67 protein-coding genes and 1 tRNA gene (2 of these 68 cut by a window edge) are annotated in these 53,387 nt (G+C 60.9%); 34 read left to right on the top strand and 34 right to left on the bottom strand.

Translation table 11 applies throughout. From position 1 onward, the window contains the following. The 4 genes in view from hisF to hisB are tightly spaced (at most 31 nt apart) and all read right to left on the bottom strand, a layout consistent with a single transcriptional unit that may run on beyond the window. Positions 1-267, bottom strand: the beginning of a protein-coding gene (hisF, locus tag A6A04_RS11235; RefSeq protein WP_068492845.1) for an imidazole glycerol phosphate synthase subunit HisF. It extends 492 nt beyond the left edge of the window; only the first 267 of its 759 coding nucleotides appear in the window; it begins with the start codon at positions 265-267; its stop codon lies off the left edge, out of view. 3 nt (positions 268-270) lie between these two features. Continuing rightward, the gene (hisA, locus tag A6A04_RS11230; protein WP_068492843.1) at positions 271-990 is read right to left on the bottom strand and encodes a 1-(5-phosphoribosyl)-5-[(5-phosphoribosylamino)methylideneamino]imidazole-4-carboxamide isomerase; all 720 of its coding nucleotides are present in this window, start codon (positions 988-990) and stop codon (positions 271-273) included. After that, positions 991-1,641, bottom strand: a complete 651-nt coding sequence (hisH, locus tag A6A04_RS11225; RefSeq protein WP_068492841.1) for an imidazole glycerol phosphate synthase subunit HisH — start codon at positions 1,639-1,641, stop codon at positions 991-993. It abuts the gene before it with no gap. Between the two features lie 31 nt (positions 1,642-1,672). Continuing rightward, complete coding sequence (hisB, locus tag A6A04_RS11220; RefSeq protein ID WP_068492839.1) at positions 1,673-2,272, bottom strand: imidazoleglycerol-phosphate dehydratase HisB; 600 nt, start codon at positions 2,270-2,272, stop codon at positions 1,673-1,675. A 194-nt stretch (positions 2,273-2,466) separates the two neighbouring features. On the opposite strand from hisB, the gene A6A04_RS11215 reads away from it, so the two are divergent. The 5 genes from A6A04_RS11215 (at position 2,467) to A6A04_RS11195 (ending at position 6,213) form a co-directional block, all read left to right on the top strand. Next, positions 2,467-3,066, top strand: a complete 600-nt coding sequence (locus A6A04_RS11215) for a CsgG/HfaB family protein (RefSeq protein ID WP_156612564.1) — start codon at positions 2,467-2,469, stop codon at positions 3,064-3,066. Positions 3,067-3,068: 2 nt separating this feature from the next. Next, complete coding sequence (locus A6A04_RS11210) at positions 3,069-3,266, top strand: hypothetical protein (protein WP_068492835.1); 198 nt, start codon at positions 3,069-3,071, stop codon at positions 3,264-3,266. 429 nt (positions 3,267-3,695) lie between these two features. Further along, positions 3,696-4,250, top strand: coding sequence for an ATP-dependent protease subunit HslV (gene hslV, locus A6A04_RS11205; RefSeq protein ID WP_068492915.1), 555 nt, complete (start codon positions 3,696-3,698; stop codon positions 4,248-4,250). Further along, the gene (gene hslU, locus A6A04_RS11200; protein ID WP_068492833.1) at positions 4,250-5,575 is read left to right on the top strand and encodes an ATP-dependent protease ATPase subunit HslU; all 1,326 of its coding nucleotides are present in this window, start codon (positions 4,250-4,252) and stop codon (positions 5,573-5,575) included. Before hslV ends, hslU begins: the two co-directional genes overlap by 1 nt. Before the next feature lie 50 nt (positions 5,576-5,625). Then, positions 5,626-6,213 (top strand): Crp/Fnr family transcriptional regulator, encoded by a 588-nt coding sequence (locus A6A04_RS11195; protein WP_068492831.1) that lies wholly within the window; start codon positions 5,626-5,628, stop codon positions 6,211-6,213. Here the strand turns inward: A6A04_RS11195 and A6A04_RS11190 are convergent. The 5 genes from A6A04_RS11190 to A6A04_RS11170 all read right to left on the bottom strand — a co-directional run bounded on the left by A6A04_RS11190 (position 6,181) and on the right by A6A04_RS11170 (position 9,798). Further along, positions 6,181-6,540, bottom strand: a complete 360-nt coding sequence (locus A6A04_RS11190; protein WP_068492829.1) for a helix-turn-helix domain-containing protein — start codon at positions 6,538-6,540, stop codon at positions 6,181-6,183. The two genes, A6A04_RS11195 and A6A04_RS11190, sit on opposite strands and share 33 nt — an antisense overlap. Continuing rightward, positions 6,537-7,121: a Smr/MutS family protein gene (locus A6A04_RS11185; protein ID WP_068492827.1), complete on the bottom strand. Its 585-nt coding sequence runs from the start codon at positions 7,119-7,121 to the stop codon at positions 6,537-6,539. Before A6A04_RS11185 ends, A6A04_RS11190 begins: the two co-directional genes overlap by 4 nt. Next, positions 7,118-7,831 (bottom strand): hypothetical protein, encoded by a 714-nt coding sequence (locus A6A04_RS11180; RefSeq protein WP_068492826.1) that lies wholly within the window; start codon positions 7,829-7,831, stop codon positions 7,118-7,120. Before A6A04_RS11180 ends, A6A04_RS11185 begins: the two co-directional genes overlap by 4 nt. 117 nt (positions 7,832-7,948) lie before the next feature. Beyond that, positions 7,949-9,136, bottom strand: a complete 1,188-nt coding sequence (gene mltA, locus A6A04_RS11175) for a murein transglycosylase A (protein ID WP_068492824.1) — start codon at positions 9,134-9,136, stop codon at positions 7,949-7,951. A gap of 2 nt (positions 9,137-9,138) precedes the next feature. Beyond that, positions 9,139-9,798, bottom strand: a complete 660-nt coding sequence (locus A6A04_RS11170) for a Tim44/TimA family putative adaptor protein (protein WP_068492823.1) — start codon at positions 9,796-9,798, stop codon at positions 9,139-9,141. 77 nt (positions 9,799-9,875) lie between these two features. On the opposite strand from A6A04_RS11170, the gene A6A04_RS11165 reads away from it, so the two are divergent. Both A6A04_RS11165 and secB read left to right on the top strand, forming a co-directional pair. Further along, positions 9,876-10,340: an FxsA family protein gene (locus A6A04_RS11165; protein WP_068492821.1), complete on the top strand. Its 465-nt coding sequence runs from the start codon at positions 9,876-9,878 to the stop codon at positions 10,338-10,340. 73 nt (positions 10,341-10,413) lie between these two features. Next, complete coding sequence (gene secB, locus A6A04_RS11160; RefSeq protein ID WP_068492819.1) at positions 10,414-10,887, top strand: protein-export chaperone SecB; 474 nt, start codon at positions 10,414-10,416, stop codon at positions 10,885-10,887. A 110-nt stretch (positions 10,888-10,997) separates the two neighbouring features. On the opposite strand, the gene dnaQ is transcribed toward secB, so the two are convergent. The 5 genes from dnaQ to A6A04_RS11135 all read right to left on the bottom strand — a co-directional run bounded on the left by dnaQ (position 10,998) and on the right by A6A04_RS11135 (position 14,632). After that, the gene (dnaQ, locus tag A6A04_RS11155) at positions 10,998-11,678 is read right to left on the bottom strand and encodes a DNA polymerase III subunit epsilon (protein ID WP_068492818.1); all 681 of its coding nucleotides are present in this window, start codon (positions 11,676-11,678) and stop codon (positions 10,998-11,000) included. 98 nt (positions 11,679-11,776) lie between these two features. Further along, on the bottom strand, positions 11,777-12,382 hold the full coding sequence (gene coaE / locus A6A04_RS11150; RefSeq protein WP_068492816.1) for a dephospho-CoA kinase: 606 nt from the start codon (positions 12,380-12,382) through the stop codon (positions 11,777-11,779). Then, entirely contained in the window at positions 12,379-13,212 is an 834-nt protein-coding gene (locus tag A6A04_RS11145; RefSeq protein WP_068492814.1) for a shikimate dehydrogenase, read from the bottom strand. The genes coaE and A6A04_RS11145 overlap by 4 nt, the downstream gene beginning before the upstream one ends. After that, a complete protein-coding gene (locus A6A04_RS11140) occupies positions 13,209-13,799 on the bottom strand; it encodes a Maf family protein (protein ID WP_068492812.1) in 591 nt (196 codons plus the stop codon). Before A6A04_RS11140 ends, A6A04_RS11145 begins: the two co-directional genes overlap by 4 nt. Next, a complete protein-coding gene (locus A6A04_RS11135) occupies positions 13,796-14,632 on the bottom strand; it encodes a pyruvate, water dikinase regulatory protein (RefSeq protein WP_068492810.1) in 837 nt (278 codons plus the stop codon). Before A6A04_RS11135 ends, A6A04_RS11140 begins: the two co-directional genes overlap by 4 nt. 395 nt (positions 14,633-15,027) lie before the next feature. On the opposite strand from A6A04_RS11135, the gene hemE reads away from it, so the two are divergent. From hemE to rho, 4 genes are all read left to right on the top strand, one after another. Beyond that, positions 15,028-16,068, top strand: a complete 1,041-nt coding sequence (hemE, locus tag A6A04_RS11130) for a uroporphyrinogen decarboxylase (protein ID WP_068492808.1) — start codon at positions 15,028-15,030, stop codon at positions 16,066-16,068. Beyond that, positions 16,056-17,063, top strand: a complete 1,008-nt coding sequence (gene hemH, locus A6A04_RS11125; RefSeq protein WP_068492805.1) for a ferrochelatase — start codon at positions 16,056-16,058, stop codon at positions 17,061-17,063. The genes hemE and hemH overlap by 13 nt, the downstream gene beginning before the upstream one ends. Further along, the gene (hemJ, locus tag A6A04_RS11120) at positions 17,057-17,503 is read left to right on the top strand and encodes a protoporphyrinogen oxidase HemJ (RefSeq protein ID WP_068492803.1); all 447 of its coding nucleotides are present in this window, start codon (positions 17,057-17,059) and stop codon (positions 17,501-17,503) included. The genes hemH and hemJ overlap by 7 nt, the downstream gene beginning before the upstream one ends. A gap of 203 nt (positions 17,504-17,706) precedes the next feature. Next, positions 17,707-18,963: a transcription termination factor Rho gene (gene rho, locus A6A04_RS11115; protein ID WP_068492800.1), complete on the top strand. Its 1,257-nt coding sequence runs from the start codon at positions 17,707-17,709 to the stop codon at positions 18,961-18,963. A 125-nt stretch (positions 18,964-19,088) separates the two neighbouring features. On the opposite strand, the gene scpB is transcribed toward rho, so the two are convergent. The 5 genes from scpB to A6A04_RS11090 are packed head-to-tail and all read right to left on the bottom strand — an operon-like array spanning position 19,089 to position 23,741. After that, a complete protein-coding gene (scpB, locus tag A6A04_RS11110) occupies positions 19,089-19,934 on the bottom strand; it encodes a methylmalonyl-CoA decarboxylase (RefSeq protein WP_245651168.1) in 846 nt (281 codons plus the stop codon). After that, the gene (locus A6A04_RS11105) at positions 19,873-20,259 is read right to left on the bottom strand and encodes a hypothetical protein (RefSeq protein ID WP_245651167.1); all 387 of its coding nucleotides are present in this window, start codon (positions 20,257-20,259) and stop codon (positions 19,873-19,875) included. The genes scpB and A6A04_RS11105 overlap by 62 nt, the downstream gene beginning before the upstream one ends. 57 nt (positions 20,260-20,316) lie before the next feature. Next, positions 20,317-21,294: a quinone oxidoreductase family protein gene (locus tag A6A04_RS11100; RefSeq protein ID WP_068492796.1), complete on the bottom strand. Its 978-nt coding sequence runs from the start codon at positions 21,292-21,294 to the stop codon at positions 20,317-20,319. Beyond that, entirely contained in the window at positions 21,291-21,740 is a 450-nt protein-coding gene (locus A6A04_RS11095) for a methylated-DNA--[protein]-cysteine S-methyltransferase (RefSeq protein WP_068492794.1), read from the bottom strand. The genes A6A04_RS11100 and A6A04_RS11095 overlap by 4 nt, the downstream gene beginning before the upstream one ends. A gap of 36 nt (positions 21,741-21,776) precedes the next feature. Next, complete coding sequence (locus A6A04_RS11090) at positions 21,777-23,741, bottom strand: thioredoxin domain-containing protein (RefSeq protein WP_068492792.1); 1,965 nt, start codon at positions 23,739-23,741, stop codon at positions 21,777-21,779. Between the two features lie 82 nt (positions 23,742-23,823). Here A6A04_RS11090 and A6A04_RS11085 point away from each other — a divergent pair, with 82 nt between their 5' ends. From A6A04_RS11085 to A6A04_RS11045, 9 genes are all read left to right on the top strand, one after another. Next, a complete protein-coding gene (locus A6A04_RS11085; RefSeq protein ID WP_068492911.1) occupies positions 23,824-24,072 on the top strand; it encodes a DUF6489 family protein in 249 nt (82 codons plus the stop codon). Continuing rightward, positions 24,069-24,419: a (2Fe-2S) ferredoxin domain-containing protein gene (locus tag A6A04_RS11080; protein WP_456095283.1), complete on the top strand. Its 351-nt coding sequence runs from the start codon at positions 24,069-24,071 to the stop codon at positions 24,417-24,419. Before A6A04_RS11085 ends, A6A04_RS11080 begins: the two co-directional genes overlap by 4 nt. Beyond that, positions 24,416-25,735 (top strand): tRNA uridine-5-carboxymethylaminomethyl(34) synthesis GTPase MnmE, encoded by a 1,320-nt coding sequence (mnmE, locus tag A6A04_RS11075; protein ID WP_068492787.1) that lies wholly within the window; start codon positions 24,416-24,418, stop codon positions 25,733-25,735. The genes A6A04_RS11080 and mnmE overlap by 4 nt, the downstream gene beginning before the upstream one ends. Further along, positions 25,732-27,639, top strand: coding sequence for a tRNA uridine-5-carboxymethylaminomethyl(34) synthesis enzyme MnmG (gene mnmG / locus A6A04_RS11070; protein ID WP_068492785.1), 1,908 nt, complete (start codon positions 25,732-25,734; stop codon positions 27,637-27,639). Before mnmE ends, mnmG begins: the two co-directional genes overlap by 4 nt. After that, a complete protein-coding gene (gene rsmG / locus A6A04_RS11065; protein WP_068492784.1) occupies positions 27,636-28,253 on the top strand; it encodes a 16S rRNA (guanine(527)-N(7))-methyltransferase RsmG in 618 nt (205 codons plus the stop codon). The genes mnmG and rsmG overlap by 4 nt, the downstream gene beginning before the upstream one ends. Then, a complete protein-coding gene (locus A6A04_RS11060; RefSeq protein ID WP_068492782.1) occupies positions 28,234-29,031 on the top strand; it encodes a ParA family protein in 798 nt (265 codons plus the stop codon). The genes rsmG and A6A04_RS11060 overlap by 20 nt, the downstream gene beginning before the upstream one ends. A 2-nt stretch (positions 29,032-29,033) precedes the next feature. Next, entirely contained in the window at positions 29,034-29,978 is a 945-nt protein-coding gene (locus A6A04_RS11055; protein ID WP_068492780.1) for a ParB/RepB/Spo0J family partition protein, read from the top strand. Positions 29,979-30,070: 92 nt separating this feature from the next. Beyond that, on the top strand, positions 30,071-30,427 hold the full coding sequence (locus tag A6A04_RS11050) for a hypothetical protein (protein WP_068492778.1): 357 nt from the start codon (positions 30,071-30,073) through the stop codon (positions 30,425-30,427). A gap of 6 nt (positions 30,428-30,433) precedes the next feature. Next, the gene (locus A6A04_RS11045) at positions 30,434-30,925 is read left to right on the top strand and encodes a YchJ family protein (RefSeq protein ID WP_068492776.1); all 492 of its coding nucleotides are present in this window, start codon (positions 30,434-30,436) and stop codon (positions 30,923-30,925) included. 23 nt (positions 30,926-30,948) lie between these two features. Here the strand turns inward: A6A04_RS11045 and A6A04_RS11040 are convergent, their stop codons facing one another. Next, a complete protein-coding gene (locus tag A6A04_RS11040) occupies positions 30,949-32,181 on the bottom strand; it encodes a sensor histidine kinase (RefSeq protein WP_172822758.1) in 1,233 nt (410 codons plus the stop codon). Positions 32,182-32,446: 265 nt separating this feature from the next. Here A6A04_RS11040 and A6A04_RS11035 point away from each other — a divergent pair, with 265 nt between their 5' ends. Beyond that, positions 32,447-33,103 carry a trimeric intracellular cation channel family protein gene (locus tag A6A04_RS11035; protein ID WP_245651166.1) on the top strand — a complete coding sequence of 219 codons (657 nt, stop codon included), beginning with the start codon at positions 32,447-32,449 and terminating at the stop codon, positions 33,101-33,103. On the opposite strand, the gene A6A04_RS11030 is transcribed toward A6A04_RS11035, so the two are convergent. Continuing rightward, positions 33,092-35,407, bottom strand: coding sequence for a tetratricopeptide repeat protein (locus A6A04_RS11030; RefSeq protein WP_068492770.1), 2,316 nt, complete (start codon positions 35,405-35,407; stop codon positions 33,092-33,094). The genes A6A04_RS11035 and A6A04_RS11030 overlap by 12 nt on opposite strands. Before the next feature lie 339 nt (positions 35,408-35,746). Here A6A04_RS11030 and A6A04_RS21675 point away from each other — a divergent pair, with 339 nt between their 5' ends. From A6A04_RS21675 to A6A04_RS22325, 4 genes are all read left to right on the top strand, one after another. Next, complete coding sequence (locus A6A04_RS21675; RefSeq protein WP_082914864.1) at positions 35,747-37,138, top strand: sensor histidine kinase; 1,392 nt, start codon at positions 35,747-35,749, stop codon at positions 37,136-37,138. A gap of 186 nt (positions 37,139-37,324) precedes the next feature. Continuing rightward, positions 37,325-37,753 (top strand): hypothetical protein, encoded by a 429-nt coding sequence (locus A6A04_RS22335; protein ID WP_156612562.1) that lies wholly within the window; start codon positions 37,325-37,327, stop codon positions 37,751-37,753. A 550-nt stretch (positions 37,754-38,303) separates the two neighbouring features. After that, positions 38,304-38,492 carry a hypothetical protein gene (locus A6A04_RS22330; protein ID WP_156612561.1) on the top strand — a complete coding sequence of 63 codons (189 nt, stop codon included), beginning with the start codon at positions 38,304-38,306 and terminating at the stop codon, positions 38,490-38,492. A gap of 14 nt (positions 38,493-38,506) precedes the next feature. Then, positions 38,507-38,797, top strand: a complete 291-nt coding sequence (locus A6A04_RS22325; RefSeq protein WP_156612560.1) for a hypothetical protein — start codon at positions 38,507-38,509, stop codon at positions 38,795-38,797. 47 nt (positions 38,798-38,844) lie between these two features. Here A6A04_RS22325 and A6A04_RS21670 read toward each other — a convergent pair whose 3' ends face one another. From A6A04_RS21670 to A6A04_RS11010, 5 genes are all read right to left on the bottom strand, one after another. Then, the gene (locus A6A04_RS21670; RefSeq protein WP_082914851.1) at positions 38,845-39,270 is read right to left on the bottom strand and encodes a bacteriohemerythrin; all 426 of its coding nucleotides are present in this window, start codon (positions 39,268-39,270) and stop codon (positions 38,845-38,847) included. Between the two features lie 349 nt (positions 39,271-39,619). Further along, entirely contained in the window at positions 39,620-40,291 is a 672-nt protein-coding gene (locus A6A04_RS11020) for a recombinase family protein (protein ID WP_245651165.1), read from the bottom strand. 365 nt (positions 40,292-40,656) lie between these two features. Beyond that, complete coding sequence (locus A6A04_RS11015) at positions 40,657-40,980, bottom strand: hypothetical protein (RefSeq protein WP_068492765.1); 324 nt, start codon at positions 40,978-40,980, stop codon at positions 40,657-40,659. Positions 40,981-41,106: 126 nt separating this feature from the next. Further along, positions 41,107-41,421: a hypothetical protein gene (locus A6A04_RS22320; protein WP_156612559.1), complete on the bottom strand. Its 315-nt coding sequence runs from the start codon at positions 41,419-41,421 to the stop codon at positions 41,107-41,109. Between the two features lie 143 nt (positions 41,422-41,564). Beyond that, the gene (locus A6A04_RS11010; protein ID WP_172822757.1) at positions 41,565-42,317 is read right to left on the bottom strand and encodes a hypothetical protein; all 753 of its coding nucleotides are present in this window, start codon (positions 42,315-42,317) and stop codon (positions 41,565-41,567) included. A 155-nt stretch (positions 42,318-42,472) separates the two neighbouring features. On the opposite strand from A6A04_RS11010, the gene A6A04_RS22315 reads away from it, so the two are divergent. The 3 genes from A6A04_RS22315 to A6A04_RS11005 all read left to right on the top strand — a co-directional run bounded on the left by A6A04_RS22315 (position 42,473) and on the right by A6A04_RS11005 (position 45,343). Then, positions 42,473-42,892 carry a hypothetical protein gene (locus A6A04_RS22315; RefSeq protein WP_156612557.1) on the top strand — a complete coding sequence of 140 codons (420 nt, stop codon included), beginning with the start codon at positions 42,473-42,475 and terminating at the stop codon, positions 42,890-42,892. Positions 42,893-42,987: 95 nt separating this feature from the next. Further along, on the top strand, positions 42,988-43,785 hold the full coding sequence (locus tag A6A04_RS21660) for a bifunctional DNA primase/polymerase (RefSeq protein ID WP_082914850.1): 798 nt from the start codon (positions 42,988-42,990) through the stop codon (positions 43,783-43,785). A 118-nt stretch (positions 43,786-43,903) separates the two neighbouring features. After that, the gene (locus A6A04_RS11005; protein WP_068492760.1) at positions 43,904-45,343 is read left to right on the top strand and encodes a VapE domain-containing protein; all 1,440 of its coding nucleotides are present in this window, start codon (positions 43,904-43,906) and stop codon (positions 45,341-45,343) included. Positions 45,344-45,437: 94 nt separating this feature from the next. Here A6A04_RS11005 and A6A04_RS22905 read toward each other — a convergent pair whose 3' ends face one another. Next, a complete protein-coding gene (locus tag A6A04_RS22905; protein WP_216636093.1) occupies positions 45,438-45,938 on the bottom strand; it encodes a hypothetical protein in 501 nt (166 codons plus the stop codon). Between the two features lie 176 nt (positions 45,939-46,114). On the opposite strand from A6A04_RS22905, the gene A6A04_RS10995 reads away from it, so the two are divergent. Then, a complete protein-coding gene (locus tag A6A04_RS10995; protein WP_068492758.1) occupies positions 46,115-46,540 on the top strand; it encodes a hypothetical protein in 426 nt (141 codons plus the stop codon). On the opposite strand, the gene A6A04_RS10990 is transcribed toward A6A04_RS10995, so the two are convergent. From A6A04_RS10990 to A6A04_RS10980, 6 genes are all read right to left on the bottom strand, one after another. Then, the gene (locus tag A6A04_RS10990; RefSeq protein ID WP_068492756.1) at positions 46,537-46,779 is read right to left on the bottom strand and encodes a site-specific integrase; all 243 of its coding nucleotides are present in this window, start codon (positions 46,777-46,779) and stop codon (positions 46,537-46,539) included. The genes A6A04_RS10995 and A6A04_RS10990 overlap by 4 nt on opposite strands. A gap of 123 nt (positions 46,780-46,902) precedes the next feature. Continuing rightward, positions 46,903-47,811, bottom strand: a complete 909-nt coding sequence (locus A6A04_RS10985) for a tyrosine-type recombinase/integrase (protein ID WP_068492754.1) — start codon at positions 47,809-47,811, stop codon at positions 46,903-46,905. Positions 47,812-47,894: 83 nt separating this feature from the next. Then, positions 47,895-48,548, bottom strand: coding sequence for a magnetosome protein MamQ (gene mamQ, locus A6A04_RS21655; protein WP_082914849.1), 654 nt, complete (start codon positions 48,546-48,548; stop codon positions 47,895-47,897). A gap of 91 nt (positions 48,549-48,639) precedes the next feature. After that, the gene (locus A6A04_RS23430) at positions 48,640-48,765 is read right to left on the bottom strand and encodes a hypothetical protein (RefSeq protein WP_281196769.1); all 126 of its coding nucleotides are present in this window, start codon (positions 48,763-48,765) and stop codon (positions 48,640-48,642) included. Positions 48,766-48,861: 96 nt separating this feature from the next. Then, complete coding sequence (locus A6A04_RS21650) at positions 48,862-49,290, bottom strand: response regulator transcription factor (protein ID WP_082914848.1); 429 nt, start codon at positions 49,288-49,290, stop codon at positions 48,862-48,864. A 281-nt stretch (positions 49,291-49,571) separates the two neighbouring features. After that, positions 49,572-49,646: transfer RNA gene (locus tag A6A04_RS10980), tRNA-Gly, on the bottom strand. A gap of 198 nt (positions 49,647-49,844) precedes the next feature. On the opposite strand from A6A04_RS10980, the gene trxA reads away from it, so the two are divergent. From trxA to ybaK, 5 genes are read left to right on the top strand one after another with little or no spacing between them, the layout of a single operon-like run. Beyond that, positions 49,845-50,762 (top strand): thioredoxin, encoded by a 918-nt coding sequence (gene trxA, locus A6A04_RS10975; RefSeq protein ID WP_068492752.1) that lies wholly within the window; start codon positions 49,845-49,847, stop codon positions 50,760-50,762. Between the two features lie 10 nt (positions 50,763-50,772). Further along, positions 50,773-51,426, top strand: coding sequence for an LON peptidase substrate-binding domain-containing protein (locus A6A04_RS10970; protein WP_068492750.1), 654 nt, complete (start codon positions 50,773-50,775; stop codon positions 51,424-51,426). Positions 51,427-51,435: 9 nt separating this feature from the next. Beyond that, entirely contained in the window at positions 51,436-51,630 is a 195-nt protein-coding gene (locus tag A6A04_RS10965) for a Trm112 family protein (RefSeq protein WP_068492748.1), read from the top strand. Beyond that, positions 51,627-52,070 (top strand): gamma-butyrobetaine hydroxylase-like domain-containing protein, encoded by a 444-nt coding sequence (locus tag A6A04_RS10960; RefSeq protein WP_068492746.1) that lies wholly within the window; start codon positions 51,627-51,629, stop codon positions 52,068-52,070. Before A6A04_RS10965 ends, A6A04_RS10960 begins: the two co-directional genes overlap by 4 nt. A 3-nt stretch (positions 52,071-52,073) precedes the next feature. Further along, the gene (gene ybaK / locus A6A04_RS10955; RefSeq protein ID WP_068492744.1) at positions 52,074-52,547 is read left to right on the top strand and encodes a Cys-tRNA(Pro) deacylase; all 474 of its coding nucleotides are present in this window, start codon (positions 52,074-52,076) and stop codon (positions 52,545-52,547) included. On the opposite strand, the gene A6A04_RS10950 is transcribed toward ybaK, so the two are convergent. Continuing rightward, positions 52,544-53,387 carry the 3' portion of a UbiH/UbiF/VisC/COQ6 family ubiquinone biosynthesis hydroxylase gene (locus tag A6A04_RS10950; protein ID WP_068492741.1) on the bottom strand. Its footprint extends 374 nt past the window's final position, so the window shows 844 of its 1,218 coding nt (coding positions 375-1,218); its start codon lies off the right edge, out of view; its stop codon occupies positions 52,544-52,546. The two genes, ybaK and A6A04_RS10950, sit on opposite strands and share 4 nt — an antisense overlap.

Here is a 53,387-nt window from a genome sequence, read left to right as displayed (position 1 = left end):
GATATCGTCGACCACCCGGACGCCGCCGCCCACTGTCAGCGGCATGAAGCATTGCTCGGCGGTGCGGCGCACCACGTCATAGATGGTGTCCCGGTTATCAACACTGGCGGTGATGTCGAGGAAGGTCAGCTCGTCGGCGCCCGCCCTGTCATAGATCTTGGCCTGCTCCACCGGATCGCCGGCATCCACCAGATCGACGAAGTTGACCCCCTTGACCACGCGGCCGTCCTTGACGTCCAGGCAGGGGATGATGCGCATCTTCAGCATGGTTCACGCCTTCAGCAGGGCGATGGCATCGGCCACGTCGATGCGCCCGTCATAGATGGCCCGGCCCGAGATGACGCCTTCCAGCTTGGGGTATGACTTCAGCGCCTTGAGATCGTCCAGCGACGACACTCCGCCCGAGGCGATCACCGGAATGGAGATGGCATCGGCCAGGGCGGCAGTGGCCGCCACATTGGGACCGGCCAACACGCCGTCGCGGTCGATATCGGTGTAGATCAGGGCGGCCACGCCGCAATCCTCGAACTTGCGCGCCAATTCCAGCACGGTGAGATCCGAGGTCTCGGCCCAGCCTTCCACCGCCACCTTGCCGCCCTTGGCGTCGATGCCCACCGCCACCCGGCCGGGAAAGCGCCGACAGGCCTCCCGGACCAGATCGGGATTCTTCAGGGCCACGGTCCCTAAGATCACCCGGCGGATACCGCGAGCCAGCCAATCCTCGATGGTGGCCATGTCGCGGATACCGCCGCCCAATTGAACCGGGACCGAAACGGAAGCCAGGATGGCGTCGACGGCGGCGGCGTTGACCGGCTTGCCCGCGAAGGCGCCGTTGAGATCGACCACGTGAATCCACTCGGCACCCGCGTCCTGGAAGCTTTTGGCCTGGGCGCCGGGATCGGTGTTGAACACGGTGGCGTCTTCCATCAGGCCCAGCTTGAGCCGGACACAAGCGCCGTCCTTGAGGTCGATGGCGGGAAAAAGAAACATCTAAGGCTTCCACTTCAGGAAATTGGCGATCACCGCCAGGCCGGTGGCCTGGGACTTTTCCGGGTGGAACTGGGTTCCCGCCAGATTGTCGCGGCCGACCAGGGCGCAGATCGGTCCGCCGTAATCCACATGGGCCAGCCGATGGGCCGGGTCGACGGGGCGGAAATGATAGGAATGGACGAAATAGGCATGGGCGTCGGGGCTCAGCCCCGCCAGCAGCGGATGGTCCGGGACGTCGGCCACCAGCTGGTTCCAGCCCATATGCGGCACCTTGAGGCCCTGGGCCTCGACGCCGAGCGGCACCACCTCGCCCCTGATCCAGCCGAGACCGGCATGCACGCCATGCTCGCGCCCCAGATCGGCCATCAACTGCATGCCGACGCAGATGCCGAGGAAGGGCTTGCCCTTGTCCAGGACCTGGGCGTTCAGGGTCTCGATCATGCCGGGCAGGGCGGCCAGCCCGGCCTTGCAGTCGCCGAAGGCGCCGACCCCGGGCAGCACGATGCGCTCGGCCGCCGCCACCCGGGCAGCGTCGGCGGTGACCTCCACCGTCAGGTCCAGGCCCTGTTCCGACACCACCCGCTCGAAGGCCTTGGCGGCGGAGCGCAGATTGCCCGAACCGTAATCGATGATGGCGACGCTGGCCGTCACAGGCTGCCCCCCCGGCGACGCATGGCGGCGCTCACAGCGTTCCCCCAAGCGTTCCCTTGGTGGAGGGCACCGCGTCGGCCTTGCGCGGGTCGATTTCCACCGCCTCGCGCAGAGCCCGGGCCAGGGCCTTGAAGCAGCTTTCGACGATGTGGTGGTCATTGTCGCCGTAGAGCGATTCCACGTGAAGCGTGGCGCCCGCCGCCTGGGCGAAAGCCTGGAACCATTCCTTGAACAGCTCGGTGTCCATGGTGCCCAGCTTGTCGCGGCCGAATTTCACCTTCCAGATCAGATAGGGCCGGTTGGACAGGTCCAGGGCGACGCGGGTCAGGGCCTCGTCCATGGGGACATAGGCCGAGCCGTAGCGATTGATGCCCTTGCGGTCGCCCAGCGCCTGGTTGACCGCCTGGCCGATGGCGATTCCCACATCCTCGGTGGTGTGGTGGGCGTCGATATGCAGATCGCCAGAGGCCTCCACCTCCAGATCCATCAGCGAGTGGCGCGACAACTGTTCCAGCATGTGGTCGAGGAAACCGACCCCGGTCTTGACCGAATAGCGGCCGGTCCCGTCCAGGTCGAGGGTGACCTTGATGCTGGTTTCGGTGGTGTTGCGCGCGATGCTGCCCTGGCGCATGGAATCCTCCTGAAGCTCTGTCCGTTTACTAGCAGGAATGCGGCCTTCGTGCCAGTGGGTGCGGGGTGACGCAATCAATGCGGATGTGGCCATAGCATCTATCGGATTTTGTTTGTTGCCGGCTGCACGCCTTTTCGCATCGCTATAACCTGCCAGACCAGAGTGTCTGTATTGCGTGCAAGGGGGCGCATGATATGACTGGTTTGTTCCGATTCCTGGCCTGCGGCGATCTGGCAGTGGCGGGTTGCGCCACCCCTGATTATCCCAAGACTCCGGTGGAGGCCAAGGTCGCGGCGGCGGCACAGCAACAGGCCATGCAGGCCCAGGCGGCACCCGTCACCACCAAGCTGCTGAAGCGCAAGGTCGCCATCGGCCGCTTCAGCAATGAAACCCGCTACGGCCGCACCTTCGTCCGCAGTGATTCCGGCGATCCCCTGGGCAAGCATGTTTCCGACATGCTGGGGTCGCGGCTGTTGGAATCCGGCGCCTTCATGGTGTTCGAGCGGCCCGATCTCGACAAGGTGGTCAAGGAGCAGCAACTGGTCGGCCCTGGCGCCCGCCAGGGTCTGAAGGTGGGCGACCTGCTGACGGTGATGCAGCCGGGCGAGCAGATCAAGAGCGGCCAATCGGGCTTCACCGTGTCGCTGCCCGCGACCGAACTGGCCACCATCCGAATCGTCGCCCAGTTCGGCGACAGCGACACCAACGAGGGATCCGTGGCCGAACTGGTCAGCGGCACCCTGGCCGGTCGGCCGATCCAGTCCTTGTTCATCACCGACAAGCGGGGAGGTTGATCATGCGTCGCCTGCTTCTGATTCCGGTACTGGTGGTGGACGGGCTCGATCTGGGACCGGTGGGCGATTCGCTGCTGCTGGAGCCCGGCACCCATCTGGACAAGGTGATTGGTCCCTCTGGGGGCACCTATACCGAGACGGTCTTCCTCAGCGGTCGCGGTAACCGCACCCTGACGGTTCCGGCGGGAGCGGCGCCATGAGATGGGCGGCCCAAGCGATTGGGTGCCGTGACCGCCATGACCACCCTGTCGGCCTGCGCCCGGCCGCCGGGGAATTTCGAATGGAGCACCTATGACGAGAGTCTCTACCAGTATTATCGGGACTCCCAGAACCAGGACAAGCTGATCACCGAGCTGGACCGGCTGTCGGTGGCCTATGTGGTCGAGGACCTGCCCGAGCTGGGCGAGGCCATGACCCGCGCCGCTCCCGATTACATCCGCCTTGCCCGTCAAGCCAACCGCGCCGCCTTCGGCACCCCGGAACAGGGCTTGCCCGAAGGGCCCCATTATCGCGGCAAGCACGGCGAACTAGCGCCGAAGAACGCCCAGGGTCCCGCCCGCAGAATCTTGCGGGCGGGGCACCATGCCTTTGCTATGATGCCGATCCCGTTCCCAACCCGATCGGCATCCATGTCCCATTCCTCCGACGCTTCCCCCTCCTGGCACGGCACCACTATCTTGTGCGTGCGCAAATCCGGCCGGGTGGTCATCGCCGGTGACGGCCAGGTCAGCCTGGGCGCCACCGTGATCAAGGGCAATGCCCGCAAGGTGCGCAAGATCGGCGGCGACACCATCCTGGTGGGCTTCGCCGGGGCCACCGCCGACGCCTTCACCTTGCTGGAGCGCCTGGAGGCCAAGCTGGAAAAGCATCCCGGCCAGGTCACCCGCGCCTGTGTCGAACTGGCCAAGGACTGGCGCACTGACCGTTACCTGCGCCGCCTGGAAGCCATGATGGCGGTGGCGGACAAGGACGTCTCGCTGGTGCTGACCGGCCAGGGCGACGTGCTGGAACCGGAAGACGGGTTGATCGGCATCGGCTCGGGCGGCAATTACGCCCTGGCGGCGGCGCGCGCCCTGATCGAGGTCGACGGATTGGACGCCGAGACCATCGCCCGGCGCTCCATGAAAATCGCCGCCGATATCTGCGTCTATACCAACGGCAATATCATCGTGGAAAGCCTGTGATGACCCCCGCCTTCTCGCCCCGTGAAATCGTTTCGGAACTGGATCGCTACATCGTCGGCCAGCACGACGCCAAGCGCGCCGTTGCGGTGGCGCTGCGCAACCGCTGGCGCCGCCAGCAGCTGCCCGAGGCCCTGCGCGAGGAAGTGCTGCCCAAGAATATCCTGATGATCGGCCCCACCGGCGTCGGCAAAACCGAGATCGCCCGCAGGCTGGCCCGCCTGGCCCAGGCGCCCTTCCTCAAGGTCGAGGCCACCAAGTTCACCGAGGTGGGCTATGTCGGCCGCGACGTGGAACAGATCGTGCGCGATATCGTCGAGGTCGCCATCGCCATGACCCGCGAGCGGCTGCGCAAGCAGGTGGCGGCCAAGGCGGAGATCGCCGCCGAGGAACGGCTGCTGGACGCACTGGTGGGCGAGACCGCCAGTGCCGATACCCGCCAGAAATTCCGCAAGATGCTCCGCGAAGGCAGCCTGGACGAAAAGGAAGTCGAGCTGAACCTGGCCGAGGGCGGCGGCTCCAATACCCTGCCCACCTTCGAGATTCCCGGCATGCCCGGCGCCCAGATGGGCATGCTCAATCTGGGCGACATCCTGGGCAAGCTGGGCGGCGGCCGCACCCGGCCGCGCAAGCTGACCGTCAAGGACGCGCTGGTCCAATTGACCGCCGAGGAATCCGATAAGCTGCTGGACCAGGACAAGGTGGTGAAGGACGCCATCTGGGCGGTGGAGAACAACGGCATCGTCTTCATCGACGAGATCGACAAGATCTGCGCCCGTTCCTCCGAGCATCACATCGGCGGCGATGTCTCGCGCGAAGGGGTCCAGCGCGACCTGCTGCCGCTGATCGAGGGCACCACCGTCGCCACCAAGCACGGCCCGGTCAGGACCGATCATGTGCTGTTCATCGCATCCGGCGCCTTCCACCTCGCCAAGCCCTCGGACCTGCTGCCGGAACTGCAGGGCCGCCTGCCCATCCGGGTCGAGCTGAAGCCCTTGAGCCGCGATGATCTGGTCCGCATCCTGACCGAGCCGGAAGCCAGCCTGATCAAGCAGTACGAAGCCTTGCTGGCCACCGAGGAGGTCTTGCTCACCTTCGAGCCCGATGCCATCGACGCCATCGCCGATCTGGCGGCCGAGATCAATTCCACGGTGGAGAATATCGGCGCCCGGCGGCTGCAGACCGTGATGGAGCGGCTGTTGGAGGAGATCAGCTTCTCCGCCCCCGATCAGACCCCCGGCACCAAGGTCACCATCACCGCTGGCCTGGTGCGCGAGCGGGTGGGTGAACTGACCAAGAAGGCCGACCTCGCCAAGTTCATCCTGTAGTTCCACCATCCGCTTTGCTATGATCCAGATCATAGAATTCGGGGGGTGCCATGGCGGCGGACTGGAAGCCCTTGCTGGCGGGAATCACCTCGCAACACCTTGATCTGGCTGCGGGAAAGCGGCTGTTCAAGGCAGGGGCGGAGGCGCGTTCGCTGTTTCATGTGGAACAGGGCTCCATCACGCTGTCGCGCCATGGCGTCGTGCTTCATCGGGTGGAGGCGGGAGCCCTGGTGGCGGAAACCTCCCTGTTCGCGCCGCGCTACGATTGCGACGCCGTGGCCGAGAGTGATTGCCACCTGGAGGAATTCCCCAAGGCCGCCGTGCTGCTGCATCTGTCGGCCCATCCCCAGATCGCGCTCGCCTTCACCGCCTTTCTCGCCCGTCAGGCCCGGCTCGCCCGGGGACTGCTGGAGGTGATCCGCCTGAAGGGAGCGCGGGAGCGGACCATGGCCTATCTCACCGTCAAAGGAGCAGCGGACGCGGTCATCACCCTGGACCGGCCGCTGATGGAGGTGGCATCGCGCATCGGCCTCACCCACGAGGCCTTCTACCGCACCTTGAAGGTGCTGGAGACCGAGGGCCGCCTGGCGCGGCCGGGCAAGCGCTCATTCCGCCTGATCACGCAGGACGGCCAATAGAAGCTCCACCGTTTCGGTCGGCATCCGTCTTAGCGTCGCCCCCAACCGGTTGGCCAGTTCGGTCTTGGCCGGAGTCAGGCCGGAAGTATCCAGGGTGACCTTGGGATGCGACAGCTCGGCCAGGGCCTTCAACTCTTCCGCCTCGTCCCAGATGCAATCGAGATAGCCGCAGATCTGCATCACCAGACCGGGAGCGGGCTTGCCGCGATGGCCGTGTTCCAGTGCGGAAAGATAGGCGGCCGAGACATGCAGATCAGCGGCCATGGTCTTCAGCGCGATACCCTTGGCTTCGCGCAGGGCGCGGATCCGGGCGCCGAACGGGGTCATCCCCGCTGCCTCCGCACCAGCACATACAGGGCGCCGTCGCCGCCGTGATGGGGCCGGGCATAGGAAAAGCCGAGAATGCGTTCGCGCAAGGGCGACTGGTTGAGCCAGCGCGGCACCTGATGCTTGAGCACGCCGCTGCCCTTCATGCCCTTGCCGGTGACCACCAGCACGCAGCGGCGCCCGGCGGTCCAGGCGCGCTGGATGAAGGCGATCAACTCGCCATGGGCCACGTCCTGGGTATGGCCGTGCAGGTCGATGGCGGCCTCGATCACCATCTCGCCGCGCTTCATGCGCTCGGCCGACCGACGGTCGAGACCTGGCGTGTGGCCGTGGCTGAGATCGGACAGTCCCGCATGGCGGCCGGGAACCGGCGGATGAGCCGAGGGGCGGCGGGGAGCTTCACCCGGGGGAGGGGGGGGCGAGGGCTTGGCTTCGGGCGGCGCGGTGGCGGGCTCGGCGGGAACGGCGCGACCGGGCAGCGGCTTGGCGTCCTGGACCACCGAGCGCCAGATGCGGATTTCGTCGTCGGTCACCGCCCGGCGCCGGGGCTGGCGCGGCTCCACCAGCCGGGCGCGGCTCATTGCGATGACGAGGAGGAGGATGGGGGCGGCGTGACAGCGTCGCGCGGTGGCCCGTCATCGATGGACTCCCAATGGGTCCGGGGCGGTTCCGGGGCGGACGGCGGCATCAGCTCGGCTTCCGGTTCCACCGCGTCGGCCATGGGCTCCGGCTCGGGCTCGACCATGGGTGGCGGCGGTGGTGGTGGCGGCGAGGCCATGTGACGGGTGGGAACCGGAGCATTGGCCATGGGTTCGGGCTTCTGTCCCTCGCCCTCGCCCAGATTGCGGCGAATGAATTTGCGCCAGTCGCCCTTGGGCGCCAGGCATGGCGGCTCGTTGCCGCCCCGCACCACCAGGGCGACGCCGCCCATCTGCCACAGGGTCTGGAACTGGACCGCATCGGCCAGCATATAGGCGGAAGCCCGCGTCTTCAGCCGCCAGGCCACATAGTGGCGGCTGCCGAAGACATGGATCAGGGTGCAGCTCGTCATCACCACGATGCCCACCACCACATTGGTGGCCAGCAAAACGACCAGCGCCAGGGTCATCAACCCGGTGAGCGGCAGCAGGTGGTCCCAGTGCTGGTGCACCGGCGAGCCGGGAAAGTCGAGCACGCGGGGATCGGTGAATACCTGCACCCGCCCGGCGCCGACGGCACCGCGCAGCTGGTCGTGCAGTTGGTCGTCCTCGCGTTGCTTGCGCTGGCGCCATTCGGCCATCAACTGGCTCATGGGGCCAAGATCCCTCGGCTGGTCTGCATAATGATGCGAAGGATGGACAAGGCGGCCGCGCTTGGCAAGAGGCGCTTAGGGTGCGATGACATTGGATCGGCGCATCCGCGCCCTAATTCAAGGATATGCCGCCATGCGCGGGCTGCGGGCCTTGGGCAGCAGCAGGGTCAGCCGACCGGTGCTCTTCATGCGCCCGGCCATATCGAAGGCGGCTTCCCCCGCCCCCCAGAAGATGTCGCCGCGCACCGGTCCCTTGATGGCGGCGCCGGTATCCTGGGCCATCATCAACCGGCGCAGCGGCCGACCCTTCGGGTCGGTGGTCTCGACCCAGACCGGCGAGCCCAGGGGAATGAAGCGCGGGTCCACCGCCAGCGAACGCTCGGGAGTCAACGCCACGCCCTCGGTGCCCAAGGGGCCGTCGCCCTGGTTGAGGCCGTAGAAGATATAACGGGGATTGCGGGCCATCAGGCCGCGGGCCTGCGCTCCATTGGCCTTCAGCCAGGCGCGGATGGCGGGCATGGAGGTGTCGGTCCCCAACTTGCCCTCATCCTTGAGGATCTTGCCGATGCCGAGGAATTTATGGCCATTGCTGCCGGCCACGCCCAGGCGGATGACGCTGCCGTCGTCGAGGCGCACCCGGCCGGATCCCTGGATCTGCATGATGGCGAAATCCACCGGATCGTCGGTCCAGGCCACCACCGGCGCCTTAGTGTCGATGGCGCCCGCCTCGATCTCGGCGCGGGCGGGATAGGGCACCAGCTTTGATCCCTCCAGCCGCCCCACCAGTTGCTCGCCGGGCAGGTCAGGCCGGAACTTGGACAGATCCACCGTGACCAGATCGCTGGGCTTGCCGTGGATGGGCGTGGTGAAACGGCCCTGGCGCACGCGCGATCCCCGGATTTCCGGTTCGAAATAGCCGGTGAACAGGCCGTCCGCCTTGTCCTGATCCGATACCTGCCAGGGACTGAACCAGGCCTCGAACATGGCCCGCGCCGCGCCGTGATCGCCATCGGGCACCCGGGCGGCGGCGGAACAGGGGGAATACCAGTCGGCGGCGGTGCCGCCCACGCCGTCGAAACCGATGGAACGGTCCACCGGCAGCCTGGTGATGCGATCACAGGAGCGCTTGAGGGCGGGAAGCACCTGGGCGGCGGCATCCTCGGACCACCCCGCCAACTGCCCGAACGCCGTGGGAGTCAGGCTGAGACGCCCGGCGCCCGGAGCCAGCGGCTCGGGCGGCTTCTCCACCGGCGCGCAGGCCACGACGGAGCCGAGCAGCAAAGCCGCCAGTCCGAAACGGCGCATGCTCATTCCTCGGGGGTGCGGGTGGCGGCCAGCAGCCAGTTGGGATCGGAGGAGCGGGTGTCGCGGCGGAAGGTCCATTCGTCGATCACATCCACCACCCGGTCGCGGCTGCCTTCGATGATCTGGCCGTCATGGCTGGTCAAGGCATTGACCTGCTCGCTGACGATGCGCAGCGTCACCACCGCGAAACCATCGTCCAGGCGGGCTTCGATTGGCTGGACCGAGCGGATGCCCACCAGTTCGGTGGTCAGACTCTCGCCGTTGCGGGCGCGGGTATCGATGGCGTCGGCGAAGTGGCGATAGACCTCGGGGGCCAGCAGCGGCTTCAAGGTGGCCTTGTCTCCGGCGGCGAAGGCACCGACGATCATTTCGAAGGCCGCCCGGGCACCACCCAGGAATCCATCCAGGTCGAAGCCGCGATCGGCGCCGCGGATGGCGGCCAGACCGCGCCCCATGGGGGACTCCGCCGCTGGCTCGAAGGCCGAGCGACGCATCTGCGCCAGATCGATCACCTCGGCGGTTTCAGGCTCGGCCGCCGTCCATTTTTCCGGCGGCCGTTCATGGCCGGTGCGCTTTCCCAGCACGCTGCGCAGCCGCAACACCAGAAAAGCGGCGATCATGGCGAAAAAAACGATGTCGAGAAGATGGAAACCGTCGTTCATGGATCAGGTCCGGGTTAGGCTGACGAGCGTCGCCCGCGTCATTCAAGACATAAGGCCGGTTTGGAGAAAGAGCAAGCATGGGATGGTTGATCGGCGTGGCAGTCCTCGCCCTGCCCGTGATGGAAATCATGGCCTGGATCCGGGCGGCCGAGGTCATCGGCGCCTGGAGTGTCATCGGCCTGACCGTGGCGGCTGTCCTCCTCGGTACAGCCATTCTGCGCAATCTCGGTCTGGCGGTGCTGCTCAATGCCCGCGCCCGCCTGCAACAGGGAGAGGTTCCGTTGCAGGCGGCGTTCGACGGCCTGTTCCTGGCGGCATCGGGGGTCCTGCTGATCCTGCCCGGCTTCATTTCCGACGCTCTTGGCCTGTTGCTGCTGCTGCCGCCGGTGCGCCGCCTGATTCGCGAGCAGATGGCGCTGCGCCTGGTGGTGATGCCGGGTGCCAGCACCGGACCGGCCTCGGGACCGGTGACCATCGACGGGGATTACACCGTGGTGGAGCCGGAACCGCCGCCCGCCGACACCAAACACTTGGAGCCATAGGCGATCCGTGCTACCCCCCTTGGCTGAGAATACCGCCCGCCAAGGCGACCAAGACACCACCAGGAGGATCAGGATGACCGACACCCCGACGCCGCAGGCCGAACTGCCCCAGCTGCAGATCAATGGCCAGTACATCAAGGACTTGTCCTTTGAGGTCCCGGCCGCGCCGCAGGTGTTCATGGAGCAGAAGAACGAAAACCCGGAAATTCCGATCCATGTGGACGTGAACGCCACCAATCTGGGTCCGAACCTGTTCGAGGTGGTGCTGCACATGCGCATCGAGGCCAAGCTGCCGTCCAAGCCGCTGTTCATCCTGGAACTGGACTATGCCGGCCTGTTCACGGTCAATTTCCCGGAAGAGCAGATGCATCCGGTGCTGATGATCGAATGCCCGCGCCTGCTGTTCCCCTTCGCCCGCAACATCGTCGCCGACATGACCCGCGACGGCGGCTTCCCGCCGCTGATGTTGCAGCCGCTGGACTTCGTCGCGCTCTACCGCTCGCGGCTGGAAGAGATTTCGGCGCAGCAGCCGGTCGGCAACGCCTAATCTCCGGCGAGTATTCGTCATGGCCGGGCTCGACCCGGCCATCCATGGACCCTCGGGTCAAGCCCGAGGGTGACGATTAGGGAAATCGAGTCGACCAAATCCGAATAGGCTTAATCCCTGAGCCAGATCGGGTTTTTCAGCTTGCCGAGGAAGGTGGCGTGGGCTTGCGCCTCGTCCTCGGTGGGCGCGAAGCTCCGGGCCGGGCGGGCCACCCGCTCGATGCGGCGCTCGCCCTCGGCCGGGCCGCTGGCCTTGCTCACCCCCAGTTCCAGACCGGGCTGACGCCCGCCGATCAGCTGAAGATAGACCTCGGCCAGCAATTCGGCATCGAGAAGCGCGCCGTGATGGGTGCGGTGGGTGTTGTCTATGTCGAAGCGGCGGCACAGGGCGTCCAGATTGGCCTGGGCACCGGGAAAGCGCTTGCGCGCCATGGCGACGGTGTCGATGGAGCGGCTCATGGGCAGGGTCTGGAAGCCCAGCCGCGCCAGCTCGGCATTGATGAAGCGCATGTCGAATTCAGCGTTGTGGATCACCAGCACCGAATCGGCGATGAAAGCCATGAAATCCGAGACCACCTCGGCGAAGAGCGGCTTGTCCGAGAGGAATTCCGCCGACAATCCGTGAACCTTGAAGGCCTCTTCCGGCATATCGCGTTCGGGATTGAGATAGCGATGGAACACCTCGCCGGTGGGCAGGTGGTTGAACAGCTCGACACAGCCGATTTCCACCAACCGATGGCCCGACAGCGGATCGAAGCCGGTCGTTTCGGTATCGAGCACGATCTCACGCATGGAGTCTGATCCCATCAGGCCGTTCATTAGGTCCACGAATAAACACGAATGAACACAGATATATTTTCATCTGTGTCCCGCGTCGCGGGGATCTGTGTTTATCCGTGGTCATTATCCTGTCTTTTCATCATGGCGACCGCCGCCCTCAGCCGTCGCAGGGCAAAGGCCTTGCCCAGACCGGTCTGTATCACGAAATCGGCGCGCTTGCGCTTCTCCACATCGGGCATCTGCTTGGCCAGGATGGCTTTCAGCCGTTCCTCGGTCATGCCCGGCCGGGCCAGCACCCGCTGAGCCTGAAGAAAAGCGGGCGCGGTGACCACCGCCACCTTGTCGCAGTTCTTCCAGCCACCGCCCTCGAACAGCAGCGGCACGTCGAGCACCACCAGGGATTGGCGCAAACGGCGGCAGCGGGCGAGGAAGCGCCGCTCGGCCGCCCGTACCAGGGGGTGGACGATGGCTTCCAGCCGTTTCAGCGCCACCGAATCGGAGAAGACCACGGCACCCAGCGCCTTGCGGTCCACCGCGCCGTCCTTGACCACGCCGGGAAAGGCGGCATCCACCGCCGCCACCGCCGCGCCACCCGGCGCGAACAGGGCATGCACGGTGGCGTCGGCGTCGTGCACCGGCACCCGCAGGCGGCGCAGCATGGCCGCGGCCGTGGTCTTGCCCATGCCGATGGACCCGGTCAGGCCGAGTATCCTCATGCCAGGACGAAGTCCCGCAAGGCGTCATTGACCTGGGGCCGGGTGCCGAACCAGGCCTCGAAGCCGGGCACCGCCTGCCACAGCAGCATGCCCAGCCCGTCCACCACCGGATTGCCCCGGGCCTTGGCCCGGGCCAGCAACTCGGTTTCCAACGGGGCATAGACGATATCATTGACCACCGCCGTGACCGGCATGGCCGAAAGGTCGAGATCGAGGGCGGGCTGGCCGGTCATGCCCAGGGTGGTGGTATTGACCAGCAGGGCGGCGCCGTCGAGGGCCAGCCCACGCCGATTCCAGTCCACCACCGTCACTGGCCCGCCCAGATCGGCGGCCAGTTTTTCGGCGCGGTCGCGACCCCGATTGGCGAGATGGATCTCCGGCACCCCGGCATCGCTCAACGCCGCCACCACCGCCCGCGCCGCGCCGCCGGCACCGATCACCACGGCGGGACCGGCGGGGGGCGCCCAGCCGGGCGCCCCCCGCCGCAAATTTTCCAGGAAGCCGAAGGCGTCGGTGTTGCGACCGATCAACCGGCCATCGTCCTCGACCATGATGGTGTTGATCGCGCCGATGCGCCGAGCCAGCGGCTCGACCTCGTGCACCAGCCCCAAAGCCGCTTCCTTATGGGGAACCGTGAGGTTGCAGCCGCGAAAGCCCAGCCGGGGCAGGGCATGCAGCGCCGTGGCCAGATCGTCGGGCGCCACCGCCAGCGGCACATAGGCGCCGTCGATCCCCAGGCTTTGCAGCCAGAAGCCGTGCAGGCGGGGCGAACGGGAATGGGAGACCGGCCAGCCCATCACCCCAGCCAGTTTGGCCTTGCCAGAGATCATTGAGTCAACTCCCCGTTCTCGCGCAGGAAGTCCAGCACCGGCAGCAGGGGCAGGCCCAGCACAGTGAAGAAGTCGCCTTCCACCGACAGGAACAATTGTGCCCCCAGCCCTTCCAGCTGATAGGCCCCCACCGTGCCCAGGGCGGCCTCGCCCACCCGTTCCAGATAATGCTCCAGGAAAGCATCGGAGAAATTGCGCATGGTCAGGCGCGCCTGCTCGGCGTGATACCACACCCGGCGGCCATCCTTGGCCGCCACCACGGCACTGCTGAGCCGATGGGTATGATGGCGCAGCATCTTCAACTGGTGGCGGGCGTCATCCCGAGTCTTGGGCTTGTCGAACCAGATACCGTCGTAATCGAGCATCTGGTCGGCGCCCAGCACCAGCATCCCCGGATGGCGGGCGGAAACCTTGATCGCCTTCAACTCGGCCAGGGTTTCCGCCACCCGCAGCGGATTGCCGGTCTCCAGGCGCAGGGCTTGCTTGACCGCCTCCTCGTCCACCCCGGCCACGTCCACGGCCAGGGAAACTCCGGCGGAATCCAGCATGGCGCGCCGCGCCGGGCTGGCGGAAGCGAGAATGATCATACTGTCCCCTGTTCGGCGGCGCGCTTTTCCAGATGCTTGGCGTGAAGCTGGATGATGGCGGCCGAGGCCTCCTCGATGGAGCGCCGTGTCACATCCACCACCGGCCAGCCCAGGCGGGTGAACAGGCGCCGCGCCGCCTGCACTTCTTCCTTCACCTTCTCGAACTGGGCGTAATCGGCCTCTTCCTCCTGATTGAGCAGGCGCAGCCGGGCGCGACGGATATCGGCCAGGCTCTTGGGGTCCTTGGTCAGGCCTACCACCAGCGGCTTTTTCGCCCGTTCCAACTCGGGCGGCAACGGCACGCCCGGCACCAGCGGATAATTGGCGCATTTGAGGCCGCGATTGGCGAGATACATGGAGGTGGGAGTCTTGGACGAGCGCGACACCCCCACCAGGACGATATCCGCGTCCTCCACCAGCTCGATCAGCTGGCCATCGTCATGGGACAAGGTGAACTGCATGGCGTCGATGCGGCGGAAATACTCGGCATCCATCTGATACTGGCGACCGGGCAAGGCGTTGACCTGTTCCCCCAGGAAGGCCGACAGCCCCGCCATGGCCGGGTCCAGCAGGGAGATGCTGGGTATGCCGCGATGGCGGCAGGCCTCTTCCAGCAGGCCACGCACTCCACCATCCACCAGGGTGAACATCACCAGCCCGGGATTGTCCTCGATTCCGGCGATGACCCGTTCCACCTGGCCCTGAGTGCGAACCAGCCACCAGTTGTGCTGAATGGGCTGGACACCTTCGAACTGGACCAGGCAGGCCCGCGCCACCGAGGTCACGGTTTCGCCGGTGGCGTCGGAAACGAGATGGAGGTGAAAGCTCTTCATGCCTGTGGATAAGCCTTAAGTCCGGGGATAAGCCGGGGGTTTCGGAAAAGGGACAAAAACGCTCCCCGCTGGCCTGTTTTTCGCCCCCGGGGTGGTCCGCCTGTCCAAAACCGATCCTCCCGTCATCGAGAATAGCGTGAATTCATGCCTTTCACACGTCCTTTCCAGGGGTTATCCATGTCACTCAGATGCCGTTTCATCGCGCGGAATCAAGGCGGTGTCGGTGTTTTCCCCAGGTCGGACCACTGAATCGCGTCCGGCTTGGCCATCCTGGGGATGAGATGTGGACTAAGGCTAATCCCCGTCATCCACAGGCATCAACCAACCACAGCCACCTTTCATCTAAACCTTAAAGACTGTAAGAGAGACCAGACCCCCAGACCGAGGCTCCGCCCGTGCCCCACTCCACCAAACCCTTCCTTCGCGCCCTTGCCGGTGAAACCCTGACCCCGCCGCCCTTCTGGCTGATGCGTCAGGCCGGACGCTATCTTCCGGAATACCGCGCCACCCGGGCCGAGGCCGGAAGCTTCCTCGATCTCTGCTACAATCCGGATTTCGCCACCGAGGTCACCTTGCAGCCCTTGCGGCGCTATGGCTTCGACGCGGCCATCCTGTTTTCCGACATTCTGGTGGTTCCCGATGCCTTGGGTCAGCAGGTCGCGTTCAAGGAAGGCGAAGGACCGGTGTTGACGCCGATTCGCTCGGCAGGGGATCTGGATGGTCTCAGCCTCTCGGGCCTCCACGACCATCTCGCCCCCGTCTACAAGACCGTCGCCAACCTGTCTAAGGCCATTCCCGCCACCACCGCCCTAATCGGTTTCGCCGGGGCGCCGTGGACCGTGGCCACCTATATGATCGAGGGCAGTGGCTCGAAGGATTTCGCCAAGGCCAAGGGCATGATGTTCGGTCAGGCCGAGCTGTTCGCCCGCCTGATGGCGCTGCTGATCCAGGCCACCGGCGACTATCTGATCCGTCAGATCGACAATGGCGCCGAGGCTATCCAGATTTTCGACACCTGGGCCGGGGCCCTGCCCGAGGATCAGTTCGAGCGCTGGGTAATCGGCCCGACCCGCAGTCTGGTGGAGCGCATCCGTGCCGAACGGCCGGGGATTCCGGTGATCGGTTTTCCTCGCCAGGCCGGTTACCTCTACAAGCGCTATGTCACCGAGACCAAGGTCAGCGGCGTGTCGCTCGACCCCTCGGTGCCGCTGGACTGGGCGGCGGCCGAATTGCAGACCAAGTGCACGGTACAAGGCAACCTGGACCCGCTGCTGGTTGTGGCGGGAGGCGAGGCCATGGATGCCGGCATTGATCGGGTGCTGAGGGCGCTGGGCAAGGGTCCGTTCATCTTCAACCTTGGCCACGGCATCACGCCGCCGACACCGCCGGATAATGTGGCGCGGCTAGCCGAGCGGGTGAAGGGCTGGAAGGGGTGAATACGTCCAAGACAGCGGTGGTTCTGTTCAACTTGGGCGGTCCCGACCGACCCGAGGCGGTGCAGCCGTTCCTGTTCAACCTGTTCAACGACAAGGCCATCATCGGCGCGCCGGGACCAATCCGCTGGCTGCTGGCCAAATACATCTCGAAAAAGCGGGCACCCATCGCCCGCGACATCTATGCCCATCTTGGCGGCGGCTCGCCACTGCTGCCCCAGACCCAGGCCCAGGTCCGGGCGCTGGAACAGGCGCTGGGCGAGGGCTATCGCTGTTTCATCGCCATGCGCTACTGGCATCCCTTCGCCCATGAGGCGGCCCGGGCGATCAAGGACTGGGGGGCGGAGCGGGTGATCCTGCTGCCGCTCTATCCCCAGTTCTCCACCACCACCACCGGGTCCTCGGTCACGGACTGGCACCGGGCGGCCAAGGACTGTGGTCTCGATCTGCCCACCAGTTTGGTTTGCTGCTATCCGACACAAGCCGGACTGGTGGCGGCCATGGCCGAACTGGCCCGGACGGGATATGACGAGGCCAAGGCCAAGGGCGTGCCCCGGGTGCTGTTCTCCGCCCATGGCCTGCCGAAAAAGATCGTGGAGCGGGGCGATCCCTATCAGGCCCAGGTGGAGCTGACCGCCAGAGCAGTGTCGGCGGCCATGGGAATCGAGGGGCTGGACTGGTCCATCTGCTATCAAAGCCGGGTTGGTCCCATGGAATGGATCGGACCCAGCACCGAGGCCGAGTTGGAGCGGGCCGCCCGCGACAAGGTGCCGGTGGTGATTGTGCCGGTGGCCTTCGTGTCCGAACATTCCGAGACCCTGGTGGAACTGGATATCGAATACCGGCACCGCGCCGACCAGTTGGGTATCCCCGGCTATGTCCGGGTTCCCGCCCTGGGCTGCCATACCGGTTTCATCCAGGGTCTGGCGCAAGTGGCGCTTCACCCCAGCCGGGGCGAAGCCTGCGGCCGGTTGGGACGGAGTTGCGCGTCATGCTGACCGCCGACGGTTACCTGTGGGTCAAGGCGGTGCATGTCATCGCCATCATCTCGTGGATGGCGGGCATGCTGTATCTGCCCCGGCTGTTCGTCTATCACTGCACCGTCGATCCCGGTTCCGAGGCTTCGGCCACCTTCAAGGTGATGGAGCGGCGCCTGGTCAAGGCGATCATGACCCCGGCCATGATACTGGCCTGGGTGCTGGGTCTGGTGATGGCGCTGGATGTGAACCTGTTCGCCCAGCACTGGTTTCACGCCAAGCTGCTGGCGGTGGTGGGCATGACCGTCGCCCATGTCTTCCTGATGCGTTGCAAGACCGCCTTCGCCGAGGATCGCAATACTCGCTCGCAGAAATTCTATCGCGTCATCAACGAGGTTCCGACCCTGTTGATGATCGCCATCGTGATCCTGGTCATTCTTAAGCCGGCATTCGGCCACTAATCCTGTTTGACAGCGGGCGAGGCTTTGGCTAAAGCTGTGCGGATATAGGGCCGGACAGGTTACCGGCCCTTCTCCCTCCTTCTCGCCCGCCCGCGTCGGATCATCCGTATCCGTCCCACCATCGGCAGCCGGTCCGCCTTGTCGGACCTTGTGATTATCTTGCCGATCGTCCCGCGCCGGGTCTTTCAACGGAAATTCGCTCCATGCATCTCCAGGAACTGAAGAAAAAGACCCCGGCCGAACTGCTGGCCTTCGCCGAGGAACTCGAGATCGAGAACGCCAGCACGCTCAGGAAGCAGGACATGATGTTCGCCATCCTGAAGCAGCTGGCGGACAACGACACCCCCATCTATGGCGATGGCGTGCTGGAAATCCTGCAGGACGGTTTCGGTTTCCTGCGCAGCCCCGAGGCCAATTACCTGCCCGGCCCCGACGACATCTATGTTAGCCCCAGCCAGGTACGCCGTTTCAGCCTGCGCACCGGCGACACGGTGGAAGGCCAGATCAGGGCGCCCAAGGATGGCGAGCGCTATTTCGCCCTGCTCAAGGTCAATACCATCAATTTCGAGGACCCCGACAAGGTCCGCCACCGTATCAATTTCGACAACCTGACTCCGCTCTATCCCGACGAGAAGCTGAAGCTGGAGATCGAGGACCCCACCCGCAAGGATCTCACCACCCGCGTGATCGATCTGGTGGCGCCGGTGGGCAAGGGTCAACGCGCCCTGATCGTGGCGCCGCCGCGTACCGGCAAAACGGTGATGCTGCAGAACATGGCCCATGCCATTTCCCAGAATCATCCCGAAGTCTATCTGATCGTACTGCTGATCGACGAGCGGCCGGAAGAAGTCACCGACATGGCCCGCTCGGTCAAGGGCGAGGTCATCAGCTCCACCTTCGACGAACCGGCCTCGCGCCACGTCCAGGTCACCGAGATGGTGCTGGAAAAGGCGAAGCGGCTGGTGGAGCACAAGCGCGACGTGGTGATCCTGCTGGATTCCATCACCCGTCTGGCGCGCGCCTATAACACCGTGGTGCCCAGCTCGGGCAAGGTGCTGACCGGCGGTGTCGACGCCAATGCGTTGCAGCGGCCCAAGCGCTTCTTCGGCGCCGCCCGCAATATCGAGGAAGGCGGTTCGCTGTCCATCATCGCCACCGCCCTGATCGACACCGGATCGCGCATGGACGAGGTGATCTTCGAAGAGTTCAAGGGCACCGGCAATTCGGAAATCATCCTGGACCGCAAGCTCAGCGACAAGCGCACCTTCCCCGCCATCGACATCACCAAGTCGGGCACCCGCAAGGAAGAACTGCTGGTGGACAAGGGTATCCTGTCCAAGATGTGGGTGTTGCGTCGTATCCTGATGCCCATGGGCGTGGTCGACGCCATGGAGTTCCTGGTGGACAAGCTGAAGCATTCGAAGAACAACGCCGACTTCTTCGAGGCGATGAATTCGTGATTTGATTCACGTGAAACAAAACCCCCCGGAGCGATCCGGGGGGTTTTTTTCATCCAGATTCTGTCATCTCGACGACCGGAGGGAGGAGAGATCTCGTCCTGCCATGGCGTTTCAATAGAGAAAGATTATTCGCCCTGGAAGACCGGCGGGCGCTTTTCCTGGAAGGCCTTGACCCCTTCCACGTAGTCGGTGCTGTCATAGACCTTGCGCCGCATGCCCTGCACCCGCTCGAACATGCGCGGCGTGATGGAATGGGCCGAGGCCAGGACCCGCAACTCTTCCTTCATCACCGCGATGGCCAGCGGCGCCATCTTCTCGATGCCGCGCGCCATCTCGATGCAGAATTCGGTGATCTCTCTGGGTTCCACCAGATGATTGATCAGACCCACCAGCAGGGCACGCTTTGCATCCACCGGCCGGGCGGTGAAGGCCATTTCCTTGACCACATGCAGATTGGCCGCATTCATGAAGGTCAGCAGGCCGGTGACGTTGTAGGGGATGCCCAACTTGGCTGGAGTGATGGCGAAGGTGGAATCCGGCGTGGCGACGATGATATCGCAAGCCAGGGCCATCTCGCAGGCGCCGCCCCAGACGCCGCCCTCGATCAGGGCGATGATAGGGGCGGGGAACTCCTCGATGGCGCGGATCACCACCCGCAGCGGATCGCTCCAGCCCAAGGGGTCGCGATGGGACTTGGGCAGTTCGGAGATGTCGTGACCCGCCGACCAGATTTTCACCCCCGGTTCGGAGCGCAGGATGACGCAGCGCGCCTTGGCGGCTTCGGCCTGGCGCAGGGATTCCAGGATCTCGGTGATCATGGCGTCGGACAGGGCGTTGCGCTTGGCCTGGTTGGCCATGGTGATCACGGCCAGACGGCCGTCGGTCTCGAAGCGGGTCAATGTCATGGGATCAATGGCGTCCAGAGCTGCGACGGCGATGATGGCGTCGGTGATGCTCCTGCAGCAGGTCATCGTTGGGGCCGTCGTCGTCGGAGCGACGACGCGTCAACATGTGCAGGGCGGTGGCAAGGATGATGGGGGGAACCACCACGATGGCGAGACGGCCGAACATGGCATAGAAGGTGTTGTTGGTGCTCTTGATGACGATATTTTCCTTGCACTCGTAGCGCTGCTTATAGGTGCCCGAGCAATCCTTCAGCCGTTCCTGCACCGATGTCGACGAGTGGTTCTCGATATCGGAATCAGACAGATTGCCGAACTGATCCAGTCCGGCCCAAGTCATCCAGGCCAGACTGACGCCGGCCACCACCCACTTGCCCAATTTGGACCCGCTCACGACTTCGCTCTCCTGCCGGACGGCTTAACCCCGTCCGGCAGTCTAATACGTTTTTTATCAAGGCAACAGCACCGTCGAGCCGGTGGTCTTTCGTCCTTCCAGGTCGCGATGGGCGCTGGCGGCATCCTTGAGGGCGTAGGTCTGATTGACCTCGATGCGGACCGCGCCCTGGCCGACGACCTCGAACAGTTCCTCGGCCCCCGCCACCAGATCGGAGCGTTTGGCGGTATAGGCCATCAGGGAGGGACGGGTAAGGAACAGCGAGCCCTTGGCCGCCAGCAGGCCGGTGTCAAAGGGTTCCACCTTGCCCGAGCTTTGGCCGAACGAGACCATCATGCCCAGCGGCTGCAGGCAGTCCAGCGACTTGAGGAAGGTATCCTTGCCCACCGAGTCATAGACCACCGGCACGCCCTGGCCATTGGTGATCTCACGCACCTGGGCGACGAAATCCTCGGTCTTGTAGAGGATGGGATAGTGGCAGCCATGGGCCTTGGCCAGGTCCGCCTTGTCCTCGGACCCGACGGTGCCGATGACGGTGGCGCCCAGATGCCGCGCCCACTGGCAGACCAGCAGGCCGACACCGCCCGCGGCGGCATGGATCAGGATGGTGTCGCCCGGCTTGACCCGATAGGTCCGCCGCAGCAGATATTGCGCCGTCATGCCCTGCAGCATCATGGCGGCGGCTTCCACATCGGTGATGGCGTCGGGAATCCTCACCAGCCGGTCGGCGGGCATCACCCGGGCCTCGGCATAGGCGCCCAGCGGCGGATTGGCATAGGCCACCCGGTCGCCCGCCTTGAACTCGGTGACCGAGGCACCCACCGCTTCCACCACGCCCGCGCCTTCCAGGCCGGGGGTGAAGGGCAGGGGGGCGGGGTAGAGGCCGCTGCGGTGATAGATATCGATGTAGTTGAGGCCGACGGCGGCATGGCGGATCAGCACTTCATGGGCGGCGGGCGCCGCCACCGAGACTTCCTCCCACAACAGGACCTCGGGACCGCCGGTTTGATGGATGCGGATGGCATGGGTCTTCACAGGCTCACTCCCTCGTGCTTGAGCAGGAATTGCTTGGTCTCGATACCGTCGATGCCGGAATAGCCGCCCAGGCCGCCATTGGCCGCCAGCACCCGATGGCAGGGAATGATCACTGGAATGGGGTTGCGGCCACAGGCGCCGCCCAGGGCGCGGGGTGCCGTGCCCAGCTTTTCCGCCAACTGGCCATAAGTGAGAGTGGCACCGAAGGGAATCTCCGACAGTGCCGCCCAGACCTTGCGCTGGAACTCGGTGCCGTGGGGTGCCAGCGGCAGGTCGAAGCTTTTCCGGCTTCCCTCGAAATACTCCTCCAACTGGGTCCGGGCCCGGCTCAACAGGGGAGAATCCTCGTTCTCGGGCAGCCAGCCCCAATCCACCGCGACGATGGCGCCATCGGCCTCGAACAGGGCCAGCGGCCCGATGGGGGTATTGACGGCGATCTGGGGCATGGTGGCGGCACTCGCTGGGATGATGATCCGGTGATGCTATCCCGCCTTCAGGGCCTGGCGCAATTGGTCGGCATCGGTGAACGGCGTGGAGCAGACCGAGGCACGGCAGACCACCGCCGAGGGCATGGCCGCATCGATCCGCCGCAGCAGGTGAATCTGGCATTCCGCCCGCTGGGCCACCCGCATCAGATCCTGGGCGACGGTATCACCGGCCGGACCGGCGATGGTGACTTCCAGCGGCGCCGCCAGGGTTTCGAAGGCATCCAGCAGGGCGGTCATATTGGGCAACTGGTCGGGCACGGCGGCGGAGAAGGCATTGATTACCGCCTCGGCCCGCTGGCGCCATTTCGACTCACCACTGGCCAGCGCCATCAGCGCCAGGGCCTCGGCCATGATGCCGTTGCCCGAAGGTACCGCCGAATCAAAGCCCGACTTGGTGCGCATCATGATGTCGGCGGCATCCATGGCGGAGACGAAATAGCCGCCCTCGGCTTCGTCCCAATGATGGCGGTGGGCGGCATCCAGCCAGAGGCCCGCCTGGATCAGCAGTTGGGAATCGGGCTCGGCCTGATGCAGGGCCAGGGCGGCGCGTGCCATATGGCCGTAGTCATCCACCACCCCGGCATGGGCGGCGCGGCCCTGGCACAGGCTGTGGTACAGGCGGTTCTCGGGGGCGGCCATGCGATCGGAGACCACCAGGAAGGCGCGCCGGGCGGCGGCCAGCCAGTCGGGCCGGTCGAAGCAGCGGGACGCCTCGGCCAGGGCGGTGATCATCATGCCGTTCCAGTCGGCCAGCACCTTGTCGTCGCGCCCCGGGCGCACCCGGCCGTCACGCCGGGCCAGCAGGGCGGCCTTGGCTTCGTCCAGCCCGTCATCCCCGGCGGAGCCATAGGGGTGGTTGCGATGGAGGATGGTGCGGCCCTCCCAATTGCCCTCGGCCCTGACATCATAGAGCCGCGCCAGCCGGGCGGCGGCATCGGCGGGCAGCACCTGGTCGATCTCGGCCTTGCTCCAGGTATAGAACAGGCCTTCCTCGCCCTCGCTGTCGGCGTCCAGGGCGGCGGCGAAGCCGCCGTCTTCCGCCATCATCTCCCGCATCAGCCAGCCCACGGTCTCGAACACCCGGGCGCGATAGAGCGGGTTTCCGGTCTTCTTCCACACCTGGCACAGCAGCGACACCAGTTGGGCATTGTCGTAGAGCATCTTCTCGAAATGGGGCACCAGCCAGTGGGGGTCGGTGGAATAGCGCATGAAGCCGCCGCCCAGATGGTCATAGATGCCGCCCTGGCAGATATGATCCAGGGTGGTGGTGACGGCGTCGCTCAGGCGGGCATCGCCGGTTCGCAGGGCGGCCCGCCACAGGAAGCGCAGCAGGCCGGGCTGGGGAAATTTCGGCGCCCCCAATGTGCCACCCTCCACCATGTCCATATTGCCCAGGATATCCACCGCGCCCCGGTCGAGGATGTCCATGGACAGCGGCATGGAACCGGGCGAGCGGGCCAACTGGTCCAGGGCCTGGCGCAGCCGGGCCACATTGTGGGTGATCTTGTCGGGGTCGCGCTGATAGGTGGCGGCGATGCCTTCCAGCACGTCGGGGAAGGCGGCCCGGCCCCAGCGGGCTTCCGCGGGGAAATAGGTGCCGCCCCAGAACGGCTCGCCCGAGGGCGTCAGGAACATGGTCAGCGGCCAGCCGCCATGCTGGCCCATCATGGCCAGCGCCATCTGGTAGAGTGAATCCAGGTCGGGCCGTTCCTCGCGGTCGACCTTGATATTGACGAACAGCCGGTTCATCAGCGCGGCGATGCCGGGGTCCTCGAAGCTTTCATGGGCCATGACATGGCACCAATGGCAGGCGGAATAGCCCACCGACAGCAGGATCGGCTTACCCGACGCCTTGGCCTCGGCCAGCGCCTCCGGACCCCAGGCCCACCAGTGCACCGGATTGTCGGCATGCTGCAGCAGATAGGGGCTGGTCTCGGCGGCCAGTCGGTTGTGGGTCATGAAGGACTCCTTGGGGCGTTGCGCGGCACGGGCGTACAGCTTAGTTTGGGTGCTGGGCTGGGAAACGCAAGGCGAGGTCGCCATGAAGATCACCGTGGATGTGGATTGTACGCCTGAGGAATTGCGCACCTTCTTCGGCCTGCCCGATGTCAGGCCCATGCAGGACGCCCTGATGAAACAGATCCAGGATCAGATGGCGGCCAGCTTGCACGCCATGGAGCCCGAGGCCATGTTCAAGGTCTGGCTGCCGGCCGGCATGCAAGGGATGGAGCAATTGCAAAAGATGCTCTGGTCCCAGTTCAGCCATGGCAGCCGCCCCAAGGAGAAGTGACCGTGACCCAGGCCGATGACCCGCCGCTGCATTTCCGCCTGCATGTCTTCATCTGCACCAACCGGCGTCCCGACGACAATCCGCGCGGTTCCTGCGCCCAGCGCGGTTCCGAGGACTTGCGCGAGCATCTGAAGGATGCCCAGAAGCGCATGGGCCTCAAGGATGTGCGGATCAATTCCGCCGGATGCCTCGACCGCTGTGGTCTGGGGCCGGTGATGGTGATCTATCCCGAGGGCGTCTGGTACAGCTTCACGACCGTCGCCGACATCGATGAAATCCTCGATACCCATCTGGTCAAGGGCGGCCGCGTCCATCGGCTGATGGTGGACCGGCCAGCGGGCTCGTGACCACCGCCACCATCTTCGCCCTGGCCAGCGCCGCCGGGCGGGCCGGGGTGGCGGTGTATCGCCTGTCGGGACCGGGAGCGGGCGAGGCGCTGCGCCGTCTGTCCGGGCATGACCTGCCACCACCACGCAAGGCGGTAAGGGTCCGTCTGAAGGAGCCCGATGGCTCCGATCTGGACGACGGTCTGGCCCTGTGGTTTCCGGCCCCCCACAGCTTCACCGGCGAGGACGTGGTCGAGCTTCACCTGCATGGTGGCCGTGCGGTGGCGCAAGCCCTGGCCGGGGCGCTGCGGGTTCTCGGCCTGCGCCCCGCCGAGCCGGGCGAGTTCTCGCGCCGGGCCTTTCTCAACGGCAAGCTCGACCTGACCCGAGCCGAGGCCATCGCCGATCTGGTGGATGCCGAGACCGAAGCCCAGCGGCGTCAGGCCCTGCGCCAGATGGATGGGCAGCTGGCGTGGCTGACCGAACAATGGCGGTCGCGACTGATCACGGCCCTGGCCCATCTGGAAGCCGTCATCGACTTTTCCGACGAGGACATTCCCGACCATCTGCTGGAGCAGGCGCGAGACGAGGTCACCGCCCTGGCCCGGGACCTGGAGCGCCATCTCGCCGACGGCCATCGGGGCGAGCGGCTGCGCGACGGCATCCATATGGCCATCCTGGGGGCGCCCAACGCGGGCAAGTCCAGCCTGCTCAACCGGCTGGCCGGACGCGACGCCGCCATAGTCTCGGCCCAGGCCGGGACCACCCGGGACGTCATCGAGATTCATCTCGACCTGAAGGGCTGGCCGGTGGTGCTGGCCGATACCGCCGGTCTGCGCGAGGCCGCCTGCGAGATCGAGGCGGAAGGGGTGCGCCGCGCCCTGGCCCGGGCCGAGGCCGCCGACCTGAAGCTGGCGGTGTTCGGGGGCGGGGAGGTGGACGCCGCCACCCGCCATGTGATAGACGGCGCCACCGTGGTGGTGGTCAACAAGCTGGACCTGTTGGCCGGACCGCCGCCCGCCGAGATCGACGGCCGCCCGGTGGTGGCGCTGTCGGCCCGAACCGGGGAAGGGGTGGAGCGGCTGCTGGACCTGTTGGCCGGAGAGGTCGAGGCCCGCTTCGCGGTGGGCACCGCCCCGGTGCTGACCCGGGCGCGGCACCGGGCGGCGGTGGAGGACTGCCGGGCGGCGCTGGGCCGTTTCGACCCCGGTCTGGGGCCGGAACTGGCGGCGGAGGATTTGCGGCTGGCGGCCTCGGCGCTGGGCCGGATCACCGGCCGGGTGAATGTGGACGAGGTGCTGGACGTGATCTTCCACGAGTTCTGCATCGGGAAATGACCCCTTCTACATATGGTGTGTTTCACGTGAAACAGGGCGATGGATTGAATCGGGTCGATGTCGTCGTGGTGGGCGCCGGTCATGCCGGTTGCGAGGCCGCCGCCGCGTCGGCGCGGGTGGGCGCCAGCACTCTGCTAATCACCCAACGGCTGGAGACCGTGGGCGAGATGTCGTGCAACCCGGCCATCGGCGGTCTGGCCAAGGGCCAGTTGGTGCGCGAGATCGACGCCCTGGACGGGCTGATGGGTCGGGTGATCGACCAAGCCGGTATCCAGTTCCGCATTCTCAATGCCAGCAAGGGACCGGCGGTGCGCGGCCCCCGCGCCCAGGCCGACCGCAAGCTTTATCGCCGGGCCATGCGCGACGCCCTGGACGCCACCGCCCATCTGTCGCTGCTGGAAGGATCGGTGGAGGACCTGCTCACCGACGCCGCCGGGCGGGTGACCGGCGTGGTGCTGGGCGACGGAAGCACCATCGCCTGCGGCGCGGTGGTGGTGACCACCGGCACCTTCCTGCGCGGTCTGATCCATCTGGGCGAGACCACCTGGCCCGCTGGGCGGGTGGGGGATGCCCCATCGCTGGGTCTGTCGCTGGCGCTGGACCGCCTGGGCCTGCCGCTGGGTCGGCTCAAGACCGGCACCCCCGCCCGGCTCGACGGCCGTACCATCGACTGGGCCGCCTTGGACATGCAGGCGGGCGACGATCCGCCGGTGCCGTTCTCGTATCTGACCGAGTCCATCACCACGCCCCAGGTCAAATGCGGCATCACCGCCACCACGCCTGAGACCCATGCCATCATCCGCGCCAATCTGAGCCGCGCCCCCATGTATTCCGGCCAGATCCAGAGCACCGGGCCGCGCTATTGCCCCAGCATCGAGGACAAGGTGGTGCGCTTCGCCGAGCGCGAGCGTCACCAGATCTTCCTGGAGCCGGAAGGTCTCGACGACGACACCGTCTATCCCAACGGCATCAGCACCTCGCTGCCCGAGGATGTGCAGCGGGCCATGATCGCCACCATTCCCGGCTTGGAACACTGCCGGGTGATCCGGCCCGGCTATGCCATCGAATATGATTTCGTCGACCCCCGTGCCCTGCACCGCTCGCTGGAGACCCGCTCGGTGGGCGGGCTCTATCTGGCGGGGCAGATCAACGGCACCACCGGTTACGAGGAAGCGGCGGCGCAAGGCCTGCTGGCCGGGCTCAATGCCGCCCGGGCCTGCGGCGGATCGGCGCCGGTCATCCTCGACCGCGCCGACGGCTATGCCGGGGTGATGGTGGATGATCTGGTGGGGCTGGGCACCTCGGAACCCTATCGCATGTTCACCTCGCGGGCGGAATACCGGCTGCTGCTGCGCTCCGACAATGCCGATCTGCGCCTGACCCCCAAGGGCGTGGCGGCGGGCTGCGTCGGCTCGGCCCGCGCCGCCGCCTTCGCCGCCAAGGCCGATTCCATCGCCCGGGGCAGGGAGCTGCTGGGCTCACTCAAGGCCTCGCCCAATGTGCTGCGGCGTCAGGGGCTGGAGGTCAACCAGGACGGCGTGGTGCGCTCGGCCATGGATCTGCTGGCCTATCCCGAGATGAGCCTGGACCGCCTCGCCCAGGTCTGGCCCGAGCTTGCCGCCCTCTCGGGGGCGGTGGCCGAGCAACTGGAGATCGAGGGCAAATATGCCGGATACCTGGATCGCCAAGACGCTGATATCCGGGCCTATCGCCGCGAGGAGGGGCTGGTGATTCCCTCCGGCTTGGACTATGACGCCATTGGATCGCTGTCCACCGAGGTGCGCCTCAAGCTGAAGGTCTCAAGGCCCGAAACCCTGGCGGCGGCGGCCCGCATTCCCGGCATGACCCCGGCGGCGGTGACCGCCTTGCTGGGGCATGTGAAGCGGTTGGGGGAGGTTGTGTGACTCCTGAAGAGTTCAATACGAAATCTGGTGTTTCACGTGAAACACAGGAGCGGCTGCGGCTCTATGCCGATCTGCTGGTCAAATGGCAGGCCCGCATCAATCTGGTGGGCCCCGATACCTTGCCTGACCTGTGGTCACGGCATTTCCTCGATTCCGCCCAGCTGTTGCCGCTGATCCCGGCCTCGGCGCGACGCGTGGTCGATCTGGGCAGCGGTGCCGGATTTCCCGGCCTGGTACTGGCGGTGATGGGAGCGCCGGATGTGCATCTGGTGGAGAGCGATTCCCGCAAATGCGCCTTCCTGCGGGAGGTCGCCCGCGTCACCGCCACCCCGGTCACCCTCCATAACAAGCGCATCGAGCAGGTGCCCGGCCTGGGCGCCGATGTGGTCACCGCCCGTGCCCTGGCGCCGCTGGCCAAGCTGTTGGACTGGGCGGAACCCCATCTGGCGCCGGGGGGGTGCTGCCTGTTCCTGAAGGGCAGGGGAGCGGAAGACGAATTGACCGCAACTGCGAAAGAATGGAATATCACCCCGCGCCGGGTTTCCTCCGTGACCGATCCGGCCGGTCTTGTCCTTCAGATTGAAGAGGTGCGTCGTGGCCGAGCCGAGCCGTAAGAGTGCCCGCGTCATTGCCGTCGCCAACCAGAAGGGCGGCGTGGGCAAGACCACCACCGCCATCAATCTGGCCACCGCCATGGCGGCGACCAAGAAAAGCGTGCTGATCATCGACCTGGACCCCCAGGGCAATGCCAGCACCGGCCTGGGGGTCGATCGCGGCGCTCGCGAAGTCAATTCCTATCATGTGATGATCGGTGAAGCCGCCCTGGCCGACGCGGTGATCGAAACCGCCATTCCCCGCCTGCATCTGGTCCCCTCGGGCGTCGACCTGTCGGGCGCCGAGATCGAGCTGGTCACCTTCGAGCGGCGCGAGCATCGCCTCGCCGAGGCCCTGGCCGGAACCCTGTCGGCCTATGATTATGTGCTGATCGATTGCCCGCCGTCGCTGAACCTGCTGACGCTGAATGCCCTGGTGGCGGCCCAGGCGGTGATGGTACCGCTGCAATGCGAGTTCTTCGCCCTGGAAGGCGTCAGCCATCTGATCAAGACCATCGAGCGGGTGCGCCAGGCCTTCAATCCCGGTCTCGAACTGCAGGGCATCATCCTGACCATGTTCGACAAGCGCAACAACCTGTCCGACCAGGTGGCGGCGGATGTGCGCGACTATTTCGGCGACAAGGTCTACAAGACGGTGATTCCGCGCAATGTGCGGGTGTCGGAAGCGCCCAGCCACGGCAAGCCGGTGCTGCTCTACGACATGAAGTGCAGCGGGGCCGAGGCCTATATCCATCTGGCCTCGGAAGTGTTGAAGCGCGAACGCGAGTTGAGGGCATAAAATTGGCAGAAGAAAAGAAGAAGGGTCTGGGGCGCGGCCTGTCCGCCCTGTTGGGGGATCACGCGGCTTCGGCCATTCAGGCGGTGAGCAGCGCAGCGGCGGCCGGTCCGGAAGGCGCGGCGGCCATCAAGGGCCTGCGCACCCTGGCGGTGGAGAAGCTGCAGCCGGGCAAGTTCCAGCCACGCCGCAGCTTCGACGAGGACCGCATTGCCGATCTGGTGGAATCGGTGCGCGAGAAGGGCATCTTGCAGCCGCTGCTGGTGCGCCCGCTGCCCGGCCAGACCGACCGCTTCGAGATCATCGCCGGTGAACGCCGCTGGCGCGCCGCCCAAGGCGCCAAGCTGCACGAAGTGCCGGTCATCGTCCGCGACCTGTCCGACCGGGAAGCCCTGGAAGTGGCCCTGGTGGAAAACCTGCAGCGCCAGGACCTGTCGCCGCTGGAGGAAGCCGACGGCTATCGCCGTCTGATGGACGAATTTTCCCATACTCAGGAGGAACTGGCCAAGGCGGTGGGCAAGAGCCGCTCGCATGTGGCCAACATGATCCGTCTGCTGGCGCTGCCCGATCCGGTCAAGACCATGCTGGAAAAGGGCGAGCTGACGGCGGGCCATGCCCGCGCCCTGCTGACGGCGGCCGATCCGCTGCGTCTGGCCCGCGACGTGGTGGGCCGGGCGCTCAACGTCCGCCAGACCGAAAAGCTGGTCAATGACGAGGGCAAGGCCAAGCCTAGCCTGGGCGGACGGCCGGCCAAGCCGGGCAAGGACGCCGATATCGCGGCGCTGGAACGCGACCTGACCAACGGCCTGGGCTGCAAGGTGGAAATCCGCTCCCTGGGCAAGGGCGGCGAGATCACCATTTCCTACGGCTCGCTGGAACAGCTCGACGACATCCTGGCCCGGCTGGCCCAGGCGCCGAGGTCCGAGGCCGACGAGTTGGACGCGGTATAGTCGCCCGCCTTCATGGCGTGCATTTGCGGGCTATGAAGGCGGCCCCCGGCTTTGTACAATACCGGCGGGACGGACCGGGGGATGAAAGAGCCATGTCGGGACAGGAAGGAAACGGGCCGCTCGACGAGCTGCTGGCCAATATACCGCAGCCGGTGATCGACAGCTTCACGCCGGAACAGCGCGCCGCCCTGTGGAACGCCGCCAAGCCGGTGAGCTGGCGCAAGCATCCCATCAATATCCGCATCACCTTTCCCTTTCTCGGCGACCGCTATTTCGTCACCGTGGTCGGCGGCATGGAACGCCGGGGGCTGGACCGCATCGTGCGCGATCGCAAGATGCATCCGCTCAGGACCGCCGGAAACATCCTGTTCATGCTGGGCGTCGGCGGCGCCTTCTATCTCGCCGCCGTGCTCGGCATGTTCGCCTTCTCCAATCTCATCGAGTTCTGATCCATCATGACTGATTGTCCCTGCGGCTCCGGCCGGAGCTATGCCGATTGCTGCGAACCCTTCATCACCGGCGCGGCGATTCCGCCCACGCCGGAAGCCCTGATGCGGTCCCGCTACTCCGCCTTCACCGTGGTGAATATCGATTACCTCCACGACACCCTGGCGGTGGACCAGCGCCATGACTTCGTGCGCGCCGATGCCGAGAAATGGGCGCGGGACTCCAAATGGCTGGGCCTCGACATCCATGCCACCACCGGCGGCGGTCCCGACGAGGACGAGGGCACGGTGGATTTCACCGCCCGTTTCAAGCTGGGCGGCAAGGCCGAGGCCCATCGGGAAATCTCGACATTCCGCAAGGAGGACGGCCGCTGGTACTATGTGGACGGCCGCATCGGTGGGCCGAAGCAGGAACAGCGCCGGGTTGCGGTGAAAGCCGGGCGCAACGATCCCTGCCCCTGCGGTTCGGGCAAGAAGTTCAAGAAGTGCTGCGGCGCCTGATCCCCTGACAGGTGGAGCGGAGGTCAGGCGGGCATCTCCTGTCGGCACCGTTCCGCCGGGAATGTGACGGTGATGGTGGTGCCTTTTCCCGGGATGCTGTCGATTTTCAGGTCGCCGCCATGGGCCAGGGTCAGCGCCACTGCCAGGGGCAAGCCGAGACCGATACCCTCCTGCTGGCGAATGCTGCTGTCGGTGACCTGACAGTATTTGGTCAAGGCGCGGCGCTGCCCCGCCTCGTCCATGCCGATGCCGGTATCGGCGACGGTGAACACGCCACCTCCGTCGGGTGCCAGGCGGGCGGACAGGGTGACCCGTCCCCCGGCCGGAGTGAATTTGATGGCGTTGGTCACGAGGTTGAGCAGGATCTGCCTGACTCGCCGCTCGTCACCCCGCATCCGATCGAAATGACGGTCGATTTCCAGCACCATGTCGACTTTCTTGGTCGCGGCCTTCAGCATGACCATGGTGTGGACGATCTCGATGGTGGATGAAACCGGGAAGGTGGTTTCATCCAGTTCCAGCTTGCCCGCCTCGATCTTGGAAATATCCAGGATATCCTCGATCAGCAGCAACAGATGGCGGCCCGAGGCCAGGATGTCCTGGACATATTCCCGATAGCGCGGATGGTTGGCGCCCAGCGCTTCCTTGTCGATCACATCGGCGAAGCCGATGATGGCGTTCAAGGGGGTACGGAGTTCGTGGCTCATATTGGCCAGGGCGTCAGATTTCTCGCGGCTGGTGGCTTCGGCCCGCAGCCGTTCGGCGCTCAGGCGTTCGCTGACGATCAGGGTGAAGGCGAAGGTCCACCCCACCACGAAGATGGTCTGTTCCAGCACCACGGCGGCGTTGATGGCACTGGGCGACATGATCTGGGTCACGCCGCTCTGGGACTGGGACAGGACGGCGATGACCAGGAAGGACAAGGACAGCAGGCCGAAGAACAGGGCGGCCACCAGATGCGACAACAGCCGGATCCGCCGGTAGGCATGGATGACAATCCACATGGAAGCCATCATCACGGCGGCGTAGTAGACAAGGTAGAAGAAAAGCCGCACCTTGAACGAGTCGTCGACCAGGAAGAAGTAAGCGAATTCCAGGCTGTAGACGACGCAGGAAAGCACCAACCATTTCCAGGCGATTTCCTTGCCGCACAGCTTGCCGATCCCCGCCAGGATCAGTGTATAGCCGATGCAGACCAGGATGTTGGCGGCGACGAAGGAAATGACGGGATGAAGGTTGCCTCGCAGCAGGATCATCAAAAATCCGACGAACAGGAAGCTGTTCGACAGGGCGATCAACTTTATACCTGGAATAGAACGGTGACCGACGTATAGAAACCACACAAATGCCATGGCCATGGCAGAGATCGCGACCAGGACAAGAAACAGGGTGGATATGTCTAAATTCATAAAATTTGTTCTTCAGAGCGTTGAAGACTAATGGGAATTCAGACGATACCGTAACGGGACCACGCTTCCAAGCCCGGGGGATCCCATCGGAAACGGAAAGGGCAGCCGCATCATGACAGGACACTTCACCCTGCCGCTGGCCTTCGATCTGGCCGCCACCTTCTTCTTCGCCGTGACCGGCGGCTTGACCGCCATGCGCAAGGGCTACGACTTCGTCGGCGTGTTCTTCCTGGCCCTGGTGGTCGGATTGGGTGGGGGATTGCTGCGCGACGGCCTGTTCCTGCAGCAGATGCCCACGGTGATGGAACCCCATTATCTGGCGACGGTGTTGGCGGCCATGGCGGTCAGCCTGCTGCTGGGGGAACGGCTGAACCGCCTGGCCATGGTGTTCCTGGTGGTGGATGCCCTGGGCCTCGGCCTCTACGCCATGGTGGGAACGCAAAAGGCGCTGCTGGCCGGGCTGTCCTGGGTGCCCGCCCTGCTGATCGGTGTCATCAACGCGGTGGGCGGCGGGGTCATCCGCGACCTGATCACCCGCGAGGAGCCGCTGGTGTTCCGGCCCGGCGAGTTCTACGCCGCCGCCGCCTTTGCCGGGGCCGCCCTGTTCGCCGCCCTGGTGGTGGGGCTGGGTGTAACCGCCCAATGGGCGGCCTTGGGCGGGATCGGCCTGGTTTTGCTGATCCGGTTGGCCTCGGTTCGCTTCGGCTGGAAGACCCGCGCCGCCCGTGCCTTGATCAGAAGCTCCGACGCCGCCGATTCAGGCGTTTGACGGCCTGTCCTTACACCAGCGGCGCCAGACGGCACGGTACAATCGCTCGATCTGGCGGGTGCGGCCGACGCCGTCGCACAGGGGCGAGTGCAGCAGCTTGTGACGCAACCCGTGGCGCCGCGCCGGATTGCGGTTGCCATCGGCGGCCAGGGCCAGGGCGATTTCCACGTAATGGGCGGGAGATTCGGCGATCAGCTCGGGCAGGCCCAGGCTGGTCAGCATGCTGGCGCCCCAGCGCCCGGCCATGGTGGCGCCACGCAGGGTGACCACCGGCACCCCCATCACCAGGGCCTCGAAACTGGTGGTGGACCCCGCGAAGGGGAAGGGATCCAGGGCGATGTCGACGGCGTTGTAGAGATCGAGATGATGGCCGGTATCGCCCACCTGGGTGTGGATCATCAGTCGCTCGGCCGCCACGCCGCGCGTAGCCAGGGCGTCCACCACCCGCGCCCGCAGGGCTCCCGACTCGAACCAATTGAAATATTTTAGGAAAAGCCGAGACTCCGGGCAGCGGGACAACAACTCCGCCCAAAGCCCCAACACCGCAGGAGTGAGCTTGGCGGGATTGTTGAAGCAGCCGAACACCACCGGTCCCGAGGGCGGATGGATGGCGGGCGGATATTGCGGCGCCTCCGCCATATAGAAATGGGGCAGGCGCAGGATGCGCTCGGTGAAGCGCTCGGGCGAGTTGGGCGGCGCCAGGACCCGATCGGCCAGCAGATAGTCCATGGCCTCCAGACCGCTGGTGGCGATGTCGTGGAAGCTGATCTGGAGGGGGGCGGGGCGTTGGGCGCAGATGGCGGGACGGTTCTTGTCGAAACGACCGGCCAGGCTGACCAGGATGTCGATGCCGTCGTCGCGGATCAGCCAGGCGGCCTCGTCGTCATCCAGGCCGGTGATGGAGCGCCAGCCATCGCAAAGCGCGCGGAAGCTGGCGGTGGCCTCGTCCGGCCGCTCCACATCGGCATAGCCATGGATGGCAAACCTGTCGTGGTCATGGGCGAGGAACTGCGGCACCAGATTGCGCGCCACCGAATGGGCGCGAAAGTCCGAGGACAGATAGCCGATGCGCAGCCGTCGCTCGGGGTCGCGGCTATTGGTGTGGGGCGCCGTGGCGGCGGCGAAGATGGTTCCGAAGCGCCGGGGGGCGGCGAAGGCGGCTTCCGGATCGGGCTGATCCCCATAGGCCAGGGCCAGCAGCAGGTTCTTATGCGCCCGGACATGGCGGGGATGGCGGGTGACCACATCCTCCAGCAGGGCCACGGCCTCGTTGAACCGGCCCAGGGGCAGCAGCACCCCCGCCAGGGCGCATGAAATGTCGGCCTGGTCGGGGGCCAGGGCCAGGGCGCGGCTCAAGGCGGCCTCGGCCTCGTCCAGGCGCCCAGCGGCGATCAGGATCATTCCCAGTTCGGCAGCCAGACCGGGCTGATCGGGTCGCAGGGCCTCGGCCCGGCCCAGGCTGGCGGCTGCCTCGGTCAGGTGTCCGGCTTCCCGGAGCGCCATGCCCAGCAGGACCAGGGGCTCGGACTGGCCGGGCGTCAGCTCGACCAGCCGTCGGTAGGCATCCGCGGCCTCGTCGCGACGGCCCTGGCGCTTGAGGGCATTGCCGAGATTGCGCTGGGCGCGGGGATAATCGGGATTGAGGGCCAAAGCCTGGCGGAAGCAGGCCTCGGCCTCGTCCGGCCGCCCGAGATCCAGCAGGACGGCGCCCAGATTGTTGTGACCCTCGGCCAGACCGGGGCGAAGCGCCACGGCGCGGCGGCAGGGCGCTTCCGCTTCCCGGGCGCGGCCCAGATCCTTGAGCAAGGCGCCGAGATTGGCCAGGGAGGCGGCGTGATCGGGATAGGCGGCCAGGGCGCGACGGTAGTCGGCCTCGGCCTCGGCGGCCCGGCCGCCGGTATGGTGGTCCAGGGCCTGGGTGAACAGTTGGTCGGCGGCGAGGGCGGTGTCGGCCCGTGCCGCCATCTGGTCCACGGCCACCCCCGCCAGCCCGTTGCGGCGGCCCTGGTCGATCAGGGCGACGGCCTCGGCGGGCTGTCCGGCCAGGACCAGGGCCTCGGCCAGACTCAGCCAGAACCGCCCATCCGAGGGCTTGGCCTGCAGCGCGGCCCGCAGGCGGGGCAGGGCGAGGTCGGGCCGCCCCACCTGCAGCACCACCATGCCCAGATTATGGTTGGCTTCGGGATGGTTGGGGTCGAGGTCGAGGGCGGCGCGATAGATACGGTCGGCCTCGGCCAACCGCCCGGCCCGGTGGTGGGCGACACCTTCGGCGATGATATCGCGCAGCGTGGTCGATCCGGCCATGACCCTCGCCCCGAAAGACGAAAAGCCGCGGTGACCCGCGGCTTTCGTTTAGTCCGATTGGAGCGGGCGAAGGGATTCGAACCCTCGACCCCAACCTTGGCAAACGGCGCATCGCAGCTAACTAATTGATTTACAATGCTGTATTAGCGCTGGAATAAATCCGTAGATAAACCGTATATGAGAGGCGTCAGGAAGTCCAGCTAAAGCCAGAAAGCCCCCTACAACGCATCGAGGCAAGGTTCTGGACGGTGACCTGGACCGTGGTGGTTAATTCATGCGCCCTTCTCACGCTTCCTCGAAAAGCGTAACCTGCTTTGGAATAAAGTTGTGGGGGAGACCATGCAACTCGACATATCAACCTTATTTTTTGTGCTCGGCGGAGTGTCGATTCTAGCATGCGGGTTTGCGTGGTTTCTTTATTTTAATAACAGGCACATCAGAGGCGTAAAGGCAGTTGCCCTCTCTAGCTCATTCTTTGCTATCGGATTTAGCGCAATTGCATTGCGTGCATTCTTGCCTGCTTGGTTGTCATTTGCCGCTGCAAATATAGCTATTTTTTACGGTTATGCCCTTGTCCTTTATGGTGTTTTGGTATTTTCAGGTAAAAAAGCAAATGTTAAATTATTAATACTATGCGGAGCGGCATACGGCGCCGAGTATATCTATTATTATTTTATTGAAGATAATTATATTATTAGACTTGTTTGCTACCTCACCGTTTATGCGGTAATTTGCACTATCGCATTGGCAATAATAATTAATGATTATCAAAAAAACCGTTTCCGGTCATATATAGCAGCGTCTATATTTTTGACAATTCTTGCAGCATCATTCTTGATCTGCGCAGCTATATCTATTCCAAGCGAAGGTGTAAAAGACATATTTTCAAAAACGTCAATTAATGCGCTTGTTCTTTATGAACAAATTATTTTTGTAATTGGGTGGCTCATATCATTTACGTTGATGGTCAATGAGAGACTGTTATTGGAGCGAAAAAATGCTGAACTGGCACTAATAGACAAAAACAATGAGCTTGAAAGGTCGAATTTAGATCTTGAGCAGTTTGCTTATATTTCATCTCATGATCTTCAAACGCCACTGCGAAACATCGTCCGGTTTTCACAATTGCTTGAGAGCCGCTACAAAGGTCGTCTTGATAAAGATGCAGATGAATTTATTGGCTTCATCGTGCATGGCGGTAAGCACATGAGTGAGCTGATTGATGACCTTCTCCAATACGCTCGGATCACCAAACAACCTTTCCCACCACATCCAGTCCGAGCCAATGAAGCAATCGAGCATGCATTGGGCAATCTGAAAGTGGAACTGGAAGAGGCAGGTGCAGAAATAGAGGTTGGGGAAATGCCGCTGGTAATTGCTGAACCATCCCTTCTTACGAGCTTGTTTCAGAACTTGTTTGGAAACAGCCTGAAATACCGCTATCCGGATCGAAAACTTCGACTTTCGGTCACGGCAAAGCGAGATTTATCTGATCATTGGGTCTTTGCCGTTGCGGATAATGGTATCGGGATTGAACCGCAATACCACGACAAGATTTTCGAGATATTCCAGCGACTGGACCCTGTTTCCAATGCGGAAGGCACGGGGATCGGACTTACCCTATGTCGGCGAATTGTACATCGTTTTGGGGGAGCCATCTGGTTGAAGTCGGAACCGGGCATTGGCACGACATTTTTCTTCACGCTCAAGGACGGGTCAGTCTCAACCTGATCTGTGGCTGCCAAGCTCGGACGGACCCAGACCCCACAGCTGGTCGGTGATGGCAACCGGGTCCTGGCGCACTGGTAATAGCAGGATATCAAACTTCAGACCGATCTCGAGGACGTGAATCCTCCCCTCAACACCAGAAGCCCCATGTGGTAAAAATGGGAAATTCCAGTGGGTGGGGAGGTTTAGATGAGTGTGCCGGATTGGATTGCAAAGTGCGATAACCTATCATTGCTTCAGCAAGGGCTGGAAAATGCGAAAGCACATCAAAATCAAGAAGTTATACACGTTATCGGAAAAAGAATTGAATTCATAAAAGAAAACAGTCCCATTGAAATTGCATTCAGGAAAATGCTGCAAAAATACGAGGAACTGCTGAGCCTTAAGAATGGCAAAGCAACCAGAGCGACAAGACTCAGACCTAAGTACCATAAGGATGGCGCTGTTGTATGCATTGAGTATCTTGTAAAATTAAATAATCGCACAAGTGGGTTTAATTTACTTGTTGATAATAAATTGGCTAATCTAACATGTGAAGCGATTGTAATAGAAAATAAGGAAATGTTTTCAGAAGAAGCGGTTCGCATGTCTCAAAAAAGACTAAGTAGAATCACATAAAAACAAGATAATCACTATCAAACCATTTTTAGTTTGATAAATATCCCTGACAGACCGCCTACATTTGAGCGCCAAACCTGCTGCGACTGCCGTGAGAGCGTTGCCGTCAGAATGCAGTGAGGGCGCAGCCTTCTACATCATCAGGTCGAGTCACAAGCGGAATGGGAGAAATCTCAGGAAGTACGATGGGGGCACTGCTGACACACTTGCAACCCTCGAGCACATGGAAGCCGTCTGGATGGCTCTGTGAAAGCTGGCGTTGAAGAACTGGACGTAAAAGGGAGATCGCTCAACCGCTCCTTGCTCCGAATAACGGGAGTTGTCTAATCCAGAGTGTGCGACGGGGTGCTACACGCAAATCCTGAACATGCTTCGGCTGCGGATAGCCGAAGTGTGTTCAAAAGCCACTTCCGCAATGATCTCGGACAAAGAAATAAGCCAAACGAACGAGCGAAGCGAGTGAGCTTACCGAAGGCAAGCCAGTGGCGATTAGATCCATTAAGATCAACTGAAGCAATAAATGCCCTAGAGGAACAAAAGGAATAAGCAAATGGGATTAAGAGATTCGTTCATAGGCAAAGAAGCAAGAGCATTAGATAGTTACATTAAGAAAGCTAAGATAGCTGGATTAGTAGAAATAGAAACCGTAAATGACTTAAATAAGCTTGATGATATTAAAAAGTCAATTAAGAACATTCAGTCAGCAAATCACTTAGTTGTTGTATATAAATTTAATTAGGATTGGAGCTTAGAATGGCGCTTATCGAAAAACATGAATATACTGAAAAGCGGGATGGTATTTGTTATAAAAGATATGACATATCTCTTCTTATTGAAGATCCAGATGCTAAAACGGAAACTGACGGACCTGTTAATGAAACACTATTGAATGCAATTGACCAACTATTTCAAGAAATCAATCAAGATGGCGATTTAGAACTGAACGAGCGGGAGGAAGACCTACTTGAACAGATTAAATATCACATCTCTGGGTACGTTCGTCACTGCATGCTGAATTACGACCCACAGCTTGTTGCGTGTTGAGCCGGACACTCAGGCGAAGGGGTGAAGGGTTTTTTATCCCTTCGCCACTATGGCTGTGGAGGTTGCCAATCGGGATTAACCCATTGTCTCATATTGGTGTCAAATTTCTTTATATGGTCAAAAAGCCATGTCTTTAGAAGTTGATTTAACATGTTAATAGAATTTTTATCAACCGGCTTTGTTTTTTCAATAAAGTAGGTTCGTGCCATTTCCTGAATTTGCATGACGAGAGCTTTATGCTCGTGGTGATGCATATTATAATACGGATACATGCATTCTTTTTGTATTTTTTCTTCACGCTCAAAATGAAACTTTGTATAATCTAGCAATGACTTTAAAGTCTCACTCATTAATTCAACATTGCTAATAGATTTTGAGTGTTCTAAAAATTCATTTATTATTTTTACAAGTTTTTCATGATCATGGTCGATTGTTGCATTGCCAATTAGCAAATCAGGCGTCAATTTGATCATTGCTGATTTTCCTACGTGAAATCTTTAGATGAAAGCTTCGGAAATCCGCTTGAACAGGACCTCGGTTATCAGGTCATCAAGTCTGACAGTTACACGTCCCAGTCAATCGACCTGAGACATTTCAGCCTGAGGAGGAAGGTTTCGGGCATTTATCAGCTTCCCAACCGTCCAAATTGTCCGCTCTCTCCCACTCATTTCATAAAGATCACCGAGTCGTATTTGACGCTGAAAATTTGGGGCTTTGGGATTCTGTTCAGGTGATTTTTGCGGCTTCAGCATCGTGGTAATACCTAGTTTCGCTAAATTATCCTTAATCTAAATGTGACATTTTTTCCATTGAGATCCGCTCTCATTTGAGATGTCTATGGACCGTCGCCAGATGCCATTTCCCACCCCTTGGGGACGGGACTCCTCTTCGGTTGAGTTCCAGAACGATGCTGGAAATCGTTGAGAAACCTTCAGATTTGATCTCAGCGAACAGCCTGGCGTATTCCATCCTCCGCTGTTCGGTCTTGATTCGGTTTGCTGCCACAGCGGCTTGATTGCCGAGCCCAGCGAGGGCAGCGGCTCCGTTAGGATTTCCCAACTTGACCCCTCTTGCCTTGGCAGCCGCTAATGCTGCCTTGGTCCTCGCCGAGATTGCCTCCCTCTCATGCTCGGCAACAGCCGCCAGGATATGGATCGTCAGCCGATTCGCATGGGGGAAGTCCACTGCGACGAAATCGGTCCCGGCTTCCATCAGGTTGGAGACGAAGGCGACATTTCGGGCGAGCCGGTCGAGCTTGGCAATCACCAGAGTCGCCTTGTACCGGCGGCAATGTTCCAGTGCCTTGAGCAGCTGGGGACGATCAGCCTTCTTCCCACTCTCGATCTCGGTGAACGAGCCGACCAGTTCCCACCCCTGGCGACCGACATATTCCGAAACCGACATTTGCTGCGCCTCCAGTCCGAGACCAGAAGCACCCTGTTTCACCGTACTGACCCGGTAATACGCCACGCATCGCATCACTGCCCTCGCCATTCATCTCTCGCCTAATCAACGTCAGGCAAGACGTGAACGGAGGACAACGGGGGGGGGTGCCGATCAGTTCATCAGGCAGTAGTTCCCACTGACGTGATAGCCGGTGGGGCATGACCCTCGCTTGCTGATCGCTGGTTTGGCGTTGTGGTCGTTGGCGAGGCAATAATCGCCGCTGACATGATATCCCGATGGGCAAGCCCCATCCTTGTGGATGGCGGGGAGAGCGTTGCCGGTACTCGGAATGCAGTAGTTGCCGCTGACGTGATAGCCGGACGGACAAGCCCCTGTCTTCGGCAAAGGCTGTTCTGCGTATCCATGAAACGGGATAAGCAGGCAAACCACTCCCACCGCTGTGATCCAACACCTCATCGCTCTACTCCCTCGGCACCTGATTGAGCCTCACGCTGGCGGAGAATACCGGCTTCGATTCCGGCGGCGATCACAGCATCACCCATTGGACCCTTCACCTCGTCCGGGAGGGTGATCGCCGGTTTCCAGTTTCCATCAGGTGCACGGTATTTGGGGAGCCGAACCTCAGTCCTGTCTGCCGTCGCACAAATCTGGACGCCATGGAGGATGATCTCTACCCCGTCGAGCAATACCTCGACATCCGCCAATCCCAAGAGGTTCCCTGATCCCCTCAGAGGGATCACGTTCAGGACAGAGATATGGATTGTGGTGGTATCCATGGGTATGGCACTCGGAAAAATGGGTCATCCTACGACGAGGTTGGCATTAAATTTTTGTCCCATTGTGTCAGGTAAAACACAAATGGAAGAAGAATGTAATGGTTTAATAAAAATTTCACAGAAATTCTAGTTAGAATAATAATTGACTATATCGTCATTATGGAAACTATCAAAAGTTGGCTCAATAATAAGTGAAAGCGCAAAATCTATTACTAATACACCAAAATCCTCGGTGATCTTTTTATCAAAATAATGCTTAATTTGGTCGTAGCTGCTAAAGGACTCTATAATTTCATCTGTTACATCATATATAATGTTATTTGGCAGAGAACAAATTTCTTCATTGTAGTCGTGTAGAAAGTTATTAGCTACAAACATACAATTTATATCATCATTCATGTGTGCTTCTTTAAGAAAAGACATAAATTGATCGGAATACATGGTGGACTCCCACATCAATGTTTATTTGATGTGTTCAATATAATATATGACTGAGCGCTTTAATCCGGCAGAGTTGGGCATTCTGGAAAATGCTTTTATCAGATAGAGCTATTTTTAGTTAGCCCCATATCCACCAATAACTTTTAAAACTCGCCTGGAAAAACACCCTTTGCCACGTTCTGAACGATCTTCTTAGCCCTCCGAACATACCGACGCATATCTGCTCTCATTGCATCACCATCGGTGGCTTTTGCCTTCCCAGCGGCTTTGAGATCAAGGTGGTCGATATAGGTCGGCAAATACGGTGGTATGGCGACCTGATTCCGTTTCCACCCTTTGCCTTTGACCTGATCGTTCCACGCCCTCGCCCAGGCGTAATACGAGCGGCATGTGGATTCCAGGTCGCCGTTGGACTCCAGCCAGAACCCATAGAATCTCAGGAATACCCGAAGTGAGCTGAGGTTCATGCTGCGATTGGCGGTCAGGCTGAACGGAGCTTTCCCGCCCGTGCGAGGTTTCCGAGCTTCACCGGCAGCAGCAACGGCAGATTTAATCCCCTCCATCCGCTGCGAGTGGTTTTCCGTCAACGAGATGCGGACGACTATGCTGTCTGGATCGCTGATTGCGTCCCGGAACTCCAGTGCCGTGGTCAGGCGGTGGGTTGGGGCGGGTTCGGCGAACAAACGCCGCCAGTTGTCACCCCACCACTGGTCAAAGTTCGACCCGGCGACATCTCCCCAATCGGCATAGAAACCCGGCTTGACCGTGATGGTGGGGTCTCTGAGCGCCAGCTTCAGGAACTCAAACCACAGCCTGTATGGCTCCATCTTCGGCTTGGGCAGCCGATGGGTCGCATCTCCTCCAAAAGCTCTTTGCCCCATATCCACCCCCACCAATTAGTGAACTTAAACGGTATCCCGTGATGTGATGTTCTGCAAGTCGGGCAAAGTTCATTTAATAAAGATATGCCCGAGTTATTGTATGGTCATTTTCATATAATCAAAAAACAGAAAGAGAGAACGTCTCTCTCACTATAATTTGGAGAAACACAATGTCTAATAATTCACGCTTTATCGTCGATATCGACAATTGTAACAGCAATAATGAGAGGGTGGTTATCGAGATTATCAGCGAACTTACAAGCGAGGCTACAGTGTATGATGATATTGAGGTAGACTTTAATAGGTGCATCGACTATAAAAACATAATTACTGCCATTCGCAAAAATAACTTTGATGAAGCATTTTCATATTTAAAAGATGGATATACGTACTTTGTTGAATTGTGGCTATATAATGCCTCATTTGCAACTAGAGGGACATCGATCATTATGCTTGATGTAGAATATCACAATGAAAGTGAAATAGTAGAATGTCTTATTAATGATAGCGGTTGGAGCGGAAAGGCTCATAAGGAAATGATTAAAAGTGTGTGGAAAGAATTTTTAAAGGGTCATCAGAGTTATGTATGAGATGTTATTGCAGAGAATGCAAAAAATAAACAAGTGCGATAACTAGGTTGGCGCCCGCACGATAGCGGGCGCCATAGTTTTATGGAGATAAAATAATGACGGTTTTGGTTATGGAAAATTGGCGTTTTACACCAGTTCTTGAGAAAAGCCCAGTCACAAAAGACTGGACAAATAAGCCTCTTGCCTATGAACAAATTGACTTTACAAAATATGGCTATGGCTTGCTCCTAGGTCCACTATCAAGTGGGGTTATGGCTTTAGACTTTGATGGAACTGAGGCAATTGAATTCTATCAACAGCAGTTTCAAAAGAAACCAACCAACAGCGTCATGTGGACCAGCGGAAAGCCTGGACGGGCACAGATTGCCTATTCAGTTCCAGAAGAATATTGGGCTTCACTTAAAACCATTAAGGTTGGACCCGGTAAGAAACTAGAATTCCGCTGGGCTGGGTCTCAGTCAGTTATTCCCCCAAGCCCTCACCCAGAGACCGGGAGATACCGCTGGATCAACCAGCCAACCTGCTCTGATGACCTCAAGACCATCCCGAAATACCTCATGGATTTCTGGCTAGAGAAATGCTCTCCACCTCAACCGCAACGGTCCAAAGCAGTGACTCGGGGTGAAGAATTCACGGTCAGCAATGTCACCCCGAACAAGCTGGAAAAGGCGTTGATGGAGGCTGCCAAGAGGGATTCCAGACCGACCTATGACGATTGGCGACTGATTGCATTCGCATGTGCGAGCGAATGTGGGGTGGAGATTGCGAAAAGCCTAATGCAGAGACATTTCCCAGCAGAGAGGTCTGGAGAATATGACGCTCTGTTCAGAGGCTATGACCACGATAAGAGCCCTCGGTTCGGCTCTTTGATTCACTACATCAATAACCACTAAGCGGATACCGGGCAGGGTTCAAAACAAGGAACCCTGCCCGATTTTAAAATAGCCTAATGTGAGAGAATTAATAATCGAAAGAACGGTTCTTTCGGCATCTCATTTTAGGAGAAATTATATGATTATGGCACTAGAAGAATATATCGAACAACTGAATTCCTATCCTGCCGATGCTAAGCTAACTGATAAGGACAAGCTTAAATCCATCATTTATCTAGCCAAAGAATGGAGTGGAACAGACATTGCCACGGTAGAAAATTTGAAAAGCGCTCTGCTGAATCACACCCAAATGTTAGGGAAAGACATTGACGCATTGTGCAAATCAATGACCATGAAGATTGAGCTTGGAGGCGTTTTTAACGGTTACGCTGATTATGTAAACAAGTGGGCAAAAGCCAACAATGTTCATTACTCACTAGACCACAGGCTGACCGTTAATGGCGTGGATGTATCAGACGACTATATGTTCAACAAGATTTTCCTTCTTTGCTCCAACCATATTGATAAAGTCCGCAGAGACTTGATGATGGCTGGGTGGAAAAACTGGAAGCAAGAAACCTTGGAGGAGCATCTGGGCGTGTTTAAGGCGAAGATCGCCTTTACCGAGGATGCCCCAGATCAATGGGATTTCATCGTTAGAAAGCTTCTGCGCAGGGTCGATGATCCCGATTATGTGGCAGCAGCGTCTGCGGTCCTGAGAGGGGCAGTCTGGCGGGTTAAGAACAAGCTCAACGGCAAGCCCGTCAGTCAGCACATCATGTCGTACCTCCGGGGGCGTCAAGGGTGTGGCAAGTCAACCTTTCTGAAGTGGTTTTTTGAGCCGGTTCAGGAGGGCGTCACCAGCACGACGTTCGAGATGTTCGAACACGATGAAAAGACGATCTTTCTCAGGGACACACCGATCATCTTGTTCGACGAGGTAGCTCGGGCTGACAAGGCGGATTACGCCAAGGTCAAAAATCTGATGACCAGCGAAACCGCCATGTTCAGGAAGCTATACGGGGAGGCAACGAAGGGACGGATCATGTCTACGTTCTTCGGTGCCGGAAATCTGGATCTAGCAGAGGTTTTTCATGATCCGACCGGGTTACGACGGTTCTTCCAGATTGAGGTGAGACAGGATCTGTACCTGGTGATGAGCGAGTTGCAGGAAAAGGTCGATCCGTTGGACCTGTGGCGGTCTGTGGATGAGAACGCTGCATCACCGCTTGAAGGCTCTGAGATTCTTCAAATCCTGATGAGTTTTCAGAAGGAGCAAAAAGCCTCTACAGCAATGGAAGCATGGCTTGCTTCAATCTATGAGACAGGAGGATATCGAGATTTTATGGGGATAGATAGGCTGTACTATAATTATGTGGAATGGAAAAAAGACAGATTCCCAGAAACAAAAACAAGCCTGGGAAGTTTTCCGATCCAGCTTAAGAGAATCCTTATTGATGCACCAGAAGGTTTGTATCTATATGAACACAAGCTGGATTCTAAAACTAGAAGGTCTACATATAGGTTTTTGCAACAGCTAGACTTATCAAGTTTCATAGATGATGAGGAAGCTGCGTAAAAGGGAAGGGGTGAAGGGGTTATTATCCCTTCACCCCTCTCTTTTTTATACGTGAGATATAAAGAAATTTTCAAAAACAACCCCTTCCCTTCCATCAATCTGTTACCCCGTTTGGGTCTCCTAAAAGCTTCACCCGACCAGCCTTCCGGCGACAATTATACCAGTACGTCATCGCACCCTTCTCGGTCAGACCGGCACCGTCGATGAATGCCTTGACCACGATCTCTCTGGGGAGGTGGTTGATCGACTCGAACATTGACCATGCTGTGAAAGCCTTGGTCGCCCCTCCAGCGATAAGGTCCTTCCCCACTGAGACCGCCATGGCAATAGCTTCGGCAACGGCGGCATCATCCTGGGTGGCTTCGGTCTGATCCGGCTCAACCGGCTTATCGGATTTCTTGGACATGTCGTGCTGTCTCCATAACTCGTTGATCAATTCGATCCGCTCGGCATCCGAGACAGTCTCGAATCCGGCGATATCGTCGAGGAGGTCATGGAGGAGATCGGTGAAGTCGCCATACATGATCGGGGCAGGGATGGAATCGCTGACGATTTCCAGCAACGCCTGCTTCTGATCGGTGGTGAGGTCGTACATCACGGAAGCCCTTCATAACCAATATGAAGAGCGTCCGGAAAGACTCGGTGGGAGACAACGGGGAGAGCAGAAATTTACAATTTATATGTCATAATAATACATTTTATTAATATGTTGAAACCAGTAAAATTTGTTGCTATCAAATCTAGCGACATAATGGGCGTGAGGGATTAAAAATGTCTTTTTTTGATAAGCTGAAGGTAGCCACCCAAACCAAGCCAGCCAAGCCCGGCGTCAGCAAAAGCACTCCAGAGAGCCGCTTTATCGAAAAGGTTAATCAGCAGATTAAACGTATCGATGAGGTTCTTGCTGGTGATCCGATTAACGGTCGGTCTGATTGGTTCGAGCTTATTACAAAGGAATTTGGAACCAACCTTGTGTCGTTCAAGGTTCTCAGGTCGCCGCTGATTTTCACGGCTGAACCTAACGATAAAGGCTTCTATGAAGCGGAGTCTCTGGACGCCCTGAAAGGGATCTACCAGTCGCTGGTTCACGACGTGAAAAGCGGTGATCAACGCCTGATCAGCTTGATCAATGAGCGAGCCGCCAAGGATTCTCAAGCGGCTCTGGCTAAAGGTCTTGGTCGGAAGCGGAAGTCCTAGTCCAGCAGCCAATCGACCGCCTGGGACTTTTTCCCACCCTTGAAGCTGCCGCCTTTGGTCAGTTCATCGGCAGAGGCGATGTTGGACGTGTGCCCGTAGTGGCGCTCCAACATCGCCGTGCTGGTCCCCATGTTCTTGGCAAGAATGAACTGGTGGACACCTTCTTGGAGGCGGAACGTCGCATACGTGTGACGGAGGGAATAGATCGACCGGCGGGCACCGTGGCTGTCAAATTCCACACCGGCATCCTTGATCAGGGTGGCAAACGACTTCTTGAATGACCCGATAGCCTCGCCATCCCGATTGCAGAAGACGAAGCCGTCAGGCTTGGGCTTGACCCCCTCCAGTTCATCGATCCGAAGCTAGAGCAGCCGCTTGAGATACGTCTTCACGTCAGGCGTCCTGGCGACAACCTCTCTCGGACCCGTCTTGCCGGTTACATAGAGGGCGATATTTGCCGATTCTCCAGCTTTTGACGCCGGAATATCCCGAATGTCTCTCCACTTGAGCGTCCGAGCCTCCCCAACCCGAATCCCGGTATTAGCGAGGATAAGGACGTAATTCGCCAGCATCGTTCGATCCCGGACGGTCTTCGAGTTTTCGTGTTTCACGAACTCCCTCAGATACCGAGTCAGTTTGGCGTAGTCCCGCTGGTCGAAGTGAGGGCGGCGATTGTGACCGATCCGCAGTTTGGGGAATGAGGGAATCTTGGCGATGTAGTCCTTCTCAAGCGCCCAATTGAGGAACTGCTTCAGGTCTGTCGCATACCTCTTGATCGTGTTCGGCGACAGTTCATTGGTCCTGGAGTGCTTCTCCATCCAAGCCAGCAGATCAACCACGGTGGCGGTCGTCATCTCATTGAGTTGGAGCGTCCCGAAGAACGGCTTGATCCGTTCGAGATACTGGCACCGAAGCTTGGTCGAGAGTTTCTGGGAGGCGGTGGCGGTCTGAGCCTCAACGTATTCCGTGATCGCAGCCGACACTCTCTTACCGTTGATGTCGTGCCCCTGGATCGATTTGACCAGCATCCGGTTATAGAGGTCTTCGGCGAACCGAAATGCCTCGTGTTCGTTGGTCGTTCGGGTGCTGCGGGAGACATAACCGGAAATAGACGGAACCTTGATCCGGCAAAACCAGATCGGCTTTACGTAGTCCTGACGGCGGAACAGGTAGATTTGCCCGTCTCGGAATGTCCGGCTATCGAGGGTGCCCTTCGGCTCTCTTTCCATTGTCGTGGGTTTTTTGCCGGGGTTCTCGTTGTCCTGCGCCATACACTGCTCTCCCGTAAATTAGCGAGAACATTATACTTCCGTCTATAATCCGGAGAACCTTTTAGAATAATATATATAAATAATTATTGAGACTTATGAGGCGCATGAGAATTATCTAAAGGGATCAATTGTTTATACATCTCAGGAGCAACAATTGGGGCGTTGATAATAGCAGTATTTTCCTGTCCTTGGTGGAAATATTCTCTCTCTGTGAATCCAGTAATTATTGCAAGGTACTTCCATGGTAATTTTCTAATTTCAGAATTAAATTTTGAAGCAGATTCATTATACAACACTCTATTATTTGCTATTCTCTCTTCCATTTCAACCAAGGAAGACATGGTTGATTTATATGATTTTACTGATTTGATGTCTGGATAGCTTTCGGAATAAGCCATGATTTTACCGTAAGCAGAACTAAATCCATTTTTAGCTAAAATTTGTTCTATTCCAAAAATTTCATGTTTAATAGAGCTATTTGCCAAGCCTTCAGTGCGCTTATCTGCGCCATGATTAAAAACAGAACTTTCAAGTGCGGCATGGTTTAGTGTCAAGTTAATTAGATTGCCAAATAGATTATTTCGTCTTTGAATCTGTACCTCAAAATTTGATCGTTTAGATTGTGCATCTTCACGCATTGTTAAAAATTCATTGTAGCGAATCAGCGACAACGCAAACACCACCAGAACGGTGATGGCGGAAACTGCCCGAAACCCATATCTAAATTGAAGACTCATGCAGCACCTCTGGTTACGGCAGATATTAGCCACCCGCTCGCACCATTGAACAGAGATGACTGGGCTGGCTGATGGGGTGGTGGATTCCCGGTCAGGGGGAATTGGATGGGCGATAATGCTTGCGATCACTCAGCACGTTGATAGCAACGAGGGTGTCCTTTGGCTCTCGTCCCAATTTCGTGGGTTTCTTGCCGGGATCGTCGTTGTCCTGCGCCATACCCTGCTCTCCCGCAACCCATTGAGAGCATCATAATTCCGTCTAAGTCGGGGCAAAACCGTTTATGGCAACGCTCAGTAAATTAAAATCTATTACTCAATCATGAGCAATAGATAGTCTTGATACAGACAATTCAATTTCATCGATAAGCTTACGTCTGGTTACAGGCTTAACAATATAACCATCGACATGGTGAGCCTTTGCTAACATAACGTCTTCTTGATTATCTAGAACCGTAACCATAATATAAATGCAATGTGGACTAATATTTCTTACATGTTCCAAAAGTTGCAATCCATCAATATTTGGCATTAACCAGTCCGCAAGGATTATATCAGGTACTCTCTCGACAGAATCGAGGTATTTGATTGCCTCTTGACCATTATTTACAGAGTGAATGTTTTTAAACCCATCTACTAATAACAACTTCTTAATAATTTTATTGGTCGTCGTACAATCCTCGACGACCAATATAGAAAAATCTAAAAGATGTGCGGGAAATGGCTGATTTTTGGGGTGCAACATCTCAGCGGCTCCCAATCAGGTTGTTGCGGGATAAAACGTTCGACATATGGCGGACATGCTACCAATCCGGGGGCATGCAGACCACAAATTTTGATTTGGCGCACCATTGAATCCTGACCGGATTATCGTTGTCCTGCGCCATACCCTGCTCTCTCGCAACCCATTGAGAGCATCATAATTCCGTCTATACAGGGGCAGAACCGTTTATAATCCGTATACGCCAAAAAGCGAAAAGCCGCCCGAAGGCGGCTTCACTAACTCATTGATTTTATTGGTCCGATTGGAGCGGGCGAAGGGATTCGAACCCTCGACCCCAACCTTGGCAAGGTTGTGCTCTACCCCTGAGCTACGCCCGCTCTATCGGCGTCCCGACCGCGCCAGCGCGTTCGGAGGCCCGGATAATACGAAAAGCCGCGAGTGACGCAAGCCCTTTTTTGCAGGAATTTCACAGACGCTGTCCGACGCTGTCCACAAAGGGGGTTTGCACTTGCCAGCCGCCGGGCTTCGGTCCATCTATTGCGGGACGAAACGCCGATATTGGACGAGCCCTCGCCATGGACATGATCTTCAATTCCGGAGCCAAACCCGCTGCCGGGGCCGCCAAGGATCTGATCAAGGACGGCAGCGCCGCCACCTTTGTTACCGATGTGATCGAGGCCAGCCGCGCCGCGCCGGTGATCGTGGATTTCTGGGCCACCTGGTGCGGCCCCTGCAAGCAGCTTGGCCCCATGCTGGAAAAGGCCGTGCTGGCCGCCAAGGGGGCGGTGCGCATGGTCAAGATCGACGTCGACCGCAATCAGGAGCTGGCGGCGCAGTTGCGGGTGCAATCGGTTCCCACCGTCTATGCCTTCAAGGATGGCCGCCCGGTGGACGCCTTCGCCGGAGCCATTCCCGAAAGCGAGATCAAGGCGTTCATCGCCAAGCTGACGGCGGGTGCCGGTCCCAGCCTGGACGACTATGTGGCCGAGGCCAAGCAGATCCTGGCCGAGGGCGATGCCCAGACCGCCGCCGGGATCTTCCAGCAGGTGTTGCAGCACGATCCCGACAATGCGCCCGCCCTGGCCGGACTGCTGCGCTGTCTGATGGCGCTGGGCGATGCCGAACAGGCCGAGCAGATGCTGGCCCGGGTGCCGCCCGCCCTGGCCAAGCATGCCGATATCCAGGCGGTGCGCACCGCCTTGGAATTGGCCAAGACCGCGGCGACGGCCTCGGGCGAGACCGCCAATCTGCGTCGCAGGCTGGCCCAGGATGCCGACGACCATCAGGCTCGCTTTGATCTGGCCCTGGCCTATTACGCCGCCAACGAGACCGAGGCGGCGGTGGACGAACTGCTGGAGCTGTACCGCCGCAACCGGGCCTGGAACGAGGACGCGGCGCGCAAGCAACTGGTCAAGATTTTCGAGGTCTTGGGCTTCGCCCATCCCCTGGCCAAATCGGGCCGCTCGCGCCTGTCCACCATGATGTTCGCGTGACGGGCCGCCCATGACCCTGCCGCGCGGAATGCAAAGCCAGGACTTGCCGGGAGCGGTGCCGGTCTTCGCGGTGGCGGGCGCCATCCTGCTGCCCGGCGGCTCCATGCCGCTGATGGTGTTCGAGCCGCGTTACCTCGCTTTGGTGGATGATGCCCTGGGCGCCGGGCGATTGCTGGCGCTGGTACAGCCGAGGGAAGACGAGGGCGGCACCGTGCCGGGCCTGCACGAGGTGGGAACCCTGGGCCGCATCACCGCCTTCGGCGAGACCGGCGACGGCCGCTATCTCATCACCGTGGCGGGTGTCTGCCGCTTCCGGGTCAAGGCCGAGGCCGAGGGCCGTGCCGGTTACCGGCGGGTGCGGCCCGATTTCCTGGCCTATCTCGACGATCTGGCCGGGGGCGACAAGGGTCCGGTGGACCGTCGCGCCCTGCTGGCCATCGTCCATACCTATCTGGCGGGGCTTGGAATGGCCACCGACCTTGCCCAATTGGAAAAGGCCGATGACGCCGACCTGACCACCCGGCTGGCCATGGCCTGCCCGTTCTCGCCCGACGAGAAGCAGGTGCTGCTGGAGGCCGTGAACCATGCCGAGCGTTGTCGCCTGATGACCGCCATGATCCAGAAGGAGCTGCTGATGGAAAGCAGCGGCTCGTCCATCCATTAGGAGGCTTTGATGGCCGAACGGAGCGGCACTTTCGATACCAAGCTGCTGGAAATCCTGGTGGCGCCGGGCACCCATGCGCCGCTGCGCTATGATGCCGAGGCCCAGGAGCTGATCGACGACAAGGCGGGCCTGGCCTATCCCATCCGCGACGGCATTCCCATCATGCTGGCCGATGAGGCCCGCAGCCTGGAGCAGGCGAAATGAGCGCCATCGAGAAGCCCTGGCCCGAGGAAATCAAGGTCGACAAGGTGGCGCGCACCCTCAGCGTGCTGTTCTCCGATGGCAAACGCTTCGTGCTGCCCGCCGAGCTGTTGCGGGTGGAAAGCCCCTCGGCCGAGGTCCAGGGCCACAGCCCGTCGGAAAAGAAACTGGTGTCCGGCCGCATGCATGTGGGCATCATCGGCGTCGAGCCGGTGGGCAACTATGCCGTCAAGCTGGTGTTCGACGACCTGCACGATTCCGGCATCTACTCCTGGGACTACCTCTATGCCCTGGGGGAGCAGCAGGATGCCATCTGGGCCAACTACCTGGCTGAGTTGGACTCGGCGGGCCTGTCGCGCGACCCGGCGCTGTCCCCGGCGCCCGCGCCCAAACCGGGCGGTTGCGGCTCGGGCAAGGCAGCGGGCAGCTGCGGCTGTTCCTGAGCCATGTCGCGGACCACCCGCGCCACCCAGGCCCTGGACAAGGCCAGGCTGGCCTATGCCGTCCACAGCTACGACTATGACCCCAATGCCGAGAAGGTGGGGATGCAGGCGGCCGAGGGACTGGGGGTCTCGGCCGCCATCGTGCTGAAGACCTTGATGACCCTGGTGGATTCCAAGCCGGTCTGTGCCGTGCTGCCGTCGGATCGCGAGGTCTCCATGAAGAAGCTGGCGGCGGCGGTGGGGGGAAAATCGGCCCAGATGATGAAGCCGGCCGATGCCGAGCGCCTGACCGGCTATGTGGTGGGCGGCATTTCTCCCTTCGGCCAGAAGAAGGCGGTGCCCACGGTGATGGAGATCACCGCCCTGGACCATCCCCGGGTGTTCCTCAATGGCGGCCAGCGGGGCTTGCAGGTGGAAGGCGATCCCAAGGACTTCCTGGCCGCCCTGAAGGCCAAGGCGGCGGATATCCTCGGCTAAAGCCGTTCGCCCTTGAGCAGGCGGGGCAGGTCGCCCACCACTCCCATGGCATGGCGCATGAAGAAGCGCTTGGTGTGATCCAGGCGGTCGACGGTGGCCAAGCCAAGACGGCGGGCGAGGCGCAACGGCTCGATGCCGTTGGAGAACAGCCGGTCGAGCCCGTCGGTCAGGCCCAGCATCAGCAGATTGTCGAAGCGGCGCCAGCGCTGGTAACGCTCCAGCACCTGGGGGGTGCCGGGGTCGAGGCCCAGGCGGCGGGCATCGACGATGACCTCGGCCAGGGCGGCGACGTCGCGGATGCCCATATTCATGCCCTGGCCCGCGATGGGATGCATGCCATGGGCGGCGTCGCCCACCAAAGCGAGGCGGTGGGAGATCATTTCGTTGACGAACTGAAGCGTCAGCGGATGGTGGAAGCGGGGGCCGACCAGAGTGATATCCCCAAGGAATCCGCCGATCTTGGCCGCCAGCTCGGCGCGAAAGGCGTCGTCGTCCTGGCCGCAGATGGCGGCGGCGACGGCATTGGCCTCGGTCCAGACGATGCCGCTACACTGGCCCGCCAGGGGCAGGATGGCGAAGGGGCCCCCGGGCAGGAACCGCTCATGGGCGATGCCGTGATGGCGCTCGGCATGCTCGATGGTGCAGACGATCCCCGAAACCCGGTAATCGCGCCGGACCAGGCCCAGACCGGCGGCCTGGCGGGTCTTGGAGCCCCGGCCGTCGGCGCCCACCACCAGCGAGGCGCGCAAAATACGGCCGTCCTCCAACTCGGCCTCCACCCGACCGGCCAGGCGTTCCAGCCGTTTGAGGCGGGTGGGCGCGAACAGCCGCGCGGCGGGG

Source organism: Paramagnetospirillum marisnigri (assembly GCF_001650715.1).
Lineage (GTDB): Bacteria > Pseudomonadota > Alphaproteobacteria > Rhodospirillales > Magnetospirillaceae > Phaeospirillum > Phaeospirillum marisnigri.
This window is presented reverse-complemented; position numbering and strand designations above follow the sequence as displayed.

Excerpts from the sequence above, each read along its gene's own strand:
- hisA (WP_068492843.1), bottom strand. The coding sequence starts at position 990 with ATGTTTCTTTTTCCCGCCATCGACCTCAAGGACGGCGCTTGTGTCCGG.
- hisB (WP_068492839.1), bottom strand. The coding sequence starts at position 2,272 with ATGCGCCAGGGCAGCATCGCGCGCAACACCACCGAAACCAGCATCAAG.
- A6A04_RS11215 (WP_156612564.1), top strand. The coding sequence starts at position 2,467 with ATGACTGGTTTGTTCCGATTCCTGGCCTGCGGCGATCTGGCAGTGGCG.
- A6A04_RS11210 (WP_068492835.1), top strand. The coding sequence starts at position 3,069 with ATGCGTCGCCTGCTTCTGATTCCGGTACTGGTGGTGGACGGGCTCGAT.
- hslV (WP_068492915.1), top strand. The coding sequence starts at position 3,696 with ATGTCCCATTCCTCCGACGCTTCCCCCTCCTGGCACGGCACCACTATC.
- hslU (WP_068492833.1), top strand. The coding sequence starts at position 4,250 with ATGACCCCCGCCTTCTCGCCCCGTGAAATCGTTTCGGAACTGGATCGC.
- A6A04_RS11195 (WP_068492831.1), top strand. The coding sequence starts at position 5,626 with ATGGCGGCGGACTGGAAGCCCTTGCTGGCGGGAATCACCTCGCAACAC.
- A6A04_RS11190 (WP_068492829.1), bottom strand. The coding sequence starts at position 6,540 with ATGACCCCGTTCGGCGCCCGGATCCGCGCCCTGCGCGAAGCCAAGGGT.
- A6A04_RS11185 (WP_068492827.1), bottom strand. The coding sequence starts at position 7,121 with ATGAGCCGCGCCCGGCTGGTGGAGCCGCGCCAGCCCCGGCGCCGGGCG.
- A6A04_RS11180 (WP_068492826.1), bottom strand. The coding sequence starts at position 7,831 with ATGAGCCAGTTGATGGCCGAATGGCGCCAGCGCAAGCAACGCGAGGAC.
- mltA (WP_068492824.1), bottom strand. The coding sequence starts at position 9,136 with ATGCGCCGTTTCGGACTGGCGGCTTTGCTGCTCGGCTCCGTCGTGGCC.
- A6A04_RS11170 (WP_068492823.1), bottom strand. The coding sequence starts at position 9,798 with ATGAACGACGGTTTCCATCTTCTCGACATCGTTTTTTTCGCCATGATC.
- A6A04_RS11165 (WP_068492821.1), top strand. The coding sequence starts at position 9,876 with ATGGGATGGTTGATCGGCGTGGCAGTCCTCGCCCTGCCCGTGATGGAA.
- secB (WP_068492819.1), top strand. The coding sequence starts at position 10,414 with ATGACCGACACCCCGACGCCGCAGGCCGAACTGCCCCAGCTGCAGATC.
- dnaQ (WP_068492818.1), bottom strand. The coding sequence starts at position 11,678 with ATGCGTGAGATCGTGCTCGATACCGAAACGACCGGCTTCGATCCGCTG.
- coaE (WP_068492816.1), bottom strand. The coding sequence starts at position 12,382 with ATGAGGATACTCGGCCTGACCGGGTCCATCGGCATGGGCAAGACCACG.
- A6A04_RS11145 (WP_068492814.1), bottom strand. The coding sequence starts at position 13,212 with ATGATCTCTGGCAAGGCCAAACTGGCTGGGGTGATGGGCTGGCCGGTC.
- A6A04_RS11140 (WP_068492812.1), bottom strand. The coding sequence starts at position 13,799 with ATGATCATTCTCGCTTCCGCCAGCCCGGCGCGGCGCGCCATGCTGGAT.
- A6A04_RS11135 (WP_068492810.1), bottom strand. The coding sequence starts at position 14,632 with ATGAAGAGCTTTCACCTCCATCTCGTTTCCGACGCCACCGGCGAAACC.
- hemJ (WP_068492803.1), top strand. The coding sequence starts at position 17,057 with ATGCTGACCGCCGACGGTTACCTGTGGGTCAAGGCGGTGCATGTCATC.
- rho (WP_068492800.1), top strand. The coding sequence starts at position 17,707 with ATGCATCTCCAGGAACTGAAGAAAAAGACCCCGGCCGAACTGCTGGCC.
- scpB (WP_245651168.1), bottom strand. The coding sequence starts at position 19,934 with ATGACCTGCTGCAGGAGCATCACCGACGCCATCATCGCCGTCGCAGCT.
- A6A04_RS11095 (WP_068492794.1), bottom strand. The coding sequence starts at position 21,740 with ATGCCCCAGATCGCCGTCAATACCCCCATCGGGCCGCTGGCCCTGTTC.
- A6A04_RS11090 (WP_068492792.1), bottom strand. The coding sequence starts at position 23,741 with ATGACCCACAACCGACTGGCCGCCGAGACCAGCCCCTATCTGCTGCAG.
- A6A04_RS11085 (WP_068492911.1), top strand. The coding sequence starts at position 23,824 with ATGAAGATCACCGTGGATGTGGATTGTACGCCTGAGGAATTGCGCACC.
- mnmG (WP_068492785.1), top strand. The coding sequence starts at position 25,732 with ATGACCCCTTCTACATATGGTGTGTTTCACGTGAAACAGGGCGATGGA.
- A6A04_RS11050 (WP_068492778.1), top strand. The coding sequence starts at position 30,071 with ATGTCGGGACAGGAAGGAAACGGGCCGCTCGACGAGCTGCTGGCCAAT.
- A6A04_RS11045 (WP_068492776.1), top strand. The coding sequence starts at position 30,434 with ATGACTGATTGTCCCTGCGGCTCCGGCCGGAGCTATGCCGATTGCTGC.
- A6A04_RS11040 (WP_172822758.1), bottom strand. The coding sequence starts at position 32,181 with ATGATCCTGCTGCGAGGCAACCTTCATCCCGTCATTTCCTTCGTCGCC.
- A6A04_RS11035 (WP_245651166.1), top strand. The coding sequence starts at position 32,447 with ATGACAGGACACTTCACCCTGCCGCTGGCCTTCGATCTGGCCGCCACC.
- A6A04_RS11030 (WP_068492770.1), bottom strand. The coding sequence starts at position 35,407 with ATGGCCGGATCGACCACGCTGCGCGATATCATCGCCGAAGGTGTCGCC.
- A6A04_RS21675 (WP_082914864.1), top strand. The coding sequence starts at position 35,747 with ATGCAACTCGACATATCAACCTTATTTTTTGTGCTCGGCGGAGTGTCG.
- A6A04_RS22335 (WP_156612562.1), top strand. The coding sequence starts at position 37,325 with ATGAGTGTGCCGGATTGGATTGCAAAGTGCGATAACCTATCATTGCTT.
- A6A04_RS22330 (WP_156612561.1), top strand. The coding sequence starts at position 38,304 with ATGGGATTAAGAGATTCGTTCATAGGCAAAGAAGCAAGAGCATTAGAT.
- A6A04_RS22325 (WP_156612560.1), top strand. The coding sequence starts at position 38,507 with ATGGCGCTTATCGAAAAACATGAATATACTGAAAAGCGGGATGGTATT.
- A6A04_RS21670 (WP_082914851.1), bottom strand. The coding sequence starts at position 39,270 with ATGATCAAATTGACGCCTGATTTGCTAATTGGCAATGCAACAATCGAC.
- A6A04_RS11020 (WP_245651165.1), bottom strand. The coding sequence starts at position 40,291 with ATGGCGAGGGCAGTGATGCGATGCGTGGCGTATTACCGGGTCAGTACG.
- A6A04_RS11015 (WP_068492765.1), bottom strand. The coding sequence starts at position 40,980 with ATGGATACCACCACAATCCATATCTCTGTCCTGAACGTGATCCCTCTG.
- A6A04_RS22320 (WP_156612559.1), bottom strand. The coding sequence starts at position 41,421 with ATGTATTCCGATCAATTTATGTCTTTTCTTAAAGAAGCACACATGAAT.
- A6A04_RS22315 (WP_156612557.1), top strand. The coding sequence starts at position 42,473 with ATGTCTAATAATTCACGCTTTATCGTCGATATCGACAATTGTAACAGC.
- A6A04_RS21660 (WP_082914850.1), top strand. The coding sequence starts at position 42,988 with ATGACGGTTTTGGTTATGGAAAATTGGCGTTTTACACCAGTTCTTGAG.
- A6A04_RS11005 (WP_068492760.1), top strand. The coding sequence starts at position 43,904 with ATGATTATGGCACTAGAAGAATATATCGAACAACTGAATTCCTATCCT.
- A6A04_RS22905 (WP_216636093.1), bottom strand. The coding sequence starts at position 45,938 with ATGTACGACCTCACCACCGATCAGAAGCAGGCGTTGCTGGAAATCGTC.
- A6A04_RS10995 (WP_068492758.1), top strand. The coding sequence starts at position 46,115 with ATGTCTTTTTTTGATAAGCTGAAGGTAGCCACCCAAACCAAGCCAGCC.
- A6A04_RS10985 (WP_068492754.1), bottom strand. The coding sequence starts at position 47,811 with ATGGCGCAGGACAACGAGAACCCCGGCAAAAAACCCACGACAATGGAA.
- mamQ (WP_082914849.1), bottom strand. The coding sequence starts at position 48,548 with ATGAGTCTTCAATTTAGATATGGGTTTCGGGCAGTTTCCGCCATCACC.
- A6A04_RS23430 (WP_281196769.1), bottom strand. The coding sequence starts at position 48,765 with ATGGCGCAGGACAACGACGATCCCGGCAAGAAACCCACGAAATTGGGA.
- A6A04_RS21650 (WP_082914848.1), bottom strand. The coding sequence starts at position 49,290 with ATGTTGCACCCCAAAAATCAGCCATTTCCCGCACATCTTTTAGATTTT.
- trxA (WP_068492752.1), top strand. The coding sequence starts at position 49,845 with ATGGACATGATCTTCAATTCCGGAGCCAAACCCGCTGCCGGGGCCGCC.
- A6A04_RS10970 (WP_068492750.1), top strand. The coding sequence starts at position 50,773 with ATGACCCTGCCGCGCGGAATGCAAAGCCAGGACTTGCCGGGAGCGGTG.
- A6A04_RS10965 (WP_068492748.1), top strand. The coding sequence starts at position 51,436 with ATGGCCGAACGGAGCGGCACTTTCGATACCAAGCTGCTGGAAATCCTG.
- A6A04_RS10960 (WP_068492746.1), top strand. The coding sequence starts at position 51,627 with ATGAGCGCCATCGAGAAGCCCTGGCCCGAGGAAATCAAGGTCGACAAG.
- ybaK (WP_068492744.1), top strand. The coding sequence starts at position 52,074 with ATGTCGCGGACCACCCGCGCCACCCAGGCCCTGGACAAGGCCAGGCTG.